This window comes from Cytobacillus sp. GQ23 (assembly GCF_059758675.1).
In genome coordinates, this window is record NZ_JCAXER010000017.1 from 1 (window position 1) to 57,671 (window position 57,671).

At 44.5% G+C, this 57,671-nt stretch carries 53 protein-coding genes and 3 pseudogenes (1 of these 56 running past the window's edge); 11 read left to right on the forward strand and 45 right to left on the reverse strand.

The window, feature by feature from the left end:
• The 10 genes and pseudogenes from AC6CHU_RS15050 to AC6CHU_RS15095 all read right to left on the reverse strand — a co-directional run.
• Positions 1 to 155: pseudogene (locus tag AC6CHU_RS15050) on the reverse strand (antibiotic biosynthesis monooxygenase); the annotation flags it as partial.
• Between the two features lie 171 nt (positions 156 to 326).
• A complete protein-coding gene (locus AC6CHU_RS15055; protein WP_498122180.1) occupies positions 327 to 1,610 on the reverse strand; it encodes a histidine--tRNA ligase in 1,284 nt (427 codons plus the stop codon).
• Between the two features lie 291 nt (positions 1,611 to 1,901).
• The gene (locus AC6CHU_RS15060) at positions 1,902 to 2,297 is read right to left on the reverse strand and encodes a VOC family protein (RefSeq protein WP_498122182.1); all 396 of its coding nucleotides are present in this window, start codon (positions 2,295 to 2,297) and stop codon (positions 1,902 to 1,904) included.
• A 172-nt stretch (positions 2,298 to 2,469) separates the two neighbouring features.
• A complete protein-coding gene (locus AC6CHU_RS15065; RefSeq protein WP_498122184.1) occupies positions 2,470 to 3,309 on the reverse strand; it encodes a tyrosine-type recombinase/integrase in 840 nt (279 codons plus the stop codon).
• A gap of 165 nt (positions 3,310 to 3,474) precedes the next feature.
• Positions 3,475 to 4,356 carry a GNAT family N-acetyltransferase gene (locus tag AC6CHU_RS15070; protein WP_498122186.1) on the reverse strand — a complete coding sequence of 294 codons (882 nt, stop codon included), beginning with the start codon at positions 4,354 to 4,356 and terminating at the stop codon, positions 3,475 to 3,477.
• Positions 4,357 to 4,635: 279 nt separating this feature from the next.
• Complete coding sequence (locus tag AC6CHU_RS15075) at positions 4,636 to 5,859, reverse strand: MFS transporter (protein ID WP_498122188.1); 1,224 nt, start codon at positions 5,857 to 5,859, stop codon at positions 4,636 to 4,638.
• An 84-nt stretch (positions 5,860 to 5,943) separates the two neighbouring features.
• Positions 5,944 to 7,410 (reverse strand): cbb3-type cytochrome c oxidase subunit I, encoded by a 1,467-nt coding sequence (locus AC6CHU_RS15080; protein WP_498122190.1) that lies wholly within the window; start codon positions 7,408 to 7,410, stop codon positions 5,944 to 5,946.
• Complete coding sequence (locus AC6CHU_RS15085; RefSeq protein ID WP_498122192.1) at positions 7,403 to 7,954, reverse strand: cytochrome c oxidase subunit II; 552 nt, start codon at positions 7,952 to 7,954, stop codon at positions 7,403 to 7,405. Before AC6CHU_RS15085 ends, AC6CHU_RS15080 begins: the two co-directional genes overlap by 8 nt.
• Before the next feature lie 53 nt (positions 7,955 to 8,007).
• Positions 8,008 to 8,795 (reverse strand): annotated as a pseudogene (locus AC6CHU_RS15090) (GNAT family N-acetyltransferase).
• A complete protein-coding gene (locus AC6CHU_RS15095; RefSeq protein ID WP_498122194.1) occupies positions 8,776 to 9,258 on the reverse strand; it encodes a DinB family protein in 483 nt (160 codons plus the stop codon). The pseudogene AC6CHU_RS15090 and the gene AC6CHU_RS15095 overlap by 20 nt, the downstream one beginning before the upstream one ends.
• 135 nt (positions 9,259 to 9,393) lie before the next feature.
• Between AC6CHU_RS15095 and AC6CHU_RS15100 the strand changes: the two genes are divergently transcribed.
• Positions 9,394 to 10,908: a glycine betaine uptake BCCT transporter gene (locus AC6CHU_RS15100; RefSeq protein WP_498122196.1), complete on the forward strand. Its 1,515-nt coding sequence runs from the start codon at positions 9,394 to 9,396 to the stop codon at positions 10,906 to 10,908.
• Positions 10,909 to 10,951: 43 nt separating this feature from the next.
• On the opposite strand, the gene AC6CHU_RS15105 is transcribed toward AC6CHU_RS15100, so the two are convergent.
• On the reverse strand, positions 10,952 to 11,815 hold the full coding sequence (locus tag AC6CHU_RS15105; RefSeq protein WP_498122198.1) for an AraC family transcriptional regulator: 864 nt from the start codon (positions 11,813 to 11,815) through the stop codon (positions 10,952 to 10,954).
• A gap of 285 nt (positions 11,816 to 12,100) precedes the next feature.
• Positions 12,101 to 14,185 carry a catalase gene (locus AC6CHU_RS15110; RefSeq protein ID WP_159862119.1) on the reverse strand — a complete coding sequence of 695 codons (2,085 nt, stop codon included), beginning with the start codon at positions 14,183 to 14,185 and terminating at the stop codon, positions 12,101 to 12,103.
• 313 nt (positions 14,186 to 14,498) lie between these two features.
• Between AC6CHU_RS15110 and AC6CHU_RS15115 the strand changes: the two genes are divergently transcribed.
• Positions 14,499 to 15,758: an ATP-binding protein gene (locus AC6CHU_RS15115; protein ID WP_159862120.1), complete on the forward strand. Its 1,260-nt coding sequence runs from the start codon at positions 14,499 to 14,501 to the stop codon at positions 15,756 to 15,758.
• A gap of 36 nt (positions 15,759 to 15,794) precedes the next feature.
• Here the strand turns inward: AC6CHU_RS15115 and AC6CHU_RS15120 are convergent, their stop codons facing one another.
• From AC6CHU_RS15120 to AC6CHU_RS15140, 5 genes are all read right to left on the reverse strand, one after another.
• On the reverse strand, positions 15,795 to 16,391 hold the full coding sequence (locus tag AC6CHU_RS15120; protein WP_498122200.1) for a histidine phosphatase family protein: 597 nt from the start codon (positions 16,389 to 16,391) through the stop codon (positions 15,795 to 15,797).
• Positions 16,392 to 16,426: 35 nt separating this feature from the next.
• Positions 16,427 to 16,948 (reverse strand): signal peptidase I, encoded by a 522-nt coding sequence (lepB, locus tag AC6CHU_RS15125; RefSeq protein ID WP_498122202.1) that lies wholly within the window; start codon positions 16,946 to 16,948, stop codon positions 16,427 to 16,429.
• Positions 16,941 to 17,483: a DinB family protein gene (locus AC6CHU_RS15130; RefSeq protein ID WP_251283292.1), complete on the reverse strand. Its 543-nt coding sequence runs from the start codon at positions 17,481 to 17,483 to the stop codon at positions 16,941 to 16,943. Before AC6CHU_RS15130 ends, lepB begins: the two co-directional genes overlap by 8 nt.
• Before the next feature lie 58 nt (positions 17,484 to 17,541).
• Positions 17,542 to 18,366 carry an MBL fold metallo-hydrolase gene (locus tag AC6CHU_RS15135; protein ID WP_498122204.1) on the reverse strand — a complete coding sequence of 275 codons (825 nt, stop codon included), beginning with the start codon at positions 18,364 to 18,366 and terminating at the stop codon, positions 17,542 to 17,544.
• Between the two features lie 94 nt (positions 18,367 to 18,460).
• Entirely contained in the window at positions 18,461 to 18,859 is a 399-nt protein-coding gene (locus AC6CHU_RS15140; RefSeq protein ID WP_159862124.1) for a GNAT family N-acetyltransferase, read from the reverse strand.
• 177 nt (positions 18,860 to 19,036) lie between these two features.
• Here AC6CHU_RS15140 and AC6CHU_RS15145 point away from each other — a divergent pair, with 177 nt between their 5' ends.
• The gene (locus tag AC6CHU_RS15145) at positions 19,037 to 20,713 is read left to right on the forward strand and encodes a hypothetical protein (RefSeq protein ID WP_159862125.1); all 1,677 of its coding nucleotides are present in this window, start codon (positions 19,037 to 19,039) and stop codon (positions 20,711 to 20,713) included.
• Between the two features lie 42 nt (positions 20,714 to 20,755).
• Here AC6CHU_RS15145 and AC6CHU_RS15150 read toward each other — a convergent pair whose 3' ends face one another.
• The 5 genes from AC6CHU_RS15150 to AC6CHU_RS15170 form a co-directional block, all read right to left on the reverse strand.
• A complete protein-coding gene (locus AC6CHU_RS15150; protein WP_251283295.1) occupies positions 20,756 to 21,601 on the reverse strand; it encodes an STAS domain-containing protein in 846 nt (281 codons plus the stop codon).
• A gap of 78 nt (positions 21,602 to 21,679) precedes the next feature.
• The gene (locus tag AC6CHU_RS15155) at positions 21,680 to 22,993 is read right to left on the reverse strand and encodes an MFS transporter (RefSeq protein WP_251283296.1); all 1,314 of its coding nucleotides are present in this window, start codon (positions 22,991 to 22,993) and stop codon (positions 21,680 to 21,682) included.
• Positions 22,994 to 23,295: 302 nt separating this feature from the next.
• Complete coding sequence (gene dctP / locus AC6CHU_RS15160) at positions 23,296 to 24,585, reverse strand: C4-dicarboxylate transporter DctP (RefSeq protein ID WP_311315891.1); 1,290 nt, start codon at positions 24,583 to 24,585, stop codon at positions 23,296 to 23,298.
• 121 nt (positions 24,586 to 24,706) lie between these two features.
• Complete coding sequence (locus tag AC6CHU_RS15165; RefSeq protein WP_498122206.1) at positions 24,707 to 25,393, reverse strand: response regulator; 687 nt, start codon at positions 25,391 to 25,393, stop codon at positions 24,707 to 24,709.
• Positions 25,383 to 26,975 carry an ATP-binding protein gene (locus AC6CHU_RS15170; RefSeq protein ID WP_498122256.1) on the reverse strand — a complete coding sequence of 531 codons (1,593 nt, stop codon included), beginning with the start codon at positions 26,973 to 26,975 and terminating at the stop codon, positions 25,383 to 25,385. Before AC6CHU_RS15170 ends, AC6CHU_RS15165 begins: the two co-directional genes overlap by 11 nt.
• A gap of 91 nt (positions 26,976 to 27,066) precedes the next feature.
• On the opposite strand from AC6CHU_RS15170, the gene AC6CHU_RS15175 reads away from it, so the two are divergent.
• Complete coding sequence (locus tag AC6CHU_RS15175) at positions 27,067 to 28,113, forward strand: TRAP transporter substrate-binding protein (protein ID WP_498122208.1); 1,047 nt, start codon at positions 27,067 to 27,069, stop codon at positions 28,111 to 28,113.
• Positions 28,114 to 28,199: 86 nt separating this feature from the next.
• Here the strand turns inward: AC6CHU_RS15175 and AC6CHU_RS15180 are convergent, their stop codons facing one another.
• The 3 genes from AC6CHU_RS15180 to AC6CHU_RS15190 all read right to left on the reverse strand — a co-directional run bounded on the left by AC6CHU_RS15180 (position 28,200) and on the right by AC6CHU_RS15190 (position 31,825).
• On the reverse strand, positions 28,200 to 29,393 hold the full coding sequence (locus AC6CHU_RS15180; RefSeq protein ID WP_498122210.1) for a class I SAM-dependent rRNA methyltransferase: 1,194 nt from the start codon (positions 29,391 to 29,393) through the stop codon (positions 28,200 to 28,202).
• 107 nt (positions 29,394 to 29,500) lie between these two features.
• Positions 29,501 to 31,048 (reverse strand): succinyl-CoA:acetate CoA-transferase ScpC, encoded by a 1,548-nt coding sequence (gene scpC, locus AC6CHU_RS15185; protein WP_159862133.1) that lies wholly within the window; start codon positions 31,046 to 31,048, stop codon positions 29,501 to 29,503.
• A gap of 132 nt (positions 31,049 to 31,180) precedes the next feature.
• Positions 31,181 to 31,825 (reverse strand): LytTR family DNA-binding domain-containing protein, encoded by a 645-nt coding sequence (locus tag AC6CHU_RS15190; protein ID WP_159862134.1) that lies wholly within the window; start codon positions 31,823 to 31,825, stop codon positions 31,181 to 31,183.
• Positions 31,826 to 31,963: 138 nt separating this feature from the next.
• Here AC6CHU_RS15190 and cbpA point away from each other — a divergent pair, with 138 nt between their 5' ends.
• The gene (gene cbpA, locus AC6CHU_RS15195) at positions 31,964 to 32,608 is read left to right on the forward strand and encodes a cyclic di-AMP binding protein CbpA (protein ID WP_159862135.1); all 645 of its coding nucleotides are present in this window, start codon (positions 31,964 to 31,966) and stop codon (positions 32,606 to 32,608) included.
• Positions 32,609 to 32,648: 40 nt separating this feature from the next.
• On the opposite strand, the gene AC6CHU_RS15200 is transcribed toward cbpA, so the two are convergent.
• From AC6CHU_RS15200 to AC6CHU_RS15275, 16 genes are all read right to left on the reverse strand, one after another.
• Positions 32,649 to 33,104: a hypothetical protein gene (locus AC6CHU_RS15200; protein ID WP_159862136.1), complete on the reverse strand. Its 456-nt coding sequence runs from the start codon at positions 33,102 to 33,104 to the stop codon at positions 32,649 to 32,651.
• A gap of 62 nt (positions 33,105 to 33,166) precedes the next feature.
• Positions 33,167 to 34,375 (reverse strand): L-2-hydroxyglutarate dehydrogenase, encoded by a 1,209-nt coding sequence (lhgD, locus tag AC6CHU_RS15205; protein ID WP_159862137.1) that lies wholly within the window; start codon positions 34,373 to 34,375, stop codon positions 33,167 to 33,169.
• Positions 34,376 to 34,393: 18 nt separating this feature from the next.
• A complete protein-coding gene (locus AC6CHU_RS15210; RefSeq protein ID WP_159862138.1) occupies positions 34,394 to 35,659 on the reverse strand; it encodes a (Fe-S)-binding protein in 1,266 nt (421 codons plus the stop codon).
• Positions 35,652 to 37,067 (reverse strand): FAD-binding oxidoreductase, encoded by a 1,416-nt coding sequence (locus AC6CHU_RS15215; RefSeq protein WP_498122213.1) that lies wholly within the window; start codon positions 37,065 to 37,067, stop codon positions 35,652 to 35,654. The genes AC6CHU_RS15210 and AC6CHU_RS15215 overlap by 8 nt, the downstream gene beginning before the upstream one ends.
• Complete coding sequence (locus AC6CHU_RS15220; RefSeq protein WP_159862140.1) at positions 37,057 to 37,782, reverse strand: FadR/GntR family transcriptional regulator; 726 nt, start codon at positions 37,780 to 37,782, stop codon at positions 37,057 to 37,059. The genes AC6CHU_RS15215 and AC6CHU_RS15220 overlap by 11 nt, the downstream gene beginning before the upstream one ends.
• A gap of 13 nt (positions 37,783 to 37,795) precedes the next feature.
• On the reverse strand, positions 37,796 to 39,760 hold the full coding sequence (locus tag AC6CHU_RS15225) for a TRAP transporter permease (protein ID WP_159862435.1): 1,965 nt from the start codon (positions 39,758 to 39,760) through the stop codon (positions 37,796 to 37,798).
• Between the two features lie 13 nt (positions 39,761 to 39,773).
• Positions 39,774 to 40,790, reverse strand: a complete 1,017-nt coding sequence (locus AC6CHU_RS15230; RefSeq protein ID WP_159862141.1) for a TAXI family TRAP transporter solute-binding subunit — start codon at positions 40,788 to 40,790, stop codon at positions 39,774 to 39,776.
• A 466-nt stretch (positions 40,791 to 41,256) separates the two neighbouring features.
• Positions 41,257 to 41,754, reverse strand: coding sequence for a GNAT family N-acetyltransferase (locus AC6CHU_RS15235; RefSeq protein WP_498122216.1), 498 nt, complete (start codon positions 41,752 to 41,754; stop codon positions 41,257 to 41,259).
• Positions 41,755 to 41,771: 17 nt separating this feature from the next.
• Positions 41,772 to 43,055, reverse strand: coding sequence for a M20 family metallo-hydrolase (locus AC6CHU_RS15240; RefSeq protein ID WP_498122218.1), 1,284 nt, complete (start codon positions 43,053 to 43,055; stop codon positions 41,772 to 41,774).
• Between the two features lie 96 nt (positions 43,056 to 43,151).
• Positions 43,152 to 43,604, reverse strand: coding sequence for a hypothetical protein (locus AC6CHU_RS15245; RefSeq protein ID WP_159862143.1), 453 nt, complete (start codon positions 43,602 to 43,604; stop codon positions 43,152 to 43,154).
• Positions 43,597 to 44,418 (reverse strand): DUF3100 domain-containing protein, encoded by an 822-nt coding sequence (locus AC6CHU_RS15250; protein ID WP_159862144.1) that lies wholly within the window; start codon positions 44,416 to 44,418, stop codon positions 43,597 to 43,599. The genes AC6CHU_RS15245 and AC6CHU_RS15250 overlap by 8 nt, the downstream gene beginning before the upstream one ends.
• Before the next feature lie 512 nt (positions 44,419 to 44,930).
• Positions 44,931 to 46,133, reverse strand: a complete 1,203-nt coding sequence (locus AC6CHU_RS15255; RefSeq protein WP_251284561.1) for a benzoate/H(+) symporter BenE family transporter — start codon at positions 46,131 to 46,133, stop codon at positions 44,931 to 44,933.
• Between the two features lie 198 nt (positions 46,134 to 46,331).
• Positions 46,332 to 47,117, reverse strand: a complete 786-nt coding sequence (locus AC6CHU_RS15260; RefSeq protein ID WP_159862146.1) for an STAS domain-containing protein — start codon at positions 47,115 to 47,117, stop codon at positions 46,332 to 46,334.
• Positions 47,104 to 47,748 (reverse strand): cobalamin B12-binding domain-containing protein, encoded by a 645-nt coding sequence (locus AC6CHU_RS15265; protein ID WP_498122220.1) that lies wholly within the window; start codon positions 47,746 to 47,748, stop codon positions 47,104 to 47,106. The genes AC6CHU_RS15260 and AC6CHU_RS15265 overlap by 14 nt, the downstream gene beginning before the upstream one ends.
• Before the next feature lies 1 nt (position 47,749).
• On the reverse strand, positions 47,750 to 48,115 hold the full coding sequence (locus AC6CHU_RS15270; protein WP_159862148.1) for a hypothetical protein: 366 nt from the start codon (positions 48,113 to 48,115) through the stop codon (positions 47,750 to 47,752).
• Positions 48,112 to 48,417: an antibiotic biosynthesis monooxygenase family protein gene (locus AC6CHU_RS15275; protein WP_159862149.1), complete on the reverse strand. Its 306-nt coding sequence runs from the start codon at positions 48,415 to 48,417 to the stop codon at positions 48,112 to 48,114. The genes AC6CHU_RS15270 and AC6CHU_RS15275 overlap by 4 nt, the downstream gene beginning before the upstream one ends.
• 229 nt (positions 48,418 to 48,646) lie before the next feature.
• Between AC6CHU_RS15275 and AC6CHU_RS15280 the strand changes: the two genes are divergently transcribed.
• The gene (locus AC6CHU_RS15280) at positions 48,647 to 49,048 is read left to right on the forward strand and encodes a hypothetical protein (protein ID WP_498122222.1); all 402 of its coding nucleotides are present in this window, start codon (positions 48,647 to 48,649) and stop codon (positions 49,046 to 49,048) included.
• A 58-nt stretch (positions 49,049 to 49,106) separates the two neighbouring features.
• Here the strand turns inward: AC6CHU_RS15280 and AC6CHU_RS15285 are convergent, their stop codons facing one another.
• Positions 49,107 to 49,868, reverse strand: a complete 762-nt coding sequence (locus tag AC6CHU_RS15285) for a MerR family transcriptional regulator (RefSeq protein ID WP_159862151.1) — start codon at positions 49,866 to 49,868, stop codon at positions 49,107 to 49,109.
• Positions 49,869 to 50,134: 266 nt separating this feature from the next.
• Complete coding sequence (locus tag AC6CHU_RS15290) at positions 50,135 to 50,506, reverse strand: hypothetical protein (protein WP_159862152.1); 372 nt, start codon at positions 50,504 to 50,506, stop codon at positions 50,135 to 50,137.
• A gap of 137 nt (positions 50,507 to 50,643) precedes the next feature.
• Between AC6CHU_RS15290 and AC6CHU_RS15295 the strand changes: the two genes are divergently transcribed.
• Positions 50,644 to 50,898, forward strand: coding sequence for a DUF3949 domain-containing protein (locus AC6CHU_RS15295; RefSeq protein ID WP_159862153.1), 255 nt, complete (start codon positions 50,644 to 50,646; stop codon positions 50,896 to 50,898).
• A gap of 34 nt (positions 50,899 to 50,932) precedes the next feature.
• On the opposite strand, the gene AC6CHU_RS15300 is transcribed toward AC6CHU_RS15295, so the two are convergent.
• Positions 50,933 to 52,546, reverse strand: coding sequence for an acyl-CoA dehydrogenase family protein (locus AC6CHU_RS15300; RefSeq protein ID WP_498122225.1), 1,614 nt, complete (start codon positions 52,544 to 52,546; stop codon positions 50,933 to 50,935).
• 92 nt (positions 52,547 to 52,638) lie between these two features.
• Between AC6CHU_RS15300 and AC6CHU_RS15305 the strand changes: the two genes are divergently transcribed.
• From AC6CHU_RS15305 to AC6CHU_RS15315, 3 genes and pseudogenes are all read left to right on the forward strand, one after another.
• Positions 52,639 to 53,028: a MerR family DNA-binding protein gene (locus tag AC6CHU_RS15305; RefSeq protein WP_159862155.1), complete on the forward strand. Its 390-nt coding sequence runs from the start codon at positions 52,639 to 52,641 to the stop codon at positions 53,026 to 53,028.
• A gap of 29 nt (positions 53,029 to 53,057) precedes the next feature.
• Complete coding sequence (locus AC6CHU_RS15310) at positions 53,058 to 54,542, forward strand: class I adenylate-forming enzyme family protein (RefSeq protein ID WP_498122227.1); 1,485 nt, start codon at positions 53,058 to 53,060, stop codon at positions 54,540 to 54,542.
• Positions 54,543 to 54,948: 406 nt separating this feature from the next.
• Positions 54,949 to 55,826 (forward strand): annotated as a pseudogene (locus AC6CHU_RS15315) (aminoglycoside 6-adenylyltransferase).
• 28 nt (positions 55,827 to 55,854) lie between these two features.
• Here AC6CHU_RS15315 and AC6CHU_RS15320 read toward each other — a convergent pair.
• Positions 55,855 to 57,162, reverse strand: a complete 1,308-nt coding sequence (locus AC6CHU_RS15320; protein ID WP_159862159.1) for a uracil/xanthine transporter — start codon at positions 57,160 to 57,162, stop codon at positions 55,855 to 55,857.
• A 276-nt stretch (positions 57,163 to 57,438) separates the two neighbouring features.
• Here AC6CHU_RS15320 and AC6CHU_RS15325 point away from each other — a divergent pair, with 276 nt between their 5' ends.
• A protein-coding gene (locus tag AC6CHU_RS15325; protein WP_251284554.1) for a hypothetical protein crosses the window boundary here: on the forward strand, positions 57,439 to 57,671 show its 5' portion. It continues 289 nt past the right edge of the window; the window shows 233 of its 522 coding nt (coding positions 1–233); it begins with the start codon at positions 57,439 to 57,441; the stop codon falls past the right edge of the window.

Sequence of the window (57,671 nt, forward strand, 5' to 3'; positions counted from 1 at the left end):
CTTGCACTTTCTACACCTAAGAATCCCATCTGTTGAGAAGCTAACTCTACCATTTTTTCCGCCATTTTTCCGTAACCTCTGTCACCTTCAGTTCGCTGTGAAGAAAATATAACCGCATAGTAAGGTGGTTGAAAAGTTTTAGCAATTCTACTCAATTTTAGTTCCCCCAATATGTTTAATTTTACAGTATTCCTAATGTATGAAATTTTAACATAATTTCAAGTTTCCTTAACTAACCTGCCCCGATTGTTAAATAAGAAAAAGCCACCTGGGTTTGGCAGCTGATTCTGAAAATAAGTACAGGCTACTTGAATGAGATTTTTAAATCATTTAAACAGATACGATTCAACCCTTTCGACACCTGATAACATATCTTTTATTTTGAATTGATTATTTTTTACCTCATTCTCTCCAATAATTATCACGTAAGGGACCTTCTCTTTGTTTGCTTTATCAAGAGCCTTGCCTAACTTTTTATTGCTCATTTCATATTCGACTTTATAGCCTTTATCTCTTAAATAATTTGCTACCAACAAGGATTCTTTTTGAGTGCCTAGTGGAACTATATAATAATCTATATGCGGATTCTCTCTTAATTCCTTCTCGGATGTACTCATAGCCGTATAAATTACATCTAAGCCGAATGATATTCCTACTGTTGAGAAGTTTTCATTTGAACCTATTAACCCACCTATTGCATTATCGTATCTTCCGCCACTTCCAATACTTGATTTTATAGATTGGTCAGATAAGAATATCTCATAAATAGTTCCAGTGTAGATCTCTAAACCTCTTGCTAAGAATGGATTAAAAATGCACTGTTCATTAATACATAGAAATTCTAGATAGGATGTCAGCTCTTTTAATTCATTTAAACCTTGCCTTACCTCTTCATTTTGTTTGGAAAATAATTCAAAATAGCTGAGAGTTGAATTCCTTTCATCAGTTAAAAACTGTTTAATTAAGGTTATGGTTGAATTTGATAATCCTAGATCATTAAGTTCGGATGTTACTGCTCCAAATCCAACTTTTTCAAGCTTATCTAGAATTAAAACTACTTTATTAATTTTTTGAGATTCTGTACCAAATACATCAAGCATTCCAGTGAGTAATTTTCGATTGTTGTATTGGATAGTTACCTTTAAATTAAGCTTTCTAAATGCGTCCAATGCCATTACCATTAATTCAGCTTCGGCTATTTGTGAATCTACACCTACAATATCAACATCACATTGTGTAAATTCTCGGAACCTTCCTGTTTTTATTGGTCCATCTCTAAATACTTTACCAATTTCATATCGCTTAAAAGGCATCTTAAGCGTCGGGTTCATCGCAAAAACTTTTGCAAACGGTATAGTGAGATCATATCGTAAAGCTAAGTCTCTTTCACCTCTATCAGTTAATGTATACATTTCTTCTAAAATTTCAGCACCACCACCGTATTTAGAAGCAAGTAGTTCCGCGTAGTTTAAAATAGGGGTTTCCAAGGGCTTACATCCATATTGGATGAATACGTCTTCTAATGTCCTTCTAATGTCTCTTCTAATAACTTCAGCATTCGGTAAGTAATCTTGTGTACCCTTTACATTTTGATAATCCATTTTCTTCATTTTTATTACCTCCAAAGTTTTTATAAAAATAAAAACCGCACTTGATTTAAGTGTTTAACTTAATCAAATACGGTTTAATGATAAATAGCCTTCCTATTTACGATTTTTATAAATCGAATAGCAAGGCTACAAGATATGATGATGTAGTTGTGAGAACGAGAAATTTATCTTGAATGAAAGCATATATACTCACCTCTAATTTCCATTAAATGTATCATAATGAAATTTAGTTTTCAATAACTTTCTTAAACTAACCTGCCCAGTTTGTTAAAAATAAGGCACCCTATTGCATTAAGGAGCTACCAATTCAACTTTAATCCTGTCAGGGTCTTCAAAATATACTGCGTAATGACTATTTCCTCCAGCAAATGGATGTTTGTTTTTATAAAGGATATTAATCTCTTTTGATTCCAGGATTTTCGTTATTTCATCAACGTGACCGCGTGATTCAGCAAAAAATGCTAGATGATTCAGGCCTACTCGGCATCTATGATATTGAATATCAAGGAAACGTTCCTCTGCCTGCACAAACACAATATAGGTTTCACCTAGTCTCCAGCTTTGCCCTCCATCCCATTTTTGAAAAGAACTATACCCTAATTCCTGAAGAAACCATCCCCAAAATTCCACCGATTTACCCAAATTTGATACGTACAACTCGATATGGTGAAGCAATCCTTTTGGCAAATTAATCCCCCCATTTTATATCAATCAAAAAAACCTCAGAAAAATAAGCTACCCTTAATAACAGCAGTTAAAAAAATTAGATTCTTAACTTAATATTTCAACGTCTTTTTCATATTTCCTTGTTCAACAAACCTGCCTATCGCACAATAAAAAATGCTGCATCAAGCAGCACCTAAAAGAATTTCTTATATAGCTCACGTCTCAAATGTCCACTTAGATAAGCGTATACTCTGGTGGTTTCGCTCTTTTCGTGTCCCATCAAATTCTGTATGACCTCTAACGGTGCTCCATTATTAATGAGTGTTGTTGCATAACTATGCCGAAGTTGATGTGGATGAATGCATTTATTTATTCCCGCTCTTTTAGAAATTTGTTTTATTACATATCTCATCTGTGCAATACTCATTCGGTGTGGTGCTCGAATCGTTACGAACAAAGCTTGTTGATCATCAGCTCTTTCTTCTAGATATCTTTTTAACCAAATACTACATCGAGTATTAAAATACACTTCTCTTTCTTTTTTTCCTTTTCCAAAAACGATAACGGATTGTTCTGCCATATTTATTGAGTGCTTATCTAAGTTGACAACTTCTCCTATCCTACAGCCTGTTGAATACATAAATTCAAATAAAGCTTTCTCAAAAGTTGTTTTACATGCTTCACGAAGTAACTCAATTTCCTCTTCCGTAAGAAACTTAGGAATTCTACTTTCTGGCTTAGGTTCTTTAATAGTAGATACCGGGTTAATCGAAACGTATTTCTCTTCTTGAGCCCATTTAAACAATGATTTTATAAAACGTATCCGATGACAGAGACTAGAAGCTTTTAACTCTGCAGCAACTTCTCCAAGATAAAATTTAATGGATTCTGTTGTAATATCAGTGATTTTAATATCTCCAAAGTACTTGATTAATAAAGACATTTGCACTTTATATACCTTTAAGGTTTGAGAGGAATATCCCTGAATTTGTTTATCTGCTTTATAAAGATTCCAGGCTTCAGATACAAGCATAATGAACAACTCCCTGACCGTTCTATTATTAACATTATCCGCCTGAAAACTAAAAAATATACTAGTTTTATAGAATTTTATTAAGTAATTGCCCCCGTTAGTTGTAGAAGAAAAGCGAAGTTTATTAAACTTAAAGGGGAGTTTCCTCCAATTTTTAATTAGAGATTAATTATTATTTGTATTTCTAAGACGATGAAATGATTTTGTTTGGGCAAATTGTTCAAACCCAATAGACTTGTAAAATTCATAGGTATCCGGGGAAGTACAAACAACAATTGCAGTTTTTGCTCCTTTTTCACTCAACGCATTGAGAGCAAGCTTACAAACCGAGCTAGCTAACCCCATTCTCCAAAATCTCGGATCCGCTCCCACAGGTTCCAGTAATCCAACCTTGTTAATTTCATCAAACCAAATTAAACAAAATGCTACTAACTCGCCATTTGGGGATTCTATTACCCAGTCAAGAGATGAATCGTAAGGATAGGCATTCATAACATTCAAGTAACTTTCTTCTGTGACTCTTAATGATTGAAATGCAGCCCTATGTACTGCCACTCGTTTCTTTAAATCTTCAGAGCCCTTGATATGTCGAGCTTTAAACTTATCAGGCAATTTAACAGGGAAAGGACAGCTATCCAATGAAATTTTTGTTAATACTTCAGGAGTTTCTTCTACTGGGTTGAATAAAGAATCTTCTAAGGCTGAAATAAGATGAGACTCAGTTTCTAGGACGGTAACCCTTTGTTCATTGGTTTCAGTTATTTTATCAAACCAATCAATGACATCCTTAGATAATTCAGTAAAATTAGGATCAACTTGAAACATTAAACTGCCAGGTAGTTTTACCCAACCCCAAGCCACTGGCTTATCATCCATTTCCCAAATTGCAGTAATCCATTCATCCTCACGCCCAGCGTGTCGATGGCGTTGCCAAGCTAAATCGCCAATATGGTAATTAGATTCCAGTGACCATATAGCTTGTGTAAGTTTCTGCATTCGTTTTAAATCACTTGAATCTATATTAGTTCGAATGACCGGTTTTTTCATTTATTTTATCTCCTCGATTCTTCTTGGTATTTGTAACTATCTTTTGATATTCTTCCTATGGCCTCCATTTTAAAAAGATTGTATTTAATCATCTTAAACAAACTGCAATGACTGTCCCTAAAATTGAACTCTCTTTTTTTCTATCTAACATTCACCTATTGATATTCAATAAAGATTTAATTATTCTTTCTTCAACTAACCTGCCCCTTTTGTTCAATAAAAAATGCTGCATCAGCAGCACCTAAATAAATTTCAGATAATTTGGATCTATGTTTGTTTTTAAGTGGACGTTGTTTCTGAAAAATACTGCTGCTTCCCCGGCTTTAAAAGCTGCCAGCAGACATAAAAAGAAAGAAGTAAATTGAGGACTGCTGAAATGACAATTGTATAGCGGAGCGGAAACAGATCTCCGAGAACACCGATTCCCAATAGCAGTATAATTTGAGCCAAACTTTGTATGACACCTAACACACTGGTCATTCTGCCCATGATTTCCACAGGTACATTATTCTGATAAAAGGTTTGATATCCCGCACTTGAGAAAGCATTAAAAATGCCAAGTATTATAAATCCAGCTGCAACCGTCATGAAGGAGTCTGCCAATGCATAAATCAGATAACCTGCTGCTGTCAATAGCATGCCATAGCCCATGAGCTGCTTGAGGCTAAGCATTTTTGAAATGATGGTGATAAAGAGGGCGCCCAGTGCAAAGCCAATTCCGCTGATGCTGACAAGAAAACTATAATCCGTTTCTGTCAAACCTACAACATCCTGGATAAAAACAACCTCCTGTGAATCCATTGCAAGAGAGAACAAACCAAATGCCAGAAAGCATCCGTAGACAGATAGAATAAAAATCTCGCTCCTGCCAAATGAGATGACCTGCTTCCAATCATCACGGAGAGTTTCATAGGCAGACCCTTGTATTGAAGACGGTGGCAAATCTTTATCCATATCCGGCAGAATCCATATGATAACAGCTGAAAAGACAAAGGAGGCAGCGTTTATAAAGACAGCTGTTTCAATGGTTTCAATCAAAAATAAGGCTCCTGCAATCGCAGGTCCGACAATGAAAGCACCTGAGGCAACAAGACTGTTGATGGAGTTGAACCTTTTTCTGCGTTCAATCGGAACAAGCTTGGTTATATACACAGCGGACGCCGGCATAAATAGAGCCTTTGCCACGCTAATTAAAAGGAGGACTGCATAGATAAACCCGATGTTACTGAGAAACGGAATCAGCGCTACCCCCAGGGCCCTGGCTATGTCGGTCCAAATCAAAGTCCTCTTTTTGTTTTTCCGGTCGATCATGCCTCCGCTCCATGAATTGGTTATTACGGAAGTGATAGGACCTATAATCCATAATCCTGCTACAGCAGCTGCTGATCCGGTTAAGTCATAGACAATCAAATTAATAGCAATCAGGTATATGAAATCTCCTAATCTGGATATCCCAATCCCCGTGAGCAGCAATGACGCTAATTTCCAGTTAAATTGCTTCATAGATCACCTGCATAATTTAAGAATTTTCTTAATTATCAGTGTACCACAAAATGAACCTGGAGATTTTCTCAAGAGCCTGGATGTTCAGCCAGCAGCAGATTTTTTATGATAAGGAACGTTTGTGCCGACACTTCTTAAGCCGGAAAAAAATCTGGCGGTAAAGATGATCGCAGCCAGGACGATAAACATTCCGCTGACGGCGCCAACCTGATCGGACAGCACCCATTGAGGCAGGTGCTCTGCCCATCTTCTAGGTGCACTGATCCCGCCTGCATAAAGAAATGAGCCTGCGAGCCCGGTAAAAAAGACAAAATAGAGAGATATGGTGAATGTATCCATTCTCCTGTGCTGCTGTTTGCCTTCGGTCTTATTAAAATAATACATAAACCCGATAATCATGGCGACTACACCCATTCCCATATACATATGGAAATGGCCTGGAACCCATTTCGTGTTATGCATTACATGGTTGACAACAATAGTGGCATCAATGATGGCGGGAACTGCTCCTGCAACCCAGCCAAACATGGAAAGGAAAAACAGGCTTGAGGCAAAGTCCCATTTCATCCGAGAGCGGTATACTATCATCAGAGCACCATAGGCTGTAACGACCATAACAGGCAAGCCATTTGCATAGGAAAACACCTGTCCGATGATGAGCATCCATTTAGGGACCGCAAAGTCCATCAGTAAATGGTGAGTATAAATCATTAAGGTAAAAAGGGTGGAGCAGTTCCAAGCAATTAAAAAGACTTTGTTAGCTTTCCACGGCCGTTTTGTATATTCTGACAGAACCTCATAGACAGCTATAACAGCCATGTAGATGGTGCAGTTGGCAAAGATATGGCCGAACGCATAGGTAAGGTGTTTGGCAAGCAGCGGGTCTATCGTAATCGCTGGATTGATAATATTCACCAGGGATGCCACCATTACAGTCGCGCCTGCCATCAGTGCAGTCGAATTGGTGATGATGACCATGACTGTCGCCACGACAGCAGCAGGCGGCCCGTATCCCTTCTTCCCCCTGAAAATAATATCCCATCCGAGCGCCATTCCAAGGCCTCCATAAACTGCTGTCAGCCTTGCAGCGAGATACATGTACAGCAGCAAAAAGCCAATGCCGAGAATCAGCATGCCTGATAAGAAGAGTACTGCCCCTGCTGCCCCATACATTTTAGCGGACTTGGCAGGAAGCGGATATAAGAATGTCCATCCATCGGAAAAGTCAAAGACAAAAATAGAGATGAGGACCATCGTGACTCCGGTTAGAAATAGGACAAAGTTTACAATGAGAATGGCTGGATTCAGCTTTACGTATTTAGAAAGGAAATACCAAAGAATGGCTGTCCCGCCCAATGCCGCGATGCCAACCATACCTGTTCCGTGTGCAGTCATGATTTTATAAAACCACTGAGGTGTGATACTGATCATTTCCCCCTGATTCATCAGCATAATAACCCCAAATATCATCATCAGAATTAAAACAAGTGCAGTCACTGCCAGGTGCCATATCACTGCTTTCCTGGCTAAAGGGTGAACAGCATCATTCATCAGAGGCTCCCCCTTCCGGTTCAACCACAAATTCTTTTACCATCACATGATGTCCGGTTGAACAGTATTCAAGACATAATATTTGATACGTTCCAGGTTCTTCAAAAGTATAATAAACTGTATTTGTATATTCAGGCATCGCCTGTGTCTGGGCGACAAGCTCCATTTTTTCATTGTATAAGCCGAAACCGTGGGTAACATCTGAGGCTGTCACATCAAAACGAACTTTATCCCCAACTTCGAACCTTTCCTCACTTATTTCCCACGCATATTGGATTCCAGTTACCTTTACTGCCTTTGTTTCATTTAAGCCTTCCGCTTCGGCCAGATTGCGGTCATATGGCAGCCTGCCAAGCGTCATGACAGTGACAAAAGCCATAATTGCAACAAGACCCAGAAAATAGAACTTCCTGATTTTATATCCTTTTTGCTGGATGGCGCGATATTCACCGCTTCGCCTGGATTCTCCGTAAACAAACGCAAAAGCCAGCGCCAGCAGAAAGACAAAGAAAACCGTAGCATACATGGCAATAAGCTGATACATTCCTACCCCTCCCATAAAATATTCAAAATCCCCCAAACACTATTTTATGGAAGTTAAAAAATTAATTCGGTGATATATGTCCTATTTGCTGAGTTTTTTTTAAATTTGCCCACAACAAAATGCCCTGGATTATCATAAAACAGGCAAAGCTCTTTATTTTCCGAAAGAAGCTGGCGGCAGAGCTTGACCATACACTGAGTGGCATAGCCCTTCTTCTTGAATTCACTGTCTGTTGCTACACCAACAACCATTGCTGAGAGGGAATTTTCAGCGGTTGTTGAAGCAGTGCTGACCATCTTCCCGCCCTCTTTGATAAAGAAGGATCGGGATGACCCATCACTTAGCCCCCTCCGCTTCGTTCAACAGTAATAGCAGAATCGCTGAATTCAGGTATACTGTTCAAAAGCTCCACCAGCTGTTCTGCATCTTCAGGGCCTGCCTGGCACACAGCTGATGCTTCAATACCCTCTGCCATTAACTTTATGCATTTTGCATAATATGTTTCCCTTTTTCTTTTTATGCGATGTGAAACATAAGGTTCAATTTTCGCCGTTACAGCTATTAGGCCGGACATCATTCCAAGGTTCGGGTCACCAAGCATTATCTCCGCAAATCCCTTGGCATTAAAGTCTCCTGCTGCATAAGGAATGAAATTTTCTTCATATTTTAATAAAACGGCCTTTAATCTGCCGTCTTCTCCAAATTCCCCCCACACCTTTTGAAAGTCATGCTCATAGCCGTATGCTTCAATATCTCCAATAATGAACAGATTCTCAGCAGGCTGCTGCTTTAAAAGACTGAGGCATTTTTCATGATCCTGTTCAGTAAGTTGTCTGATCATATTCAATTAATCTCCTTCCGATCAAATTGGCTGATACAGGCTGAAGATTCAGGTCCCTTGCCCAGACTGACAGCTGTCCAATATGATGGATTTCATGGGCGATTACATGGTTCAAGATATCTCCCTTTTTATATTGCCTCTCCGTCCATGGCGGTGTAACAAACTCATTGTACGGCACTGGCCATTCCTCTTGAAAAAAGGTTTCTACCTCCCTGCGGTATTCTCCGGAAAGCGCCATTACTTTATCCAATCGAGCAAAGTCGGAAAAGAGGGGATCTTTCACTTCCTTGCCCTGTATCACACAAATCCAGCTGTATTCTACGTCTGCGATATGAAAGAGGGTTTCAAGAATTCCTCCAACTCCTCCAGTCCGGTTGGCATTCAGCTCTTCGGCAGTGAGTTGAGAGCACCAGTCAAACCACTCATCGCGCACTTGCCAATTATAGCGAAACAACGTCAGCATACATTTACCTCCTTGTCCATATACATGTAGCTTTCTTCAGCAGATGGTATTTTCCTTTAAATATTCTTTTCCTCCGCATAATTAATTGCCATCTATTTAATCCTAAAGGAAGCAGCATGAGAAAGGGGATTGCATGTGAAAAAGAATTTAATGGTTTTTTATATATCGGCCGGAATCTTATTATTGCTTGTTTTATTTGGTGTGTTTGCACCGGATTCTCTGGAGGGTGTGACAGCCAATATACAGGCCTTTATCACTGATAAATTCGGCTGGTATTATTTAATTCTAGTTTCTTTTATTGTCATTGTTTGTTTATATTTTTTAATCAGCCCTTTAGGAAGAATCAAGCTTGGGAAGCCGGATGATAAGCCGGAGTTCTCACGTCCAACGTGGTTTGCCATGCTGTTCAGCGCCGGAATGGGAATCGGGCTGGTTTTCTGGGGTGCAGCTGAACCGATTTATCACTATGCAGTCGGTTCACCAACCGGCGGCGAAGTGGGGACGGACGAAGCCATTAGAAATGCCATGAGATATACCTATTTTCACTGGGGTATCCATGCTTGGGCCATTTATGGCATAGTGGCGCTTGTGCTGGCTTACTTTAACTTCCGCCATGGGGAACCTGGATTAATCAGTGCCACTTTGAAACCAATTTTAGGCGATCATACTCAGAGAACTGCAGGGAAGATTATTGATATTCTTTCAGTCGTTGCAACAGTAATTGGTGTAGCTACGACACTGGGATTTGGAGCTGTTCAGATTAACGGAGGCCTCTCTTATCTTTTTGGCATACCTGTCAGCATTATGGTCCAGTTCATTATTGTCGTCATTGTTACGGTTCTTTTCATGATATCCGCCTGGTCCGGACTAGGAAAAGGCATTAAAATTCTTAGCAATGCCAATATGATTTTAGCAGCTATTCTTTTCGTTCTCACTTTTTTTCTGGGACCATCCTTATTCATTTTAAACCTATTCACCAATACACTTGGGTCTTATCTGCAGAACCTTCCTGGCATGAGCCTGCGAATTGCGCCATTAAATACGGAGGTTAGGGAATGGATTAATAGCTGGACGATCTTTTACTGGGCCTGGTGGATTGCCTGGGCACCATTTGTAGGGATTTTTATCGCCCGTGTTTCAAAAGGAAGAACAATCCGGGAATTCGTTTTTGGTGTCCTCCTTGTGCCGTCACTGATAGGCTTCATATGGTTTGCAACTTTTGGCGGAACTGCGATTATGCAGGAACATAACGGTGTTGCCAAAATTTCAGAAATGGCTACTGAGGAAGCATTGTTTGGTGTGTTTTCAAATTTCCCATTGGGAACAGTCCTTTCAATCATTGCCATCTTACTCGTGTGTACGTTTTTTATTACCTCTGCCGACTCCGGCACATATGTTTTGGGTATGATGACTACCAATGGCTCTCACCATCCAGGCAATAAGATTAAAATGATTTGGGGAATCCTGCTTGCTGCCATTTCATTAGCACTGCTTTATTCCGGCGGACTTCAAGCATTGCAGAATACAATGATTGCAGCCGCTCTTCCATTTTCCGTTATCATGGCTTTAATGACCTTCAGTCTGATCAAGGCTCTGCAGAAAGAAGCGAAGGAGCTAGGGATTGGGAAGATTCCGAAGAAGAAGGTGTAGATGAAGAAACCTGCAGATTTGAACTCTGCAGGTTTCTTGCTGGTTATTTTACCGGAATCCAGATCTCTGAATAATAATCCGGACTGGATGCATCACCGGCAGTATACACTTCCATTTCAGGTGCAGCGGCATGTTCATAGCCGCTGGATGGGAACCATTCCGAGAAGATTTTTTTCCAGGCGTTCTGTATGGCATGAGGCATGGCACCATGGACTTCAAATACAGCCCATTTGGATGCCGGGACTTCCAGGATTTCGAAACTGTCCGGCTTTGCGCCTTTAAAGCTTGCGGCAATCCAGTAATCCATGCTGTCTGGTTTTGAACTGCGCTTATCCACACACACGCCAAGAATCCCTTTAATTTCGCCATTATTCAGCTTGAACAGCTTATCGGAGGTGCCGTTTCTGTTCACTTCATCCCACATTTTCGGGATGCCGGCCAGATTTTCTTCATGGACCACAGAGAACTCCTTTTTGATTCCTGCTACTTGAAAAGCTTCTTTTTCAACAATTGCATATTGCATCGGTTCTGCCCCTTTCAGACTCACCTGGATTACCAGGCGGTTATAGGATTTCAGCTTTCCGGAATATTTCCTTGCTTCCGTGGGGGTCATGCCATGCTGCCTGCGGAAAGCCTTTGTAAAAGCTTCCGGAGTGTCATAGCCATATTTATAGGAAAGATCAATCACTTTAAGGTCTGTGCAGACCAGGTCCTGTGCTGCGAGAGTTAACTTTCTTCCCCGGATATATTCGCCAGCCGGCATATCTGTCAGAATAGCAAACGTCCGCTGAAAATGGAATACCGAGGCGTTTGCTGCCTCTGCAGCCTTCTGGATTGAAAAATCTTCATCCAGCAAATGCTCTTCTATATAATCAATGGCCTTCTGCAGTGATTCGATCCATGACATTACTGAACACTCCCTTATAATTATCCTATCTTTATCTCTTTTTGGCTGCCTGTCATTTTTTGCTTTCTTTTGGCAGGTGATTAGTAAAGATTCTTATTTTAAGCAAAGAATACCTGCTTAATGAGGAATTTTTATGCTGTTAGCTGCTGGAACGGGGAAAGAACAGGAAATTCACCTGCCTATTATGCTATTTTACCGGCCAAATGGGATAGAGAGCCTCCTATCATTCATAAGAGCATAAAAAAGCCAGCCGCCCGTGAACAGGCAGCTGGCTTCCATTAAAGTTTATATAGCACGTCCCCAATGGCGATGCATGGCAATGGTGTTGATTAAATTCTCACTGGAGGCTGAATCGCCGCTTTTGATTTCAACGATTCCCATTTCAGATAGCGTATGTGATTGCCCCAGCATGTTTAAGGCTTCTGCGGGCAGCAATTCTGCTCCCTCGCCGCCAAACGCAATCGTCTTAAAATGCACATAGGCTTCTCTGACGAATTCCTTGGCCTGCGGCACCTTTTTCAGTGATTCTGCGCTTTCCTTCCCTCCTGCTGCGTAGATAGCATCGTACATAACCGAATGAGAGGTCAGAAAGGTTTTCATAACTTCCAGCTCCCCGCCGTCCCCTTTAATAATTCCCAGGTTTTTGCTGACAATTTCCGGCATGACCCCAGCCGCTTTCAAAGCTTCCATTACGCTGCTGACTTCCTGATAGTTGAAGCCATTATCAGCAAGAATGGCAACTTTTCGGGTCTTAGCTGATCTGGCTGTATTCATTTGGCTTAACGCAGGAGAAGATAGCGTAACTTTGGATTCAGCCGCACCATCCGGCACCTTTGCGCCCACGCCAAGGGCAATTTGTTCAGCCAGATAAAGATCTACATTGCTGAACATATCGACTGCCTGCTGCTTCACATCCTTATTCTGGACCTTTCCAATTTCAAAACGGAAGGCTTCGATAATATGCTCCTTTTCGACTTGGGACATGCTGTTCCAGAACATTTTTGCCTGGCTGTAATGGTCACTGAAGCTTTCGCTGCGCTGGCGCACCTTGCGGCCTTCGATCTTTTCCTGATAATGAACATAGCCGCCCTCCTGTGCTGTGGCAGGACTTGGATCATTATTCTGCATCGAGTTTTTATGATAGGCAACCGGCCCTTTGTTGATCGTCATGCGATGATAGCCATCATACTGGTTATTATGAAATGGACAAACCGGCCGATTAATCGGGATCTCATGGAAGTTTGGTCCTCCAAGGCGTATCAGCTGGGTGTCTGTATAGGAGAATAACCGCCCCTGCAGCAATGGGTCATTTGAAAAATCAATGCCCGGTACGACATGGCCAGGATGGAATGCAGCCTGTTCCGTTTCAGCAAACACATTATCCTGATTCCGGTTCAGGGTCATTTTTCCAATGATTTTAACCGGAACCATTTCCTCCGGCCACAGCTTTGTTGCATCCAGAATATCAAAGTCAAAGGAGAATTCATCTTCTTCATCAATCATCTGAACACCGAGCTCAAATTCAGGGTAATCACCCATTTCAATGGCTTCCCAAAGATCGCGCCGGTGGAAATCCGGATCCTTTCCGGCAAGCTTTTGGGCTTCATCAAAAACAAGTGAATGCGTGCCCAGAACCGGCTTCCAGTGGAATTTCACAAAGCGCGCCTTTCCCTGTTCGTTCACAAACCGGAATGTATGAACACCGAAGCCTTCCATCATGCGGTAGCTGCGCGGAATGGCACGGTCTGACATTGTCCACATGATCATATGGGCGGTTTCAGTATTGTTGGCAGCAAAATCCCAGAACGTATCATGGGCTGTTGAAGCCTGCGGCATTTCATTATGCGGCTCCGGCTTGAATGAATGAACGAGATCCGGGAACTTAATGGCATCCTGTATGAAAAACACAGGAATATTGTTGCCAACTAAATCATAATTGCCTTCTTCTGTGTAAAACTTAGTAGCAAAGCCGCGGGCATCACGTACAGAGTCTGCGGAGCCGCGGGAGCCCGCAACTGTGGAGAACCGGACAAAGACCGGGGTTTTAACAGATGGATCCTGCAGAAACTTGGCCCGGGTGTATTCCGCCATGGATTCATACACCTGGAAATATCCATGTGCGCCAAAACCTCGGGCATGAACAACCCGCTCCGGGATGCGCTCATGATCAAAGTGCGTCATTTTTTCCCGAAAGTGAAAGTCCTCCATCAGCGTTGGACCGCGGGAACCGGCTTTTAACGAATGCTCATCCTCTGAAACCTTAACACCCTGATTCGTTGTTAGCTTCCTGCCTGTATTATCCATGCGAAACTCCTCAAGCTGCCTGTCCTTACTGTGCTCATTTACTCCTTTGTTTTGCTCTTGTTTCAATTGCTCATTCCTCCTTATATTGAAGAAGCAAATGCTTCCGGATTACGCTGTATGTATCTATAAATTGAAGTACCCTACATTGAAGGAGGTAAACTGCAAAATAAAAGAAAGCAGGAATTGATCTGAGTCTCTCAACAGGAATCCAGACAGGTACCTTTTCACAGATTATATATTTTTTAATAAACTGGTTCCGCCAGCCTCCAAATTTTTGTTTTTTCTGACAATAATATATAAAAAAAGCAAATGAGTATTGTCAATAATAGTAAAACAATATAGAATTTTCTTATAACCTCATAAAGAGGGGGGTGAAACGGTGGAAATCACAAAGCATTTTTTCTTCAATCTATCGCTCTTGATGGTTATCTTGTTTATTGTGCTTGTATGGGCGGAAAAAAGCTCTAAATTCCGGTTTTCCAAAGTCTGTTCCTTTGCATGGCTTTTGTTTATGATCTGGATATGCTTTCAGTTTTCCTTTCAGCCAAGCCCCCATTACTTTTTTGATTTGCGATTGATACCTGTCATCATCGGCGGATTATATGCCGGATTAGGCCTCGTACTGGGCGGGTCTGTTATATTGATGAGAAGTTTTTATGGAATAGAGCCTGGATTTTATTCTAATATTTTTTTATATTTACCCTTAGGGATTATTCTTTGGAAGCTCTATCCCTGGTTTTGGAAGCAGGCGCCACGGAAAAGGATCCGCTTTTCGGTCATCATTACCATGTTTTTAAGTGTAGCAACGGTCTTGGTAATGGAATTTAGCGTGCCCCCTCAAAACCGGTTCGACGCCTGGTTTGCTTATTTAATAATTCCTTCATTGGGTGTCTTTATGATTACATATGTATTTGAGTTCGCTAAAAAAAACCTGGATATGCGCGAGAATCTCGTCCGGGCTGAAAAGCTTGAAGCTGTCGAGCAAATGGGTGCCGCCATCTCCCATGAAATCCGCAACCCCCTGACAGCTGCTATCGGATTTGTGCAGCTTTTGCAGGAACAGCGGCTGCCACCGCGGAAAAGGGGGGAGTATTTGAGCATTGTGAAGGCTGAGCTGGAATCAGCTGAACAGGTCATCCAGAACTATTTAACTTTTTCCAAGCCATCTTTAGATAAGATCGAAGAAATTAATGTAAAAAAAGAACTTATGCAGGTAATGAATATATTAAAACCGACAGCCAACCAGAATTCCGTCGAGATCAATGCCCACTTTGCCCTCCTGGGATCGATTAAGGGAGACCGGCAAAAATTCCACCAATGCTTCTTGAATGTCATTAAAAATTCAATTGAGGCTATGCCTCGCGGCGGGCAATTATACATAGAGACCCACTATAGCAGCAGCCAGATCACCATCGAAATAAAAGACACCGGCGTGGGCATGACTCCCGAACAGCTTCAGCGCCTGGGAGAACCCTATTATTCCACTAAAGGCTCCAAAGGGACCGGCCTTGGAATGATGGTTGTATTCAGTATTGTAAGGGCCATGAGTGGCACTGTCCGGGTCAAAAGCGAAGTTGATAAAGGAACTGTTTTCACTTTTACCTTTCCGAATTATAAGTCGGAAATACATAAGGATTAAAAAAAACAGCAGGAAATTCTGCTGTTTTTTTGATGTTTATTTTGATTCAATCTGCTCCGCTTCCAGATGCTTCGTGCAATTATACAACTCGCAGTTCCATTTGCTTTCCTTTAATAACAGTTCCGTAATAGAGGTGTTTTTCGGCGGAGTGGATAGATCTGTCTGCGGAACCACTTCTCTTAGGAGATGGCGAATGAAGGAGCCGTGGCTTACGATCAAAACGTTCTCGTCCGGATGCCTTTCTGCAATCTCCTGCAGGAAGCCAAGACCTCTTTTCAAAACACTTTCTTTCGCCTCGAAACCAAGGTCCATTTCTCGCCAATTCTTGCCCCATTTCTCAAGACGCTCTGCTTCGGTTGTTCCTTCAATCATTCCTCCACTGACTTCCCTTATTCGGGAATCAAGGTGCAGTGGAATCGAACCGATTTTCTCCTGAATGACTTCTGCCGTCTGCTTTGCCCTCAGGAGATTACTGGAGTAAATCACATCCCAGTTTTCGCCGCTAACCCGTTCGGCCAGACGTTCGGCCTCAGCCAGCCCCTCTTCATGAAGGGGAATATCAGAGCTTCCCTGTGCCCGTCCTTCCTTATTCCAGGGGGTGATTCCATGACGGATTAATCCGATTTTGGTCATTTGGACAACGTCCTTTCTCTTTCAATAATTAGGTTCTATTCTACTTTCCTCATACTTGTAAAAGGATACCAGACAAATTTACTGACGCCAATAATCCGCTCTTTCTCTATAAACCCGAGTCCATTTCGGCTGTCCCTGCTGACCAGGCGGTTGTCACCCATGACGTAATAATGATCACTCGGTACCGTCAGAGGGCCGAAGTCACCGGTCAGTTTGCTGACAATCCCATCGGCTGCTTTGCGATTTTCAGCAAGGTAGTCTTCATCCCATTGCTGGCCGTTAATATACAGCTGGTCATCCTTCATTTCCAGTTCATCGCCAGGGAAACCTATTAATCTTTTTACATAGTTTTTTTCATCGCCCCTGATGATGACAACATCGCCTCTGTTCAATTCTTCAAATTTATTAACAAAGATTTTTTCCTCATCATGAAGGGTCGGATCCATGGATGCTCCTTCCACATAGTACGGCGAAAAGAGAAAAACCTTTATGACCAATGTAATTCCAAAGGCAATTAGAAGGGATTTCAGCCAGCTCGCCAGTTCATGCTTATCCATTCACTCTGCCGTAGCTTTCTGCACCCATATACCGTTCTTTGATTAAGGTACGGTGGTGATGTTCATGGCCGGCAATGATATACGCAATGGCCCTGGCGGTTACCTCGGTGCCGTTCGCATTCCCTCGCCTTAGCAGCGCCTCATCATCCAGGCTTTTCAGTAAAGCAATCGTATTTTGACGAACCTGGGACATTTGTGCTGAAAGTTCCCTAATGCTGAAGCGGTTAAATTTCCCATTCTTTACATACTGGTTATCATCATAACCCGGCAGCTCAGCCTTCTCACCTCTGCCAATGCAAAGCATTCGATAGCTCATGATGCGTTCAGTATCTGTAATATGGCCGATCACTTCTTTAATTGTCCATTTTTCCGGAGCATACCTGAACTGGGCCTGGTCTTCCTTCAGATCTTTAACCAGATTCATTGTTTCCCTCATTTGTTCATCGAGGATCTGCAGAAGGTCCCCTTCCGGTATAGAGCTGACATATTTCTCGTAATACGGTGCATACTCATTTGATTCAGGTTTCTTTAACATCTCGTCCCCTCCTATTCTATTACCTTATTTTACTAAATTTTTATATTAACAGCCAGCATCAGGTCTGAAAAAGCTCGCCCCTGACAGCTTTGACATATCGCTCAGCTGACCGTTGAACAGCAAGGTCTGCCTCTTTTTCTACCACTCTGTGAAACGCATTGTAAATCCGGTCAAATGACAGCGGTTTGATTTTGCCGGCTATCCGTTCAACGGTTTCGGCGGGAAGCGGAATGAGGTTCGGGTAGCTGTACATGAAGCTGACCCAAGCCCTGTCCGCAACGACCTGAATTATGTCGCCAGTCAGCATGATGCCTTTCCCCTCATTCCCCTTTTCCCAATGAAGGACAGCACCGCCTTTAAAATGGCCGCCCATGCGATAGATGACCAGGCCATCATGAAGCTTCAGACTTTCACCGCTCCAGAAAATGATGTGCTCACTATTCCTCATTACCCACTCCCTATCATCCTCATGGATATAAATCGGCACATTGAATGCTTCCGCCCATTCAACCTGGGCTGAGTAATAATGAGGATGGGACAGTGCAATTGCGTTAATTCCGCCTAATTCTTTTATGGTTTCAATCGTGTGCTCATCAAGATAGGTAATGCAATCCCACAACAGATTAAAGCCATTTTGCTGAACAAGGTAGGCTGTCTGGCCGATGGCAAACTCCGGGGCTGTTTTCAAGCTGTAAAGGTGTGGTTCCTCCTGCTTTATTTCATTCGTATAATCTTGGCTTACAATCATTGCATGCAATGTTGTCCATTCCTGGCCGCGGGGTCCAACGTACTGGCGCTCTTCCAGGCAAATGGGACAGCTTTCAGGCTGATGTGCAGCTGGCGGAAATTGTGTTCCACATGTTTTGCATATATATTTTTCCATGAAATTGCCTCCGTTCTCATACTGGTTACATTAACCATTTTAAGACCTGACACAATAAGCTGAATCACCGTTCCGGCTGAAAGCATCTACTGCTTTAGCCTGAAGTCTTATACTTTAAGCCTAATGTAAAAATTTCAAATCCCAGCTTTTCATAATAGCCTGCTTTGTCTTCCTCGGCGAGCAATTGTAAATGGAGACTGGCCTTAGCGCACTCTTCTGCAAGCCTTCGCACCATTTCCTTGCCAATGCCCTGGCTGCGGAAATCAGGATCGACGATTAATCCGCAAAGATATGCATTGATCACTCCATCTGAAATAATTCGTCCTGTCCCGACCAGGCTCTCTCCATCATAGGCACTGATTACAAGCAAGCTCCCCTCCATCGCCTTATACAATTTTTCTTTTGGCATCTTCAAAAAATCATTCCAGCCGTCAAGTTCATATAACTGAAATAACTGATCCTGGTCCGGTATAGCCCATTCATATGTAATCATGAAAAATCTCCTTCATATGGGAATGCTAATCCTATTCTGGTTCGAGCCGGAAGAATCCTTCTTTTAAGAATTATGCTGGGATGCTGCTCAAGAACACTTAAAGATCAGCTTTATGAAACTTTTTTGTTTTTCATCCGTAACAGATAGTAACGAACTTTTTATTAGGGGAGATTCATAATGGGAAATATATTTATTTTTTCACTCATAGCCGGACTGGCGATTTCTATCCTGCTGATACCGTTCAGCTATAAATCCAAGGAAAAGGAAGGCAGGAAACGGGGAACCGGAATTATGGCCGCCACAGCCGCAGTATCTGTGCTGCTTGTTTTTGCTGTGTATTATTTCTCCAATCTGGACCGAAACCTGACCAGTTTATGGCTGTTAGCGGTTATCGCTTCATTAATTGGAGCCGTTCTTGCGACAGGCAGGGAACGAATGATCAAAACCGGTGTGTTTGCCGTCAGCCTGATAGCAGGAATTTTCTTTCTGACCGCTTTCCTCTTCAATGCAGATGAAAAATATGAGAGTGCCAAAATGAAGGAAAAAACGGAGATTGAGACATTTGATGAAAAAGAAACACCTGCAAGCGTGCCGCCGAAGTTTGCCCGCAATAAAATGAAGAAGGCTTTCGGGCAGGTTCCCAACACGAGCTATTACGAACTCGGCAGCCTGCAGATCCAAAAAGTCAATGGAGAGTATGTGTATATAGCTCCTGTAGAGTTTTCCGGCTTTTTCAAATGGTGGAATGGAGATAAGACACCAGGCTATTTTACTATTAGCGCCACTGATTCCACAGCTAATCCAAAGTTTGTGAAAAGCGATATGGTGTATACACCATCCTCTTATTTTAATAAAAATATAGAGCGCCATATCCGGATGCAGTATCCACAGGCGATTTTTTACGGAGATGTGCAGCTGGAAGTGGATGAAGACGGAAAGCCGTTTTATATCCGTTCTTATGGAGAGTTTATTTCAGCGAGAAATGGCTTTGATGTTAAAGGCATCGTCATGGTTGACCCGCTGAACGGACAGACAAAGTCTTATAAACTTGCCGATGTGCCGGCTTTTATTGATGGAGCAGTCTCTCCTGAAACGGTCAGTCTGCAAAATAGTTATTTCGGGAATTATGTCCATGGCTTCTGGAACAGCAAATTTGGAAAATCAGATGTAAGGCTTCCATCTGATGAAGGAACGGAGGCCAATGTGAGTCCGATTTTTGATGAAAATGGTGACATGTACTACTTCACTGATTTTACAAGTCCAAAAGAAGGCGTAGATTCGATGCTTGGCTATTCTCTGACAAATTCAAGGACAGGTCAGGCCACCTTCTATACAGGCAATCTCGAGGAATCATATATGGACTCCCAGGGTGCCCTGCAGATTATCGAAAAGAAATTTATCGAGAAAAAATGGAGCGGTGAAATGCCTGTTCTGTATAACTTCTACGGTGAAGCGAGCTGGCTGACGCCTGTTCTTGATGCCAACGGATTCCTGCAGAACTACTTTATTGTATCTGCAGCCAATCCGGAAATATCGGCTTATGGTACAACGCCAAATGAAGCATTGCGTTCCTATAAAACTGCATTGCAGCGAGGCGGAGGCACTGTAGACGGAAGCTCGAAGGCAGAGGAAAAACAGGTGAACGGATCTGTACTTCGAGTGTACAAGGAGAAGTCCGGTGATTACACTGTCATATCGTTCCTTCTCGATAACCGCCAGAGCTATGTGGTTTCATCTGAAACCGTGCCGATGGCCATTTATCTGCAGGAAGGCGATCAGGTGGACGTAAATTATCTGGATACAGGTGAAGCCTTCCTGCCAGTGAAGGACATGACCATTAAAGGATTAAAATAGATAGAAAAACACGATGAAGCCAGTCTTCATCGTGTTTTTGTATTAACCTGCTATTATTTTTGCTGATTTAATGGCAGTTGATAGCGTGGATGTAATGTTAACGTGATCAAATGACAACCCGAGCTGTACGGCAGTCTGGGCAATTTCCGGCCTTAGGCCGGAGATTGTGGTCTTTACGCCGATCAGGCTTAGCGCTTCTATGAGCTGGAATAGCTGGTGGGCTACCATCGTATCGATCATGACTACACCTGAGAGATCCAAAAAGAGCTGAGTCACCCCTAATTTATTGCATTGCTGAAGTGTATTTTCAAGCATGATTTTCGCACGTGTGGTATCAATATCCCCGACAAGCGGCAGAAGCGCGATATCTTCCGTCAAAGAAATGACCGGGGAGCTGAGCTCAAGGATTAAAGCCTGCTGAGCCTGCAGCCTCTTTTGGGAATGATTATTATATTCCTCCGTGAACCAGGTAACCACTTCACCAATGGTTTTAGTAATCATCCTGCGCCATAAGGAAATTTGCTTTTCATTAAATTGGCCCTGATTGATTTCAACGAATTGCTCCAGCAGATTCAAATACTGTTCCTGGGTGTTAAAAAACTCCTGGAGGATCTTCTCCAGAGGGGTGCGGAGATGTTCATCATCCTGCGCCACTTTGACAATCCATCCTTCCAAATCATGAAAAAAAGTTTCTTCATCTTTATCAAAGACTTCGGAGAACTCTTTGTGGAACTCGTAATTTTGCTTCTTTACTCGTTCGATCACAGCGGGGTCTTCCGAGGTATATATCCCGCCGCTTTTTTCTTTGTTCACATTTTTATACCATTCTTCTGTTAAGTCCCATGTTTTTTCAAGGAAAAATTGATATAAATCATGATTACGATGCATGCCCGTCTCCCCTAACCGAACTGTTATTTCAATAATTTTATTTTAACCGAAGAGAAATAAAGTGTCGATTTTTAGCCTCTACCTATACTCGGCTAACTCTCTGCCGGCAGCATACTGATAATCTGCCCCCTGCCTTGGAAGCATTATGCTTAAGGCAGATGCGAATATCAGAAGAATAATGGAGGCAATGAAAGAACTGTCATAGCTGCCTGTCAGATCAAATAATACACCAGGGACAAAGGAACCGAGAGCTGACCCCAGCTGATGGCTCAAATAGATCCAGCCAATCACTGCTCCTGCGGACAGATGACTGAAATATTCCGCGGCCAGCTTCATAGTTGGTGCGACAGTGGCAAAATTAACAATTCCAAAGCTGATGGCAAATAGGATGAGCAGATGGGACTGGGTGATGAAAAAGCCAAATAGTGAAGCATCATTCAAGATGATCAGAAGCAGAACAATAGTCAGAGCCCTCACTCCGTAGAGAAAGGCAAGGATTTTTCTGCAATTCCACCTATCTGCCAGGAACCCGGAAACAACAGTGCCAAAAATATTAAAGCCGGCCAGCAGGCTGACAGCGGCTCCCGTAACGCCAGGCGTAAATCCGCAATATTGGGCAAATGGAATAAGGTGCGTATCCATCAGCCCAGTAGTCGTCACGCCGCACACGAAAAACGGGAGCATGAGAAACAGGAATTCTTTCCTCCTTAAAAGCTGGAATATAGATAGCGTCCCTTTTGGTGCTTCCTTTTTCTCCTGCAGGCCCTTCTCACTTTCACTCACTTTTGCTCCGTACGCATGGATATGCAGATCAGCCGGGTTCGAACGGATAAAAAGCAGAAGCAGCGGGAAAATGATTATTATCAAAAAGCAGCCGAGCACCAGGACGGTTGTCTTCCAGCCCAGCTGGTCAATTAGGAATAAGGAGAGCGGGACGAGAATAAGCTGTCCTGCGGCTGTGCCTGCAGACATCAGTCCCATCGCCATTCCTTTTTTATCTGCAAACCAGGTCGCCACTGCCATCGTTCCCGCTACATTGGATGCACCGCCAAAGCCAACTGAGGCGACTACTCCGTAGATGATCATCAGCTGAACGGGGCTGGTGGTAAAAAAGGTCAGAAGTGTTGAAAAACCAATAACCAGTATACTGAAGGATAGAATGTAACGGATGCCATACTTATCAATCAGCCGGCCGACATACGGCTGTGAAATGGCAAAAACAATATAGCTCACAAAAGCAATGAAGGAAATAACACTTCGATTTGCCGAAAACTCATGCTCCCATGGCGCCATAAACGCTCCGAACGACAATCGAACCCCCTGTGCAGCCAGCAAAGCCAAAAACGTCAGCACTAAAATTATCCACGCATAATGAACCTTTGAGCGCTTCACTACGTAAACCTTCTTTCCGGTGACAGGTACCTATACCACTTTGGCCAAGTGGTATAGGTACCTGTCACATTTTTTAAAAATAATCATACCATAAAATTTTTATAACTTTCTAAATTTTATTTGTCTTTCGTGTTTATTCAACAATTTACTTTTCAATCAAACGTTTGATTGAAAAGACATGGAAATACGTCAGTTCTGATTTTTTCCCGGGAAATTACTGCAATAATTGTCGCCTGCACAGCGGGTATTTCGACAATATAAATGGAAAGGCCATTCCCCCAAAAGGAGAATGGCCTTTCCATTTATACTGCCTGCTTTTGCTGTTCCTGCTTCATTAATTTCATATCACTGATGGCTTGTTTCGCCTTATTTTCATCAAATTCATTTTCACTCTTCGCTACAACCATCGTGGCAATTCCGTTTCCGATCAGGTTTACGATTGCTCTTCCTTCACTCATGAAACGGTCTACACCAAGAAGCAGAGCCAATCCTTCAAGAGGAATAACCTGCAGGGCGGCAAGCGTGGATGCCAATACGATAAACCCGCTGCCTGTAACACCTGCTGCTCCCTTTGAAGTAAGCATTAATACTAGCAGAATCGTAATCTGCTGGCCGATTGTCAGATCCACTCCGAATACCTGGGCAAGGAAGACAACAGCCATAGACAGGTAGATGGATGTACCATCCAGGTTAAAGGAGTAGCCTGTTGGAATGACAAGACCCACCACCGATTTGGAGCAGCCGATGCGCTCCATTTTATCCATCATTCTCGGAAGCACTGATTCTGATGAACTTGTACCTAATACGATCAAAATTTCATCTTTGATGAACTTCAGATAATTCCATAAGCTGAATCCGTACATTTTGCAGATAATGTTTAATACAACAAAGATAAATAAGAACATTGTCACGTACACGGAAATCATCAGTTTGCCCAGTGGTACAAGTGATGCAAGTCCGAAGTGTCCGATTGTATAGGCCATGGCGCCAAATGCTCCAAGCGGGGCGGCCTTCATGACATAGCCGATGATTTTAAAGAATACCAGTGATAGCTTATCCAAAAATTCAATGACGATTTTGCCCTTTTCTCCAAGAGCCGCCAAGCCGACCCCAAATAGTACAGAAAAGAATAATACCTGCAGGATATCTCCTTTGGCAAAGGCATCCACCATGTTGGAAGGAACAATATGTGTCACAAACTCAATCCAATTGATGCCCTCTCCGCCATTGGCTGTATACTGTGAAACATCTCCTTTTTCCAATTCATTAAAGTTCAGTCCTGCACCCGGTTTAATGACATTTACGACGATCAGGCCGATCATTAAAGCAAGTGTAGTAACAATCTCAAAATAAATGAATGCTTTTCCGCCTACCTTGCCGACTTTTTTCATATCGCCCATTTTTGCGATTCCAAGGACGATGGTCAGGAAGATAATCGGAGCGATGACCATTTTGACTGCGTTTATGAAGGTGTCGCCTACAGGCTTCATTTCTTTTCCGACTTCCGGCCAAATAAGCCCGACCATAACACCGATAAAAATAGCCGTTAACACCTGAAAGGTTAAATTCTTATAAATCCGCTGCTTCTTCACTCTTATCTCAGCTCCTTTTTTCTAACTATTCATTCTATTAGAAATGATAGCGTTTTCAGATAAAAGAGAGAAGTTTATGGTCATAACGGATGTTTTGTTCATTTTGGTCTTAAGAAAACAGCTAAACGATGACATACCGATTTACAGGCCTGCCCACGCCCCCATACTGCACATCCAGCAAGATCGCTCCGCTTTTTTCAAGGTAATCCAGATAGCGGCGGGCGGTAACTCTGGCAATGCCGATGCCGTTCGCGACTTCTTCGGCAGAGCGGGGTTCAGTCTGCTGTTTCATAAACGCAGTAATTTCATTTAAGGTGAATTCATTTAGCCCTTTCGGCAATACGTTTTCTTCTTTCTTCGCCTGCTTCACATAAATCAGGGCATCAAGCTGCTCCTGTGAGAGGGTGCCCGATTCCTTAAGGCTTTCTCTATAATGGCGGTACTTTTCGAGAGCCTGCTGTATCCTGTTCAGCTTAAAGGGCTTTATTATATAATCCCTGGCTCCGTTTTGAAGCATCTGCTTGATGGTTTCCTTATCCTTTGCAGCGGAAACGACGATGACATCCGAATCAAGGTGCTGTTTTCTAAATTCCTTCAAGGTTTGAATGCCATCTTTTTTTGGCATAAAAATATCCATGATCACCAGGTCAGGCTGCAGTTTTTTTGCCAGGGTAATGCCTTCCTCCCCATTCCCGGCCGCTCCGATGATCTTAAAGCCTGGCACACTTGCTATAAATTCTTTATTCACTTCCTGGACCATTGGATCATCTTCGATCAGCAGCACACTGATTTCTTCTTTAACCGCCATATGATTCTCCCTCCGCTTCCATCGGAAAAATGATTGTAAAAGAGCTTCCTTCATCCTTGCTTGTTGAAACCTCGATTGCTCCCCCGCCTTTTTCTGCAATTTGCTTGACGAGGTAAAGTCCGTAGCCTGTCCCGCCAGATTTATTGGCAGTAAATCCTTTTTCATATATCTTTGGCAAAATTGATTCCTCTATGCCGCTTCCGTTATCTTCCACCAGCAGGGCACAAATCTCGTCTGTCTGCTCAATGCTGATATCCACTTTTCGATCTTCCCGATCGCTATGCTCAAAAGCCCCGAAGGCATTCTCAATGAGATTGCCCAGCAGCAGAACAAAATCATGGTGATCCAGCCGGTCCGGAAACTTCGCCAGACTGCTGTTAGAGTCGATGACGACTGTAATGCCCAATTCCTTGCCGCGCCGCACCTTGCTTAATAGTAGACCTGCAATGGCATCGTTCCGGATATTATCACTGAGGAAATTCGAGAGGGTTTCCTGCTCTTCAGAAGCGTCGAACGTCAGCTTTAATGCTTGATCCGCTTTCCCGAGCTGAATCAGACCGGCAATGGTGTGAAGCTTGTTCATATGCTCATGATTCTGCACCCTGAGCGCCTCTACAAAGCTTTTCACTCCTGTCAGCTCTTCAGCCAGCTTCGTGACTTCTGTACGGTCCTGGAAGATGGCTACCGCTCCGATCTTTTCATTGTCTTTCCGGATCGGAATTCGGGTGCTCAGTATGACCTTGCCGCTCACTATAATTTGCTCATTATAAACGGCGCGGTTGCTCTCCACAATCTCGGGAAGCCTTGTATCTTTTAAAACAGATCTGATTTTTTTGCCTGCGACACGGCCTGCCACATTAAAAATTTTCTTGGCTTTGTCATTAAAAATCGTAATATTTTCCTGGTTGTCGATCGCAATTACGCCTTCATTGATCGAATGGAAAGTGGCTGTCCTTTCCTCCAGCATCCGTTTGATTTCATGTGGCTCAAGCTGAAACATCTGCTTTTTAATATGATTGGCGAGCATTAAAGAGCCGATCAGACCGAATATGAGCGTCAGCAGAACAATGATACTGATTTCATCTTTCAAATCTGCGATTATTTCGGTTATGGAAGGGATCTTGTTGCCGACTGCCACCACACCGATTTGGTTGAGGTTTTCATCCTTGATCGGGATAAACGCGCGGATAAAGATGCCTGCTTCTCCCTCTGCCTTGGAAAAATAAATATGTTCGGCAAATGCGGGCTTTTCATCCTCGCCTGCAGATGGCTTGCCGATCAATTCCCTGACCGGATGAGAATAGCGGATACGCTCCATATTCATGATCACTATATAATCTGTTTCATTAATAATGCGAATTTCCTCTGCAACTTTGTTGACCGTCTTCCAGCCCTGCGGCTGCAGGATCCCCTTTTTCACATCTGACAGCTCTGCCACCGTTCTGGCAGTATTCATCGAGCGAATTCTCAGTTCTTTTTCTTCCTGCTCCTGGATGTTAGCAATCACAACCATCCCGCCAATCAATAAAGAAAAAATGACGACGGCATAAGAAAGAATGGTAATCTTCCAGCGGATGGGCATCTGATTCACAAGGGGTCCCTCCCTTCTGTCTTTACGGATAGAATTCTTGTAAGTATGATAACATTAATAGTTTTTAAAAAGGAGGATTCACATGAAAAGCTATGTTCTCCTTGCCGGTTCGGTTTTGCTGCTGGCTGCCTTTTTGGGCTATCGAAGCTTTTTTCCAGGGGAAGAGATTCCCTACGATGATGACCAGGAAGGGCTCAAGGAGCAAATTGTCTTTAAATTCAGCCATGTTGTGGCAGAAAATACGCCGAAGGGCCTTGCAGCTCAACGGTTTGCAAAGCTTGTCGCTGAAAAATCGGATGGCGGCATTAAAATAGAAGTCTTTCCAAACGGCAGTCTCTATTCTGATATTGAAGAAATCAATGCGTTAAAGGAGGGGCAGGTTCACTTTATTGCTCCCTCCACGTCCAAGCTTGGCATGCTTTCCCCGCAATGGGGTGTGCTCGACTTGCCGTTTGCTTTCCCTTCGCGCGAAGCGGCTCTGGAAGGCTTGAACGGGGATATCGGCAGGCAGCTGCTGAATTCTCTTCAAGGGGCCGGCCTTAAAGGACTCGCCCACTGGCCAAATGGATTTAAACAGATCACCTCGAATAGAGGGCCCATACAAAAGCCGGAGGATCTGAAAGGGCAATCCTTCCGAATCATGCAAAGTGATGTGCTATCGGCCCAATTCAGCCGCTTAAAGGCAAAGGCTGTCCAGGATTCCTTTAATTCTACTTACAAGCTGCTGGAAGAAGGTGAAGTGGATGGCGAAGAAAACACGATTTCCAACATCTACTCTAAGAAATTTTATAACCTGCAGCAGCACATGACAATCAGCAATCATGGATATCTTGGATATGCGGTGATGATGAGCAATAAGGTTTGGAATGAGCAGAGTGAGGAAACCAGGAAAATCCTGCTGGAGGCTATGGAAGAAACAACTGACTGGAACAGCCGGATGGCTTTTGACATGAACGAAGAACTGCTAGAGAAAATCAGGCAGAATTCTTCCATTCAGATTCATGAACTCACACCGGATGAAAAACAGCAATGGCAAGCCATGCTGGACCCGGTCTATGAAGACTTCTCACATGACATTGGGAAAAACCTGGTGAGAAAAATGAAAGAGCTGCGGGCAGAATACGAATGAAAAGGTGACAATGAAGAGATTGAAAAGGTGACAGGCACCTATACCAGTTCACTAAACTGGTATAGGTGCCTGTCACCCCTTTTTTGTTACAGCTTCTGTATAAATGCTACTTTAAGATAGTTTCCTTCTTTGAATTCCTTGATGGTGCGGAAGTCTTCCGGGAGGGTGAATTCCTCAAGGATTTTGTAGCGGTCCCCTGTCTGGGCGAACGCCTTTTTGATAAAGTCTTTGAATTTTTTCATGCTGAATGTGCTGCAGTTGGATGATGCCACAATGATTCCATCCTTTTCTGTGATCTGGATGGCCTGCGCGAGCAGCTCTGGGTAATCTTTTCTCGCACTGAATGTATGCTTTTTGGAACGGGCAAAGCTTGGAGGGTCCAGGATGACCATATCAAATTTCAGCTGCTTCCGCACTGCGTATTTAAAGTAATTGAACACATCTTCCACAATGATATCCTGTGCCTCATGATCAATGCCGTTAACGCTAAACATTTCAATCGTTTTGCTTTTGCTGCGGTTGGCAAGATCGACACTGGTTGTCTTCACGGCTCCCCCTAATGCGGCAGCCGCTGAGAAAGCGCCGGTATAAGAGAACGTGTTCAGAACCGTTTTTCCGGCGGCATACTTGTCCCTGATTGTCTTGCGGACATGCCTCTGATCAAGGAATACACCTACCATGGCACCATCATTCAGATAAATGGGGAATCTGATGCCATTCTCCTTCACGATCAGCGGAAAAGATGCTCGTTCTCCTTCTATAAAATCATCATCCTCGATATACGTGCCTTTTACAGCAAACCGTTTCTTTTCGTACAGTCCTTTAACATCAGCACTTTTCATCAATGCCTGAATCACTGTATCCCTGAATGAATAAATGCCTTCACTGTACCAGCTGATTACATAAAAGCCATTATAAAAATCAATCGTGATGCCTCCGATTCCGTCTCCTTCCCCATTGAACACCCGGAAAGCGGTTGTATCGGGATCATGGTACAAAGCTTCCCTCCTTTCCAGTGCTTCTTCGAATTTTTTCGCAAAAAATGCTTCATCGAAGGTTTCCTGAGGATTTCGGGAAAGAATCCAGCCTCTGCCTTTATTCTGCTTCCCATAATACCCTTTGCCGATAAACCGGCCGCTCTCATCAGTCAATTCAAAGACCGCACCCTCTTCGATGTTCTTCGGAATCCGCTGCACAGACTCCTCTGTCACAAGCGGATAACCTTCCCGAAAACTATTCCTATATCTAGGAGCCGCAATTAATTTGATAGCATTCCTCATAAATTCACCCAATCATTTTGTTAGTATAGCTATCATTGTAACATTAAAAGTGACAGGCACCTATACCAGTTCGGTGAAGTGGTATAGGTGCCTGTCACCATCTATTTTCAGCAGAAGCTCCACTGTGGAACAGCAGCAGCAGCTGAAGCTGACGCTGTTTCTTTCAGCATAGTTCCGTTTTGGGCGAAGTCTGTGTGCCAGGAGAGGGCCTTTTCCAGTATGTGCGGTGTCTGGCCGCCTCTTGTGAGGGCTTCGCGGTAGTAGTCGCGAAGCTGGTCACGGTAGAGCGGATGTGCGCAATTTTCGATGATCAGCTCGACGCGCTGCCTTGGAGCCAGCCCGCGCAGATCTGCATAGCCCTGTTCTGTGACGATTACATCGACATCATGCTCGGTATGGTCAACATGGGAGACGAATGGGACGATGCTTGAAATCTTGCCGTCCTTGGCAATGGATTTTGTCACGAAGATCGCCAGACGTGCATTTCTGGCAAAATCGCCTGATCCGCCGATCCCATTCATCATTTTTGTTCCAAGTACATGGGTGGAGTTCACGTTCCCATAAATATCGAGCTCCAGTGCGGTATTGATCGAAATCAAGCCGAGGCGGCGGATGATTTCAGGATGGTTGGATATCTCCTGCGGACGCATAATTAAGCGGTCCCTGTACCGGTCGAAGTCCGCAAAAACCTCTTTCATTTTTTCATCTGATAGAGTGATAGAACAGCAGGACGCAAAGTCCACCTTTCCGGCATCCATCAAGTCAAATACCGCATCCTGCAGCACTTCTGAATAGACTTCCAGATTCTCAAACTCAGAATCGAGCATTCCATGAAGCACGGCATTTGCCACAGACCCAATGCCCGACTGCAGAGGTGCCAGACTTTTCGTCAGCCTCCCTGCTGCAATTTCCCCGCGGAGAAACTGAAGCAGATGCTGAGCCATGATGGCGGTCTCTTCATCCGGCGGCACGATTGTCGAAGGAGAGTCCTGCTGGTTCGTGAACACGATTCCCCTCACCTTATCCAAATCCACTTTAATTCCCGGCGTGCCGATGCGGTCGTCAGCTTTCGTAAGCGGGATTGGATCCCGTTCTCCTTGCCTGCCAGGTTCATACAAATCATGCAGGCCTTCCAGCTGTGTGGATTGAGCCAGATTGATTTCGATGATGATATGTCTGGCGTTTTCCGCGAAAGACAGCGAGTTTCCGATTGAAGTAGACGGGATGATCAAGCCATCCTCCGTAATAGAAACCGCTTCCAAAATAGCGAAATCAATAGGATCCATGACATTGGCGCGCACAAGCTCTGCCGTGTGGGATAAATGCTGATCGATAAATAAGAAATCCCCCTGGTTAATGCTTTTTCTCATAGTTGGATCAGCCTGAAATGGAAGCCTCTTTCCCAAAATCCCCGCTTCCGCAAAAAGCTTATCCACATCAGATCCCAAAGATGCCCCAGTATACACATTCACTTTAAAGCTTTCATGTCTGGCCCGGTCAGCCAGTGCAAATGGTACCGCTTTCACATCACCCGCACGTGTAAAGCCGCTTAGCCCCAGAGTCATGCCATCCTGAATCCAGGATGCTGCTTCTTCTGGTGTAACTACCCTGTCATGCAGGCGGCTGTCGCGAATCCGGTCTAATTGTTTATCCATGTTGCTCCTCCCCTTTGCCATGGTATATATCATCATTTTACCCGGATAAAAAGGGAGCCAGGACTTTTTCGGTTATGTTACGGAATATTCGGATAAAACAGCAAATTACCAAGCTGAAACAGAAAGAATTTTCTAAAAACCAAGCAGTTTCCTGAAATAGCTGGAATAAGACTGGCTGACCGGCACCCGGTCCCCGTTTTTCATGACAAGGAGAAAGGTGGAATGCGAGTCAGGAAAGATCTCCTTTATTTGATTGACATTGACAATAAATGAACGATGGCAGCGGATGAAACTGTCCTTCGGCAGCGAATACTCAAAATCCTGAAGCGAATATTTGTGGGTGCCTGAATGGCCGCCGGTATGTACATATGTCTTCTTATCCTTTGCCTCAAGGTAAACAACCTCTGAAAAAGGAATAGGAATCCATCCATCATTTGTTTTCATCGTCACAACCGATTTTCCATCCGTTAAAGCCGGAGAAATAGCCGTTACACAGCCTTCAAGCTTCCCTTCATGCAAAAAAGGCACGGCCATGCCGTGATACGGAACACCAAAGACATCACGGTCAATAAACTCCGATACTCTTTGCTGTGTCCCTAATGCCTTATAGGTGATGGTTCCTTCCTTCACCCTGTCACCCGGCCTGATTTTTAAATCGATGCGCTTGCTCGGCCGGTAATAGATATATTCACTCTTATTGGAAACCGCAATGGAAATCTCATCGGAAAACAGCTCTCCAATTACATCCAGCAGCGATACAACTGTAATGCTTTCCACGTTTTCTCAGCACCTTTCATGATGATGGCTGTTTCCTATTCTACAAGTTTTCACAAGGGGTTTCACTTAATTTCTTATCATTGCCGAAAAGGCACCGGCATAGAATAGAGAAGGTTAGGGGTAAAGGAGGATGCTCGCATGCTGATTCGCCATCAGATGGTGGATAAAAAAGATGTTAAGTTTTGTGATGAGACCTTTAATTTGGAAAAGGCTCTGCAGTTTTTAAATCAAACCGGCTACCGCTGTGTCCCTATTCTGGATGCCACACATACAAGATTTGCAGGCAATATTTATAAGGTCGATATTTTAGAATATAAAGAGAATCATTCTTTGGATGAACCGATTACAGTTCTGGCTAAAGACCAGCAGACTGTAATAAATGAGGACGACTCTTTCATGAAGGCCTTTATCACGCTGAAGAGATATCCTTATCTCCCGGTTGAGAATGATCATGGCCAGTTTGTTGGGCTGCTGACACACGCAGCCGTACTTGAACTGCTGGAGGAAGCGTGGGGGCTGAACCGCGGCAGTTATACACTGACTGTGGGCAGCTATGGTACACAGGGTACCTTGAAGAAGATGACAGGCATAATCAGCAAGTACAGCGATATCCAGGGTGTTATCTCACTGGATTCATCCAACTTCCATGTCAGCTTGATCCGCCGTGTCCTTTTTACATTGCCGAAGCATACGACAGAAGAGACATTGGATAAAATCAAGAAAGAACTGGATGCAAATGGCTTCCGTGTGATCGGAGTCGAGTGTCATAATGGAGAATGCTGATTACAGATGAAAAGCCGTTCCATGATGGAGCGGCTTTTTTTTACCGGTTATTCCGGTGGAAGAATTCCTGGTACCCATATATAATCCAGGCATAAGAGGTGAAGAACAGGAAAATATGAATGGGCTTAAATTTTTCGAGCTTGTACAATTTAAACTTTTCATACAAGTAATTTAGCGGGTATGCAAACAGAAGATCCATGATTGCATTTACTGCCAGGTACTTCTTAAAACTGCCAAAAGTGAAATGGAAGATCCAGAGGGTCCCGATAAAAAATGGCCCCAGTATGAAGGTTAGATCATTAAGCAGCTTCTTGAAGTGCCCTCCTTCCACTGTCCACCATTTAAAAGGGATAGCCAGTGTGCTTAAAATAAACACTAAAATACCTGCAAAAACAGAAACTGTCGAGAATTTATTGAATGACTTTTTAGGCAGAAAAACGATTGTCATCCAGGGTATAACCAGATGCATCAGCCTTATCACAGTTGTGGCTTTCATTAAAAAATCCCCCTTCTTCCATATTATGGTTTAGGGGGATTTTAATTATTCTCCGATCTTTATTAAACAGCTGATTCCATCTTAAACGTTCCGTCCATCTTCCTGACGATCTCTTTTCCAATTTCTATGGATGCCGTCGCGGCCGGAGATGGGGCATTTAAGACATGAATGGAGCGTTTGCCGGGCACAATGAAAAAGTCATCGACTAAAGAGCCATCGTCCTTCAAGGCCTGCGCTCTGACACCGGCCGGTCCCGGAACAATATCATCCTTTTGGATATCCGGCATTAGCTTCTGGACATTTTTCATGAACAGCTCCTTGGATGCTGAGCGGACCATTTCATCCACTCCCTCTTTCATGTATTTCTTTGCAAGCTTCCAGAACCCTTTATAGGCCACAACCTCCATCAGATCTGCCACATTCAGGTCCGTCTTTTTGTATCCCTCGCGCTTAAAGCTAAGGACTGCATTGGGGCCAACATCGACCGTTCCATTAATCATACGGGTAAAATGGACTCCCAGGAAAGGAAAGTTAGGGTTAGGCACAGGATAAATCAGGTTTTTGACAAGCGAGCTTTTCTCCGGTTTGAGCATATAATACTCTCCCCTGAATGGCACGATCTTGACATCTGTTCTGAGTCCGGCAAGCTTTGCAATCCGGTCTGATTGAAGACCGCCGCAGTTTACGTAATAAGCTCCCCTAACCTCTTTCCTGCTGGTCTGAACGATTACTTCCTGAGCATTTTCATCAATCGCCAGAACTTTATGGTTCAGCAGAATGTCTCCGCCTTTTTCCGTAATGATCTCAGCCATTTTTTCGGAAACCTGCTTATAGTTAACAATGCCTGCCATTGGCACATGAATGGCCTTTTTTCCATTCACATGCGGCTCGATTTCATTCAGCTCCTCCTTGTCAATCATGCGGATTCCAAGGCCGTTGTCCAGTCCGCGCTGATATAAATTGTCGATGAGGGGGAGCTCGAAATCTTCGCTTGCAACAATAACCTTGCCGCAGATATCCACTTCAAGACCATGATTCCGGCAAAATTCTGTCATGGATTCGCTGCCTTTTTTAGCAAGTTTAGCTTTAAAGCTGCCAGGTTTATAATAAATACCAGAATGGATAACGCCGCTGTTATGGCCCGTCTGGTGGGCAGCCACATGGCTTTCCTTTTCCAGGATAGCCACTTTTGCAGACGGAAACCGGTTCAGCAGCTCCATTCCTGTTGACAGGCCGACAATGCCCCCGCCAATAATGATGTAATCATACATGATCCTCCACCCTTTCCCTTATTTATGATCAATCCCGCAGGCTTCTGCTAATAATTCAATAATATGAACAACACGGACCTTGCCTTCAAGCCCTTCCCGTTTGACCCCAAGGCACATCTGCAGATGGCATCCCGGGTTGGACGTGACGATGATGTCCGGGGAGATTTTTTGGACCTGTTCCATTTTGCTATCAAGGATTTCCATGGATTCTTCGTAGTGGACAATATTATAAATCCCCGCCGATCCGCAGCACATCTCTCCTTTCGGAAGCGGAACATATGTAATCCCTGGTATGCTTTCGAGGAGCTGGACGGGATCATCCGCCACCTTCTGCACATTCAGCAAATGGCAGGATGGCTGATAGGTCACAGCCCCTGATAGTTCCCGGCTGAAGCTGATTCCGAGTTTGTTCAGAATTACACTTACATCCTTATTCTTTTCCGCAAACACCCTGGCACGCTCTGCCCATTCCGGGTCATCAGCAAGAAGGTGATCATATTCAACAAGCATCGCACCGCAGCCGCCAATCGCATTAACGACAAAGTCAAAGCTCCCTTTTTCAAAGGCCGCGATATTTTCCTTCGCCAGCTTCCTGGATGTTCCCGAGTCACCGCTATGGTTTTGCAGTGCGCCGCAGCAGGTTTGTTCCTTGATTACCGTAACTTCGCAGCCCGCATGCTTCAGCAGCTTGATGCTGAGGTCATTGATTTTGGCAAAAAACACATCCATTATGCAGCCTGTAAAAAATGCGACACGGACTTTCAGCTTACGCCCCAGGCTATGGGTGCCTGCTCTCAGCTGTTTATTTGGCATTTCCACCGCCGGAGCAATTTCTTCAAAAGCACGCAGCTGTTCGGGAAGAATACTGAGCACCTTGCTTTTGCGGGCAAACGAATTCAAACCCGCTTGCTGATAGGCCCGAAGTGAAGCTCTCATGGCTGCCAGCAATTTTTTATTCGGCAAGGCCTTCTGCAGCGCCATGTTTTCCATGAATGGAGCTGGTGTTTCGTCCGCTTTTACTTCCTTAAATGACTCAAGAATTTTTCCATATTGCACATTGGTTGGACAGGCTGTTTCACAGGCACGGCAGCCGAGGCATAGCTCCATCGATTCGGTAATTTCATCAATGGTTATCTTCCCTTCGGCCGCCATTTGCACAAGATTAATCCTGCCCCGAGGCGAGTGCCTTTCCTTCCCCATAGTGGCGTATGTGGGACATGCCGGGAGACAATAACCGCACTGGACGCAATCGAATGTTTCTTTATAGGCAAGCTGGCTAGTCATGGATTAACACCAGCTTTTGTCCTTTTGTCTCGGGAAAAATTTTGCCCGGATTCATAATGTTATTCGGATCCCACGCTTTCTTCATTCGTTTCATCATGTCGAGTCCCGCTTCTCCCAGCTCCATCTCCATAAATGGCGCTTTCATGGTCCCGATTCCATGCTCGCCTGAGAGAGTTCCTCCCAATTCAATCGCTGCTGTGAAAATTTCTTCGACTGCTTTTTCTACGCATTTCATTTCTTCCTTATTTGTTTTATCGGTAATAATATTCGGATGCAGATTTCCGTCTCCAGCGTGACCGAATACAACTAAGTCAATTTCATATTTTGCTTTGATTTCCTGTAGCCTTCTGAACATTTCAGGAATCTTGCTTCTGGGAATGGTGGCATCTTCGGAAATTTTCGTCGGTTTTTTCCTGACGATAGCAGGTGAAACAAGTTTTCTCGCTTTCCATAGGTTTGCGGCAGATTCCCCGTCCCTGGCGATGATTGCTTCCCTGGCCCCAACTTCCAGGCATACCTGCTTCACCTGCTCGCTTTCATCTCTGATGGCGATTGGATGGCCATCAAGCTCAATCAGGATAATCGCATCTACATCTATCGGAAGCCCAATCGGCTGAAACTCTTCCACCGCCTGGATGGAAGCCTGGTCCATGATTTCCATTTTAGAAGGCAGGATGCCGGATGTGAGTACTGCGGAAATCGCTTTTCCTGCATCAATAATGTCATCAAATATGACCATCATGGTCTGAGTGGCCTGCGGTCTTGGAATCAGCTGGAGGGTCGCTTCTGTAATGATGCCGAGCGTCCCCTCAGAGCCAACGATCAGTTTTGTCAGATCATAGCCGGTGACGTTTTTGACCGTCCTGCCGCCTGTCCGGATAATGTCACCTTCTGGGGTGACAACCTCGAGTCCCAGCACATAATCTTTTGTTACTCCGTACTTTAAACCGCGCGGGCCTCCTGCATTTTCAGCAAGGTTCCCTCCGATTGTGGAAACATGGGAGCTGCTCGGGTCTGGGGGATACATCAGTCCATGCCGCTGCGCTTCCCGGTCAATATCGGCTGTAATGACACCTGGAGATACAATCGCAACGGTATCCTCCGGGTCGATGATCAGCTTCTCAGTCCACCTGGAAAAGTCAAGCACCATTCCGCCATGAACTGGAAGCGGGCCGCCACTCAGACTCGTTCCTCTGCCTCTTGGATAGACGGGGATTTTCATTTCATTTGCAAGCCTCACAATGCCTGCCACTTCCTCAGTCGAAACAGGCTGCAGAATGATCTCCGGAATATAGGCTCCAAATGAACCATCATATGAATAAGAGACCAGGTCTGCCCTTTCAAGCAAAATGCGCTTTTCTGAATCCATGATGCTTTTAAGCCGCTCAACAATCTGTTCAGTGATCACAAGGCACCTTCTTTCTTTCCCCTTCATTCACCTTCAATTTATTTGCCACATTCTCAAGATGCACCCGCATCGCTTTTGCTGCTCGTTCTTCATCCTGTTCTTTAATAGCTGCATAAATGCTTCTATGCTCCTGATATACCTGTTCGCGCTTTGCCGGAAGGCCTACATTCTTCTTGAGGGAAAAGGCAATGGCTTTTCGGTACAGATAATCTATATTTTCCATTACTTGTATCATGAAGCGATTTTTCGTTGCAGCAATCAGGTGTTTATGAAAAGTAACATCTGCCTGATCGCCAACCGCTTCAGGGTTGGTCAGCGTGATTTCAAATTGATCGAGCGCTTCCTTCATTTTTTCCAGGTCGTCCTCATCACGACGTAAGGCAGCAATTGCTGCTGCCTGTGTCTCCATAACCATCCGCATCTCCAATAGCTCAAAAACCTGTTCCACAGAAATGTATTCAATCGCTAACGATCCAAGCATGTCTGCCATATTAACTTCTTTGACGAAGCTGCGGCCGCCTTGCCTGGATTCGATAATTCCACTGGCAGATAACACGCTCAATGCTTCTCGAACAGGCGCACGGCTGACGCCAAACAGTTTGGCCAGTTCATTCTCGGATGGCATCGGCTTATTTGCCGTGAACCTGCCATCCTTTATCATTTCCTTCAGCTGATCCAGCACCTGGGCCGAGATTTTTTTTCGTTCGATTTTCATAGCTGTTAGCTCCTTATATGGTGATTTCGACTGAACTGCTTTTCTTGACTCTGATGATGTGGAATAAAATCGCGAACACACAAATACCGAGTCCGGCGATATCTGTAATCATGCCTGGTTTAATGAGCATTAAAGCTCCTGCAAACATCAGGACTCTCTCAACAATCACAAGCTTGGCATTCAGGTAGTTTCCAAGTGAACTTGCCAGGGCGTAAATGCCAAGTGTGCTTGTGATGACTACAAGCGCTACTGATAAAATAGATACCGTCTCCCCCTCTGCTGCCTGAAGGAGAATGATAGGATTATAGGCAATCATAAATGGAATGATAAAGCCCGGCAATGAAATTCTAAGCGCTTCCCATGACGTCTGCATCGCATTGGCCCCTGCCAGTCCCGCTGCGGTATAAGAAGCCAATGCCACCGGAGGCGTGATATTTGATAAAGCACCAAACCAGAACACAAAGAAGTGTGCGGCAATCGGATGAACGCCTGCTTCTACAAGCGCTGGAGCAGCTGTTACTGCAACCACGATATAAAGAGCTGTCGATGGAAGTCCCATACTTAAAACGATGCAAGTGATCATGACAACGATTAAAATCAGCCAAAGCTGTCCGCCCGTTAATTCGACAATATTATAAGCTAATGTTGATCCAATTCCCGTCATAGTAACAACGCAAATGATGATTCCGATGGCGGCACAGGCGATCCCGACTTGAATTGTCCCTCTTCCGCCTTCGATAAATGCCTCAATTGTTTTAGAAATGGTAATTCTTGATGATTTATCTTTTGCCAGCCAGCTCGCAATGATGACCGCGCCGATTCCGGCAAATCCGGCAAAAAGGGCTGTTTTCCCCATTAATAGTGTTGTGATAACAACGATAATCGGGATAAGGAGAACCCCTCGTTCCTTCAGAATTTTGATAACATCCGGGATATTTTCTTTGCTGATCCCTTTTAGTCCTTGTTTTTTCGCTTCAATATCAATGGCAAAGATCAAAGCGATATAGTAGAGAAAACTTGGAATGATTGCTGCCAGGATGACCGTCGTATAAGAGATTCCAAGGAACCCGGCCATGATGAAGGCCGCAGCCCCCATAATCGGCGGCATGATCATACCGCCAGTAGAAGCAGCTGCTTCTACTGCACCGGCAAACTTAGGCTTAAGTCCAATGGATTTCATCAGCGGAATGGTAAAAGCTCCTGTTGTCGCAACATTGGCAACTGCACTTCCGCTCAAAGACCCTGTCAGTGCACTGGAGATGACCGCAACCTGAGCCGGGCCTCCACGCTTTCTGCCTGCAATGGCAAGGGCGAGATCATTGAAAAGCTGGGTGGCGCCGCTGACAGAGAGGAATGCTCCAAACAGGACGAACATGACGATGAACGTGGATGCTGTTGAAAGCGTTAATCCGAGTACACCCTCAGTCGTCATATAAAGACGGTACAGAAGCCGTTCAAGTGAAAAGCCCGCATGCCCGAAGATCCACGGGAAGTATGTGCCAAACAAGGCATATACCATTGCGCCTCCGCACAGGATGGGGATAAAGATCCCAACTGCCCTTCTTGATGCTTCAAGGAGGACAATGATTGTAATTGCTCCAAAAATATAGTCAATCATTATCGGCTGGGAGCCCCGGTCCACATGAATCGTTGTATAATTCAGGAGCAGATAGCCAAGACCAGCAAGGGCAAGAGCCGCAAATAGGTAGTCAGGTAATGTAAACCTTTTTTGATTGGAAGATTTGCCGGCAGGGTAGTACAAAAAAGTCATTACCAGCAGAATACCCAGGAAAATCAGGTTTCTGTATATCTCTTGAATATTGGATAATCCATTGGAATAAATGGCAAAAACAGAAAACAGTACAGCAATGGCGGCAGCAGCCTTTTTGTATGGCCCCTCAAGCAGGCGCATACCTCCGCCTGCTTCTTTATCCAGATCAGCGGGCTGTACAATGGGTTCGCTTGTTGATTTTGTCATCATGTTCCCTCCTTTATTTCGCTTCCGGCGGTATTAGATTTTCAGGTATATCAAGACCAGCTTCTTTAAAATATCTGTAGGCTCCGGCATGCAAAGGCACGGATACACCATCAAGGGCGGTTTCAAGAGTCATTTCCTTGGCAGAGCTATGAACCTCATACATTTCATCCAAATTTTCATAGAGGGTTTTGGTTAATGTATAGATCGTTTCCTCATCCATTTCCTTCGTTGTGGATAAAAGGTTTGGCTGTGCAATGGTGTTGATATCTTCGTCAATGCGAGGATATGTCCCGCCAGGAATGACATAGCGGTACCAGCTGTCAGATACTGCATTAATGGCATCCAGCTGCTCATCGGTTACTTCCAAAATCGAAGCTTTTACATTACTTGCATACATATCCGTCACTGCAGAAATCGGGATCCCCGCAGGCAGTGAACCTCCATCCAGTCTTCCGTCACGCATCGCGGAAACTGTGTCACTGTAGCCAAGATACTCAGGAGAAATATCTTTTTTCGTAAGACCGAGGCCTTCCATCATCACGACTGTGGATTGCTCCGTACCGCTTGCCTGCGGCCCTACAGAGAATCGCGTTCCTTTTATATCGTCGATCGTCCCGCTTTTGATATCATTGTTCATCAGCACAAAATGCTCCACATTCGGCCATAGCATCGAGATCGTTCGGAGATCCTCATAGCGTTTCCCTTCAAAGGAATCGTCCCCTGCATAGGCTTGTGAAGAAATTAACCCCTGCAGGATAGCTAGCTGCGCTTCCCCTTCACGAAGCAGTTCAATATTTTCAATAGAGCCGGCTGAAGACTGACCGCTCGCCTGAATTTTTTCATCCTTTAAATGGCTGCTCCAAATATTAGCCATTCCAACCCCTATCGGGTAATATGTACCTCCAGTTGATGCAGTCGCAACAGAAACGAACTTTTTATCCTCGTTTTCGGCTGCAGTCCGTACGCCAACAATGACAATGAAAACCAGTGTCAGAACCGATATGATAATCTTCCACTTTCTCTTAATCATAAAATCCTCCCTTTCCTGCTGAATGTTGAATGTAAGCGTTTTTAAGTTACTTGTATTACAAGTATACAAGATTACTTGTTTTGAATTCAAATAAAATTCTGACTTTTCATTATGTTTAGTGAAAATGAATGCCGAATGCCTTGGGAATACTGGGATTTCTGAAATAAAATAGGAAATTCTACCTTAAGATCGGTCTATTAACCTAGGTTGGCTGGGGGTCGTGCCTTTTTTGTTTAAAGCGTTACGGGGTTCGGACTCTGGGGGAGCGATTTTGACTTTCTCTGTCCGAAGTTGACCAAGGTTCGGACTCTAGCAACGTGATTTCCGCTTATTCTGTCCGAAGTTGACCCAGGTTCAAGACTCTAGCAATGTGATTTCCGCTTGTTCTGTCCGAAGTGCCGCCTGTGTACAAATTTTTAAGAAGAAAAAGGCCATTCCCCTTGTTTAATAGGAAATGACCTTTCTGCTATATCAGCTTAGCCATATAGTATTCATCAACAAAATTACCGTTTATCATGAGCGAATGTTTTTTGGTGCCTTCAATTTGGAAACCCGCTTTTTTGTAGAGGGCGATACCGGCATGATTATGGATAACGGCTGTAAGCTCCAGCCTGTGGATATCTTGCTCACGCGCCCAGCGGTCAAGCTCTTCAAACAGCATAGTGCCGCTGCCCTGGCCTCTGTGTTCCTTAAGAATGCCTGCAACGAGATAGACTGAGTGCCTGTTTCTCTTTGCTGCACCGCCGATAGCCATTACGAAGCCGATCAATCTATTGTTCTGTTCTGCTACAATTATGGCTGAGTGATCTTCTTTTTGGATAGCTTCAATTCTTTTAAATTGCGCTTCAGCTGATGTCTGCCTTTCACCGGGCTCAAATAGCATGTAGTCTGAATCGTTTTCTACTTGTGTAATCAGATCTGCCAGGGACTGGGCGTCTGATAGGGTTATGTGGCGGATACTCATGCGGATGACTCCTTTTGCTATTTTTTCATAAGCCCTTCAACAAAATCTTTCAAAACATGGACACCATATACACAGTCATTTAATGACGTCCATTCCCGGGGATTATGGCTGATGCCATCCCTGCTGCGGACAAACAGCATAGCCGCTGGGATTTCAGTTCCGACAATCATCGTGTCATGGCCGGCACCGCTTGGGATATAAACAGGTTTAATCTCGAATTTCTCCAGGGATTCTGCTATGCCAGATTGCAGATTTTCATTAATTGGCAGAGGTTTGATTTTGGCATTCAGCTTCATTTTCACGTCAATACTTCGTTCGTCCGCTATTTTTCGGGCTTCATTCTTAATTTGATCAAGCAGCTGATCACGGGTTTCTTCAAAAATATCCCGTATATCCACTGTTAATATTACTTCCTGAGCGATGACATTAAAGCCATTCGGGTATACGTTCAGCTTTCCAACAGTCGCAACGGACGTATCGGAGATTTGCTTTGGAAATTTCTCGATAGACGCTACAAACAATGAGGCAGCCACTAAGGGGTCTCTGCGTCCAGCCATTGGCGTATTTCCCGCATGGCCCGCTTCCCCCGTAAACGTTACCTCCAGAGAGGCTGGACCAGCAATGCCTTTTACCACACCAACTGGCTGATTCTCTCTTTCCAGCACCTTTCCCTGCTCAATATGGACCTCCACGAAGGTTTCGATGTCACGCCTGTTTCTTCCTGCCTTTAAGCACTCTTCAGCACTGCTGCCATATTCACTTAACACTTCACGAAACGTTTTGCCATTTTCATCACGCAGGTGATCCATTTCTTCCGGCTTCAGCAGACCCATAAATGCCCGGCTGCCTGTTAAGCTGCTCATAAATCTCGAACCCTCTTCATCTGAAAAAATCACAACCTCATACGGCTTCTCCGGTATGTATCCTGTTTCCTTCCATGACTCCGCAACTTCCAATGCTGAGAGAACCCCTAATGGCCCATCGAAGTGCCCTCCATTTGGAACACTGTCAACATGGGAACCGGAAGCGATTGAGGGGCCATCTGTTTTTCCTTCCAATCTGCCGAATACATTTCCTGCACCGTCTGCTGTCACAGTAAGACCGGCGCTTTTCATCCAATTGGTAACCAGCTCCTTCGCTTCCTTCTCTTCAGCAGAATAGCCTGGGCGTGTCACTCCACCGCTACCCATGAGGCCTATCCTTGAAAGCTCATCAAGTCTTTTAGCCAATCTTTCGCCGTTTACACCTGAGCGGGTCAGTTCCTGGTCATAATCTTTTATTAGCTGTTCATAAAGGTTCATAGGCTTCACTCTTTCTTATTTTTTTTGGATACTATTAACACTGTGGATATTCGAGCCAAAAAGACCTGGCAGTATCCTCCTGCCAGGCTGCAATCATTAAATAATTCCCTGCATCCGCAGAATAATCTCGGCTATTACGGCAGATCCAATGAAGGTTCCGAAGAACACGAAGACTGCGACAATAATGCTTCTCCAACCCAGCTTGGAAAAATCAGCCCAGTTCTTTCCGATTGAGATGCCTGCATAAGCCAAAATAGGGGTAGCAAGAGCCAGGATATTGACCTGGGTTGTCCATTCGACAACGTACTGTGATCCAGGTACTCCAGGAATAGAAACGATGATTCCGATAATCCCAATATATCCGACACTCGGAATATTACCTGGCAGCACTTTTTCAAGAATAAGACCAAGTACACTGATGACAATTAACACAAGCATGCCCGGAATGGCTGCAGACGGCAGGATATCGTAGCCTACCCAGTTACCGATCAGCGCTGAAAGACCGAATATACATAATATCAGGAACCACTCTGTTATATTTTTAAGCATGGATATCTTCCCCTTTGTCCGCATCCTTCTGCTCTTTGCGTTTTATCATTATGCTGTACAGCTTTTCAGTAAGAGGGAGTCCAATGAAAATACTTGCATACAGCCCTGTTGAAAGTGAAAGAAGATTACTGGCGCCTGCGAAGGCAACAATCTGCGCCTCCATTTCAGGGAAGGCAGCAACGAGTGATCCGCTGGCAGCCGCCATCATGCTTCCGCTTCCCACCCCTGATGCCATCGCGAAAGACAATGGATGGAGCGGGGTAATGGTGGCCAGGAATCCGGAAATCAGTCCCAGGAAGGCAGCACCAAACACAGTACCGAAAATATAAATAGCCATTACTCCCCTGCCTTCTGGCGAATCGAATCCGTATTTATTCATAATCAGCCCCACGTTCGGCTCACGGGCAATTGAGTGGGTCATGCCAATGGATTCTCTTTTAAAGCCAAGAAAAATAGCCACTGGCAGCGCAAATAAGATTGTTCCCAGGTTACCAAGTTCCTGCAGCAGCAATGAAGGCCCAGCCGCAATAATGGCCTCGATTTGCGGCCCAATTGTTACGCCAATTTTCGCAATTAACAGAGTAACCCCCAGCACGATGAGGGGCTCTGCATTTTTAGCCTGTTTTTCCTTAATAAGAGGAGTGAAGTAAAGACCCAGCCCCACGAAAAAAGCATAAAGCATAGGCAGCAGCAGAATAACTCCAGCGCCTACTTTAAAGCTGATCTGTCCGATCGCTTCAGTGGCTGCCACCAAAACAAGCACAATGGCATGCAAGCGCCAATCTTTTAAAATTTCTGTTTTTTCATTTTTCACGGTTTCCCCCCTAGATATAAAGATTACTAGATAGATCCGCACCCAGTGGAAGAATCAAGCATGCCCTTCCCCTGCTCCAGCCTTCCTAGTATGTCGCACACCAGCTGAAAATATCTTTTTGTAAGTGGATATCCTTGGTCTGTGCTCGAGGCTAAACATCACATTCTATATGTATTCTGCAGGATCTTTTCACCGAATGGACAGGACCTCCATTGCAGCTTGATACAGCTCCAGGTCTGTTTTTGGATCTATCTATGGTGCTCGCTCATATCCGAACAAAACTATGAGGCTTTAAAGCAGGAAAGCCCCTGCTTTCACCCATCATACCACCCATGACAATATTTGGTCCAGGCAATGAAGAAATTACTAGATTCGTTTGTTTTGCTGCCTTGTATGGCTAAGACGGGGAATAGTTCCCTGCATTTCCCCCATATAAACACTGAGCATTTTTCTATCAAGCTCCCAAGCTCATTCCTTCGTTTCCACACTTTTTACTGGTGCCTGTCACCACATTAATGCTTCTCCACCGTCCGGGCCAATACCGCTCCGGCAACAAGTCCCCAAACAGGAGCGCTGATATGAAGAATGCTCACGCCTGATAAAGTGACAATAAAAGCTGAGAGGGCGCTTAATCGGTATCGGTTTCCGGAAAAGCCCGTTTGCAGGCTTGAATGCAGGACGCCAATGAGGGCGAACCCTGCCAGCAATGAAATGAAAGCCTGGGGGAGCGATTGGATAAAGGGAACGATTTTCCAGGCGAAAATGCCGAAGACAATCGTAATCGCTCCTGACACAACTGCTCCCATATACCTTTTTTCCCTGGGACCGGAATCCGGTCCGGCACAGATAGCACTCATCATGCCGGCGATATTGGCACACTGTCCGCCAAAGAAGCTCGTGATCACGGAGAATATGCCGCTTGATGAAACAATTTTCCGAATAGGGGGTTTGAAATCTCCGCTTTCCAATGCACCGATTCCTGGTGCCGCATCATTGCTCAGAATCAGCATTGCCAGCGGCAGAGCAATCGTTACAAGCCCCATCCAGCTGAATTCCGGTGTCTGGATTGACGGCAAAAAATATGATATGTCTTTTGCTGCATTCAAATCTGCTGTAAAAAATAAGACCGCAAAGGCAACTGCAACAGCCGCTAGCACAGGCGGGAACTTTTTCACATATCTCGTAAAAAGCAGAAAACTGACCAAAGCCGCTCCTCCAACAAAAGGCATTTCCTGGATTGCTGGTACGAGCTTCACTACATAGCTGGCGACCAGCCCGCCAAGCATGCTGGCGATGACTTCTTTCGGCACCCAGCCAATGATTTTTGTAAACAGGCCAGAAATGCCAACCAGAAAAATCAGCAGGCCGGACATGACATATCCGCCAATCAGTTCTGGATACGAATATTGTGCAGTCACAGTCGCCAAAAAGGCCGCACCGGTAATCGAATGCCCTCCTGTAATGGGCATCCGGTATAAAAGCGGCAGCAGGATGCTGTAGACACCCCCAAAAAAATAAACCGCAAACATCCAGTTAATCGTCTGCTGATCGGTGAACCCCCCTGCTGACGCCGCCTGCAGGATGATCAGGGCAGGCCCGGTCATAACCAGTGTGCTTGCAATGATTCCCGATGATATGTTTTCAGCAGTCAAATCTCTTATGAAGGAACCCTTTTGTTCCGTTTGACTGTTAGGCCTCTCCTTCGGCAAACCCATTTTTTCTGCCCCCGACTTTCAAATAGTTTACTTACTATCATGATTTTAAACGGAATAATTGTCAAACTATTTCGCCTTTGGAAACAAAAAAAGAAATACCCTCGCAAGGATATTTCTCTGTTTCGACAAATTTCGGGTGGTGCCTGTCACTTTATGAAATTTCGGCGTTCTTCCATTTGCGGCAAAAGTAAAGACCTCCTAAGAGGCCCCCCGTTCATTCCTTTTAAAATAGACATTTAAAACCTGCTTCAGGGACTGATCGATCTGCACCCATTCATCAAGCTTATAGTTATTAAGCACTTCAGCCAGGTTTGGCTTTATTCCGATCAATTTGATGATGCTGCCTGTCATAAAGTTCAAGGTTTTAATCAGCTGGGTGAATTTCTCTATGCCTTTATCTTCAATTTCCCCAACAGCGGTCAGATCAAAAAGAATTTCGTCATATTCACCGGCAAAGACAGCCTTCAGGCAGCTTTCCGAAATAACGTTTATTTTATCTGCGGTTATATCGCCAAATAAAGGGATCAGGCAAAGTGTATCAGACAGCGGAATAAATGGTCCAGACAACTGATTTAAGCGGAGCAGCACTTGCTCCAGCTCTTCTTTTTTCTCCAGCAGCTCAAAATCTGTTGACGCCAGGCGCTCCTGCAGCTGCATCAGCTTATCCATCAAGCCTTCATTTGAGCTGTCCTTTGGCAAAAACAGCATATTGGCATAATCCTCGCTGTCCCATTGGATATGAACCTCAAATAAGCAGAGCTGCATTTCCCTGGTTTTCATATTCAATTCCAGCTTCACAGGATCCACACCAGGCTCCCAGCTGTATTGAATCATCTTCTCAATGCTTTCCTCATCAATGATTCCCTTTAAATGCCCGCCGCTCAAGTCAAATGTTTCCCTTGCTATACTAGAGTAGCTGACGATTTTTCCATTCTTGTCCGCTTTTAAAAACGCAAGAGGAAGCGCATGGTTAAAATATTGCATTTTGCTGTCCTCCCACTTTATGGTTTTGCAGCCATTCTTTTGTTTGCAGCAAATCTTTTAGGATAACTGTTTGATCGGAGCAGTAAGGAAGGAGGTCATACTTTCCGGTTAACCGTCCTCCAAGCAGAACTGTCGGCTTATGCGGAAGTTTGGCAAAGGCGTCGGCATATTCCTTTAATTTCGGCAGGTGATAAACAATGCTGACAGACATGCCGATGACGCTTGGCTTCCAGTCTATTGCCGTTGTCAGCGCATATTCCAAGGGCAGACTCGGGCCAAAATATTTAGTCTCCCATCCGTTCTCTTCAAAAAGGCTGTTAACCATTTTCAGCCCAATGTAATGCTGCTCCCCATCCAGGCAAAGAAACATGGCCCTTTTGCCTGTTTGGCTTTTTTCACGCTGGTAAGCGAGCTTTGACAACACAAAGTCACAGGTAGCTGTAGCAAGATGCTCATCAGCCACTGTGATCTGATTCGTCTCCCACAAGTACCCGATGTGCTGCATAGCAGGTGTAATCAGATTTTGATAGACTTCGATCCGTGATAGATGGGAATTCTTTTGAAGGTTATCCCAGACCTTCGCAGAGTTTCCTTCCAGCAATAGAGCAGCGAGTAGTTCAGCCTGTTGCATCTTACGCGCCTCCCTTCACATGTTCACCTTTCAAAACAGTAATAGCTTCAGCAAGGTAAAGATGAAACTTCTCTCTCTTTTCATCGGAATCCATACTATCAGCCAAAACAGCCTGAATGATTTCAAAATTGTCGATCAGGTGCTGTGAATTCATCCCATGCTTTGTTAAAATGCCCTCAAGCCAGACAGCATAATCAATGAAAAAAGCAGGCTGATCCAGCTCGTAAGCAGTCTCGAGATGTTTCATATGATGATGGTTGTCTTCTCGGCACTTCTCTTTCCCTTTTTCACCGAACCGCTCCAGCAGGGAAGGCTCAAGTTCATAAATCTTTTCGGTTATGCTGTTTACGATCTTTTCATAATTCACTTAGCCACCACCTTATATTGAGAAACCTTCGGTACCACCGCAGCGAGCTCCTGATCAGGATACTTTTTCTCCAGATCATGGATTCTCTTAAAATCTTCGCTCCGGACCCAGTTTAAATAGTTTTCTTTTGTATCAAAAATGAGCTGCACAGTCAGTTCGCCGGGGCGCTTATCATTCTGCAGCAGCAGAAAGTCGACAAACCCCTCAGCCTGGTCAACCGACCGTGTTCTATTTTTATATATGCGAATGACTTCTTCCGACTTTTCGTCGGGAACGTCGAATGTTGAAAAAACAGTGTACATGAACTCTCCTCCAATTTTGGGAGTTTTATGGCTCCTTTAGTATAACATACTGCATGGGATTGTCATTTTGACGGGTTAGTAGGTTGGAGAGGGCAATGTTACTTCAGCCTCCTCAAAAAGAGGGCATTTGCGGATATTTCATGTAATATGGACAAGGGCTCTTTCCTTCTGGTTTCTCCTTCATATATTGGTAGGAGGAAAGGAGTGAAACCCATGTGCCATTATTGTGTTGAAGAATATTATTACAAGAAAAAGGTCTGCTGCAAAAAGAAAGAAGAGCCTGAACATCACGGCTGCAAGAAATGCACAAGCGATTTTAAATTCCACTGTCCCTGCAAAAGATGCTCTTTTGAGCATAAAAGCTGCTCCTGCAGAAAATGCACACCTGAAATTCATCATTGCTGCTGTAAAAAATGCGCATTTGAACGGCATGACAGCTGCTGTAAAAAGTGTTTCCATAGCTTTCACTATTAATCCAGAAAAACAGCGGCCAGCTTTGCTGACCGCTTTCATTATTTTTCAGCCTCATATTTTAAGGACTGCATCAGATATAAATTCAAGCAGGATTCCAGGCCAGCTGCTGCAGCCACACAGCTTTAGTGCTGAAATACTGGAAAAACAGCATCACTGACACCGGAATGGCCACAAAATCCGCAAAAAGCAGCCGGCAGCCCCACCCGCTTTCCTCCTCACTGCTGTCCTGTATAAATGAGAATGGCATCTCTCAGAAATTCGGCTGCACCTGGACCAATTTTATCATAATAAGCTTTAAACCTTTCATCTGCTACATACATTTCCGCCAGGCCGGCGTGGGCTTCCCTGCTGTATTCATTCCAGTAGAAAGTGATCCATTGCTTATGCAGGCCGGCTGCTTTTTGGGCCAGCTCACCATCCGGATTGCCCGTTTTCATGGCCTGAGCTAAAGTGCTGCTCACCTCTTCGGCCAGTTTGGTTACAGCCTCATGCTCCTCCTGGGTCATATTCATGAGTTTGGCATTGGACTTATCTACTGTCTCATCACCATATTTCTCCCGTATTTCCTTGCCGTATTGCTTCTCGTTATCTTCAATCATTTTCTTTTTGAACCCTTCAAACTTCTCTTTATCAGACATTTTCGTTCTCCCTTCCACTGACGCGATCGTTTTATCTACATTCGTAATAAGCAGATCAAGCTGCTTTCTTTTCTCAAGGAGTTTCTCGCGGTGCTCCTTTAGTGCATCAGCCGCATTGAAAGCAGGTGCTGTGATAATTTCCTTTATCTGATCAAGACTAATGCCCAGTTCCCTGTAAAATAAAATCTGCTGCAGTCTGTCAACTTCCTTTTGACCATAAATCCGGTATCCCGACGAATTGGTTCTTGCCGGCTTAAGAATCCCTATTTCGTCATAATACCGGAGGGTCCTCGAGCTGACCCCGGCCAGCTTCGCGAGCTTCTGCACTGTGTATTCCATGCGATGGTCCCCCTTACAAGAAAAGCGGGAGCGCCTCCAGATGAACTTCAATCCCCCACATCCTGTGACGAAAATTGAAGTCAAAACATCCTGCAAGCCCAACAGGCATAAGTGACTCACACAGGAAATCCTGATTCGGATTGAGTTGGCTTATGATCCCAAGGGGCTAGACGCCGCAGCTAGACATTGAAAAATATAGAAAGCACTTTCTGTTAATAACGATACACCTTTACGCAGCGTGAAGGTCAAATACATTTTTAAAAAAATTAATCCAGCTTTTTAATCAGGAGAGCGGCAGTAGTCCTCGAGATTCTGCATCCCTCTAGGTCCGTATCCTTAATCAATCCAAGGTCCATGGCGGATTTTATTTTCCCTTCATCCGGACGCTTTTCAATCAGATCGATAAGATTCAGCTCCTCCAGTTTGCTGACAGTTGGAACCGGGTCGAACTTCTCTGTTCTTCTGATCTGCCTCTGCAATTTGTAGCTATCGATCTTGACTTCCCCTTTTTCATTCTGTCCTACGGCTGTATCAAAATACTGGTGGAACAGGTCCTTCAATTTATCCAGCTCTGCTTCCAGGTCCTTTTTCCTGCGGTTCAGCTCATCATAACGGGCCAGCATCTCTTTTGTAATCATGGTTGGATCGCCTCTTTTCTTGGATGATACTTCATCTTATTTAGTAAGCGGCGAATTTATGCACAACTAAGGAACATACGTTCCCGATACATCCTCTTAGAGATGATGTAAAATGGAATTAACTAGGAGGATACAATATGTTTTTTAAGCTTTTTTGGGGAATTCTTGGTTTGTATATTTTGTTTTCGCTTCTGATTCTGCCTATGCAATACCGCTTGTTGACGGCTCTAAAAAAGAATGAAGACGAAAACAAAGCAAAGGGGAAAACACAGGGAGAAATGTATGACAGCATGAGAGTGGATGAACTAGTTCTGCATGAGAATATTCAGGGAAATCCCATCTTTTTTCTGGCTAATTGGCTGGCATCGGTTATCTATCGGATTAAACATTGAATAAAGCCTGGCGAGCTTTCGCCAGGCATCTTTTTTAATTGATTTCCTCCAGCGCAATCGTCTGATATGCTTTAAAGAAGGAATCGCAAAATACATCCCACTCTTCAGCCGCTTCCATGGAAGCTTCACTGACTTCACCGCACACCGGCCGGTGCAGCAGGTCGGTCAGCTGTTCAGCAAACCGATTAATCGTTTCCTGAGAAGCCCCCTCCAGCACGCCTGCCACAAAATCGGACGGCGGATACCAGTCTGCCACTCTTTGAATATCACGGTAAATCTGCGTCAGCAGCAGATTGCGCGGACCCTCCCACTGCTCATTGACAACCACATCCCGGAATATGCGCGGCAGTGATGAAAATTCCTCCATGACGCCATGGCCGGCAAACACGGAGATGCTCTCGCGCAGGACCTCTGCTCCTTCATTCGTCACGCAGATTTTCTGCAGCAGCACAAGCTCTCTCAAGTTAAACAGCTGCTTTCTCCGTTCCAGCGGCTGGTCAACCGGAATACCGGCATTCAGCGGCTGATCAAGGTGCAGGAACTGATCATAAATTTTAAAAGCACCAGCAGCTGTGCGGTGTGCAGCATTCTCTATTTTCTTCAGCGTTCTGGCAGATAGCGGGTAATCCTTTACCTTCTTGCCGAAAACCGTCCTGAAATCGCCATAGAGACTGGCTTCTCGGGCTGCGCGAAGCATGAAGCCTGCACAGGCAATGCCAATTTCAAGACGGGATAATGTCAGGACAATACCGACTGCAACGGCCACTCCTTTTCCTGCAGGGCCAACCGGATAAGCTAGTGCCCCATTATACTGGAACTCCCCTGTCGGCAGCTCGGCCGTTCCCATTTTCCACTTGATGCGGTTGATTTCATAGCTGTTGCGTTTTTCTTTTTTCTTATCACCCGGAAGCCAGGAAGGAACGATGAATGTAGAAATTTTATCTGTTCCGGAAATTTTCGCGGTAACTACAGAATAGTCCGCATGGGCAACCGAACAGAAAAATTTATTGCCGTACAGGCGATAGTTTTTTCCATCTGGAACTGCCTCAAGCACATTGGCAGGCAAATCGGAACCGCCCTGGATCTCCGTCATGAACTGTGCCCCGATCGCAAAGTCTCCTTCTAGTCCCTCTTTTGTATGCTGCAAAATTTGCTCAAGCTCCGGAATATCTTCATTTGGATATTGTTCAAGGAGTGCAATTAATCCAATCGTGCATGTAAGCGGACAGGCAACACCTGCTTCTCCCAGCTGATGGATCAGCATCCGCTTGGCAAAGCTTTCCCAGGATAGCATTTTGCTTGAAAAAAGGCCTGCTCCGAACACTTCCTTTTCAAGCTGATGCGTTTCCATTGGACGGACGACACGGTCAATCCGGTGATAGAAGGCATCAAAATGAAGCATATATGGACGGACTTCCGGTCTTGCCGCACGTTCTGCAAGCGAGTTCCATTTGGACGAAACAGCAGGAGAAAAATGCTGCAGCTCATTATGTATCTCTTCAAATTGTGTACCGGTATATTTTTTTAAGGCTTTTTGCAGAAAAGGGTCATCCTTATACCAATCCAGATTGCTGCGCTTCTCTAAAAAATTATCAAATGAATAGGTGTTCTCTCCTCTTGTCTGTACGTCCCGGGAAGTTACATTCATGGAAAATTCACTCCTTTTTTGATTGACAAAATGTAATTTTCAGAATTATTATAAAACTAAGCTAACGTTAACGTCAACTAGGAGGATACATAATGGCCCAAGAAAAAGTTTTTACCATCAGCGAACTGGCGTCAATGTTTGACATTAGCTCCAGGACAATTCGCTATTACGAGGAAATTGGCATGCTGACTTCCGAAAACCGGGACAGCCTGACCAAGCAGCGCAGCTATACAAACCGGGAGCGCAGGCGCCTGAAGATGATTCTGCGGGGAAAAAAGCTCGGCTTCAGCCTGCAGGAAATCAAGGAGATGATTGATCTCTATGAATCAAATCCGGAAGGCGAAGCGGAAAAAAGCCGAATTATTGCATTCGCTGACAGCAAGCTAAAGGAAATTGAGGAGCAGATTATGCAGCTGCAAATGCTGCGCGAAGACATTTTAACCTACAAAGAAAAGTATGAAAACAGCCGGGTGAAAACGTAAAATCAATATTTTATAGGGGGCTGACTGAAGTGGGAACAACGATTCACGGAGTACTGGAGAGAAACGCAAGGAAGTATCCTGGAAAAGACGCCTTTATTACGGTGTCGAGCCGCCTTACATACGCTGACATGAACCGTACATGCAACAGACTGGCACGGTATCTTCAGGACCAGGGAGTCCGGCGCGGCGATCGGGTTGCGTTAATGTCGCGCAATAATGAGTATTTCTTTTTTGCCTTTTTTGCCTGCATGAAAATCGGTGCTATTCCGATGCCGGTAAACATCCGTTTGACATCGAAAGAACTGGGGGCTATTTTTCAAAATGCAAATGCTGCAGGGATTATTTATGAGAATGAGCTTGCTGAAACGGTAACGGCTTTAAAAGACAATTTGAATTTCTATTTTTCCATTCAGGATGCTGTTGAGGCTTCTGTTCTGTTTTCTGACGGCAATCTTGATGTGCCGATTGATTCACGTGATGTCTGCGAGATTCTTTTTACATCCGGAACAACCGGAACGCCAAAAGGAGTCGTGTTTAACCATGAACGCATTCTTGCGATTGCTGCCGCGGTTTCGGTTAATTTCAGCTTGTCGCATAGCGATTCCATTCTTACACTGATGCCGCTTTCCCACTCTGCTCCTTTGAATACATTTTTCATGAGCGGGTTTTACTGTGGCGCATCCCATGTGCTTGGGGACTTTACACCAAAAGGCTTCCTGAACTGGATTCAAGAGGAAAAGACCACCTTCTCCTTTGCGGCACCGGTCGCCTATTTGCTTGCTTCCAAGGATCCGGATTTGGCTGCTTATGATTTATCCAGCATGCGTGTTTTTGCCTATGGCGGCGGGCCGCTGGCACTGGCCTCCTATCATCATGTAAAAAAGGCATTCCAGAACGAAAACTTTTTTCAGGTTTACGGGCTGACGGAAGCAGGACCGAATGGCATTTTATTATATCCGGAAGAGCATCTGGACAAAGCCGGAAGCATTGGCAAAAATCCGACAGTTAATATGGAAATCCGGGTCGTCAGGCCGGATGGCACTGATACGGCACCAAATGAATACGGTGAGATTCTTCTGACAGGTGACAGCCTCATGCTCGGATATGACAATAATCCGGATGAAACAAGCGCCGTGCTGAAAGACGGATGGCTCTATACCGGGGATATTGCCTACAGGGATGAAGATGGCTACTTTTACATCGTAGACCGTAAAAAGGATGTTATCATTTCGGGCGGAGTCAACATTTATCCTCGGGAAATCGAAGAAGTTCTCGCAACGCATGATGCGGTTATGGAATCCTGTGTTGTCGGTGTGCCTCATGAAGAATGGGGCGAAACGGTGAAAGCAGTCGTGGTGCTGAAAGGTCAGGTGTCTGAAGAAGAATTGCGTTCATTTGCGGCTGAACACCTGGCTGAATTCAAGTGTCCGCGTATTTATTCCTTTGTGGATGAACTTCCGCGGAATGCGAGCGGGAAGATTTTAAAGCAGCAGGTAAAATGGGTGCATGCATAAAATAGTTTGGGGATCAGGTGCCTGGATGGTGCCTGATTTTTTTGTATGGGTGGTGGTGCTGATTCATGCTGGCTTTATGGGGACCGCTTTTATTGTTCGGGTGCCTTTTTCGGCTTCATGAAGGCTTCTTGGCGACCGCTTTTCTGGCGCCGGGTCCTTTTTCGGCTTCATGATGGTTCCATGACGACCGTTTTTCTGGCGCCGGGTCCTTTTTCGGCTTCATGATGGTTCCATGACGACCGTTTTTCTGGATCGGCTCCCTTTTTCGGCTTTATTTTCCCTTCTTAGCGGCAACGACAACTAAATAAAGTTTCCTCAAACAACAATCATTACCAGAGTCACCAGCAGGAATCCCCCACATAAAAAAAGTATCATAACAGTATGACCAAAACAATCAGGAGGGCAAATGAAATCTAGAACTGAAACTGAGATGATGAATCTAATTTTAGGAACTGCCAAGGAAGATGAACGGGTTCTGGCGGTTGTTCTGAATGTTCGCGCGCGAATTCCAATGTAAAAAAAGATATTTTTCAGGACTATGATATTGTGTACATCGTCAGGGAAATCGAATCCTTTACCTGTAATCATAGCTGGGTGGATGTGTTTGGCGAGCGTGTAATGATGCAGATGCCGGAGGAGAAGGTGCTGCCTCCGGCCGATGGGCTCGGCCGCTTTCCTTATTTGATGCAGTTTATGGACGGAAATCGGATTGACCTGACTTTAATCCCGGCTGAAAGGATGGATGAACTTCTGGAGCCTGACAGTCTGAGTATACTGCTTCTTGATAAGGATGGCCTGATTGGGGCCATGCCGCCAGCAAGTGACCGGGATTATCATATCAGGAAGCCTGATGCCAGAGAGTTTGCAGATCTGTGCAATGAGTTTTGGTGGATTACGATGAATATCAGCAAAGGTCTTTGGCGCCAGGAGCTGACGTACGCGATGTTTATGCATGAGCAGATCAACCGCAATGTACTGATTACCATGCTGGAATGGAAGTCCGGCATTGCAGCCGATTTTAAAATAAGTGCAGGCAAAGCTGGCAAGTATTTGTCCGATCTCCTTCCTGCCGGGGATTGGGAGCAATTTCTGTCCACCTATTCAGACGCGAATATTGATAATATCTGGGATGCTCTATTTACCATGTGCTCCCTTTTCAGAAATACAGCTGTCGAGGTCGCGGAGAGACTTGGATTTGAATACCCATTTGAAGATGATAAGCGTGTGACTGCATTCTTAAGCCATGTCCGCAGCCTGCCTTCAAACGCCCGATCTATCTATTAAAAAAATCCCCTAATAACAGGGGATTTTTCTAGTTATTCTTCAATTCCAGCTGTTCGAGCGCAGACCAGTTCACCATTTTTTCCAAAAGAATGGAGAGTAGGACACCCATGAGGAGCCCGTTTGAGACAAATGGCTGAATTAATACAGGCAATCCCGAAAATACCTCAGTCGGTGTATTCATCAGGCTGATGCCAATCAGGACAGGTGCGGCTAAACGGAAGATGGTGTCTGAGTTGAATACTTTTCCGCTTAAGCTGTTGAATGCAGTCCCGAATAGCTGAAGATACGCGACAAACAGGACGGCGTTTCCGACTGTTACCGGCATGCCCGCCAGCCATGATCCCAGATGCGGAACCAGACCAATGACTGACAGCAGCGCCCCGCCTATGAAAAAGGGTGTTTTCATTAATATTCGCGTGCTTTGGAGGAAGCCAATCGATGAGGTGAATGGCGTATACGGTACAAGGCCAAACCCGCTTCCGATCACCGTGAAAACTGAGGTGATAAAAATCGAGCTGCGGTACTCACGCTTGCCGGATTCTTTTTTAAATAACCGGTCACCAGAACTGATCGATGCGACGGTGTTGCTCAGATTCATCAAACAGGCAAAGAAGGCTACTGCCACAATTCCGATTTCCAGGTTAGGCTGTCCCAGCGGAAAGAGTGTAAAGCTCATACCTCCGGATGCCATCTCCTGTACCGCTTCGTCGGGAAAAAGGAAATTATAGCCGATCCAGCCTGCCAGCAACCCTATTAAGATGGAAAAATTGCCGATGAGGGCGTTCCCTTTTAATTTTAGTAAACTCACAAAAATAACGAGGGCAAAGGAATATAGCGTGATCGGCACATCAATGGTGCCCTGCTCGCTGACCTTCATCATTCCCTTAAAAAATATGAAAATCAGCTGGAAGGTTAATAGAAACAAATAAACGGACATCACCATTGGGCTGAAAATTGATTTCAGCAGTGAAATGCCGTTGAATGCTGCGAGAATCAGCGTGACAGCCGAAGCGAGCAGCACACCTGTTGCTATTCCGCCCCCGATTTCTGAATAGCTCATGCCAAGGGACGATGCCGACAGTCCAAGGTTAAGGATGACTCCCCACAGCAGGCCGGAATGGCCTTCCATGAGCGGGTAGCGATGCCCTTTCCATCCTTGAAAAATGGTCGCTAATCCCGTGAAGATAAGCGAGGCTCTCAGCATCAGCGCAATCGTTTCACCAGGAAGCCCGAAGACGGTTCCCACTGAAATTGGGATCATCACAGTATTTGCAAAAATAAAAAATAGCCATTGAACAGAAGAAAATATTGTTACGGTACCAAACCGTTTATCCAAGGTATCAACACCGCTCTCTATTATTTCGTTGCTCTAAAAATAAACCAGCTATTATTATAGTACAAATCGTGAAAAATTTCTTTGGATTTTTCTTGAAGACGGGACGAAACTTATAAAAGAGGAGCAGGAGCCACCGATCCATCAAAAAAAGTGCTAGGTAAATAGGCTGCAGGCCGGCATTCTTTTTAACAAAAGATAGTTATTAGTACGGACAAACTAATCCCTGTTTAAATATAATATCCTGTAAAAATTGTGTGGGAATGGATGTGAAAATGTATGTATCCAAGGAAAAAGAATGACGCTAATCCAAATGTACTGACTCCCAGCGAACTTCATTCTATTAATTCCTGGATATCCATCATGAAAAAATGGGAAAATAGAACGAATTCTGCTAAGGTCAATATGGCAAGAAGAACATTGCGGTTACGATATCGATTTCTGGGACATGGATATACCAGAATTGTCTTTGATATGGGGAACAATTATGTGTTAAAAGTGGCTATTTCCGA

What these genes read in the sequence shown, in the direction of transcription:
- AC6CHU_RS15065 (WP_498122184.1), bottom strand. Translation starts at nt 3,309, where the DNA reads ATGCTTGTATCTGAAGCCTGGAATCTTTATAAAGCAGATAAACAAATT.
- lepB (WP_498122202.1), bottom strand. Translation starts at nt 16,948, where the DNA reads ATGGATAAGCATGAACTGGCGAGCTGGCTGAAATCCCTTCTAATTGCC.
- AC6CHU_RS15180 (WP_498122210.1), bottom strand. Translation starts at nt 29,393, where the DNA reads ATGAGGAATGCTATCAAATTAATTGCGGCTCCTAGATATAGGAATAGT.
- AC6CHU_RS15220 (WP_159862140.1), bottom strand. Translation starts at nt 37,782, where the DNA reads ATGAAAATCGAACGAAAAAAAATCTCGGCCCAGGTGCTGGATCAGCTG.
- scpC (WP_159862133.1), bottom strand. Translation starts at nt 31,048, where the DNA reads ATGGATAAACAATTAGACCGGATTCGCGACAGCCGCCTGCATGACAGG.
- AC6CHU_RS15260 (WP_159862146.1), bottom strand. Translation starts at nt 47,117, where the DNA reads ATGCAATATTTTAACCATGCGCTTCCTCTTGCGTTTTTAAAAGCGGAC.
- AC6CHU_RS15075 (WP_498122188.1), bottom strand. Translation starts at nt 5,859, where the DNA reads ATGAAGCAATTTAACTGGAAATTAGCGTCATTGCTGCTCACGGGGATT.
- AC6CHU_RS15055 (WP_498122180.1), bottom strand. Translation starts at nt 1,610, where the DNA reads ATGAAGAAAATGGATTATCAAAATGTAAAGGGTACACAAGATTACTTA.
- AC6CHU_RS15120 (WP_498122200.1), bottom strand. Translation starts at nt 16,391, where the DNA reads ATGACCAAAATCGGATTAATCCGTCATGGAATCACCCCCTGGAATAAG.
- AC6CHU_RS15225 (WP_159862435.1), bottom strand. Translation starts at nt 39,760, where the DNA reads ATGACAAAATCAACAAGCGAACCCATTGTACAGCCCGCTGATCTGGAT.
- AC6CHU_RS15240 (WP_498122218.1), bottom strand. Translation starts at nt 43,055, where the DNA reads ATGAACCTTTATGAACAGCTAATAAAAGATTATGACCAGGAACTGACC.
- lhgD (WP_159862137.1), bottom strand. Translation starts at nt 34,375, where the DNA reads ATGTATGATTACATCATTATTGGCGGGGGCATTGTCGGCCTGTCAACA.
- AC6CHU_RS15200 (WP_159862136.1), bottom strand. Translation starts at nt 33,104, where the DNA reads ATGAAAGCCACAACTGTGATAAGGCTGATGCATCTGGTTATACCCTGG.
- AC6CHU_RS15255 (WP_251284561.1), bottom strand. Translation starts at nt 46,133, where the DNA reads ATGGGTTTGCCGAAGGAGAGGCCTAACAGTCAAACGGAACAAAAGGGT.
- AC6CHU_RS15230 (WP_159862141.1), bottom strand. Translation starts at nt 40,790, where the DNA reads ATGATTAAGAGAAAGTGGAAGATTATCATATCGGTTCTGACACTGGTT.
- AC6CHU_RS15235 (WP_498122216.1), bottom strand. Translation starts at nt 41,754, where the DNA reads ATGAGTATCCGCCACATAACCCTATCAGACGCCCAGTCCCTGGCAGAT.
- AC6CHU_RS15080 (WP_498122190.1), bottom strand. Translation starts at nt 7,410, where the DNA reads ATGAATGATGCTGTTCACCCTTTAGCCAGGAAAGCAGTGATATGGCAC.
- AC6CHU_RS15105 (WP_498122198.1), bottom strand. Translation starts at nt 11,815, where the DNA reads ATGTCATGGATCGAATCACTGCAGAAGGCCATTGATTATATAGAAGAG.
- AC6CHU_RS15070 (WP_498122186.1), bottom strand. Translation starts at nt 4,356, where the DNA reads ATGAAAAAACCGGTCATTCGAACTAATATAGATTCAAGTGATTTAAAA.
- AC6CHU_RS15285 (WP_159862151.1), bottom strand. Translation starts at nt 49,868, where the DNA reads ATGGAATACACAGTGCAGAAGCTCGCGAAGCTGGCCGGGGTCAGCTCG.
- cbpA (WP_159862135.1), top strand. Translation starts at nt 31,964, where the DNA reads ATGCTGATTCGCCATCAGATGGTGGATAAAAAAGATGTTAAGTTTTGT.
- AC6CHU_RS15165 (WP_498122206.1), bottom strand. Translation starts at nt 25,393, where the DNA reads ATGGCGGTTAAAGAAGAAATCAGTGTGCTGCTGATCGAAGATGATCCA.
- AC6CHU_RS15265 (WP_498122220.1), bottom strand. Translation starts at nt 47,748, where the DNA reads ATGCAACAGGCTGAACTACTCGCTGCTCTATTGCTGGAAGGAAACTCT.
- AC6CHU_RS15150 (WP_251283295.1), bottom strand. Translation starts at nt 21,601, where the DNA reads ATGCATCGTAATCATGATTTATATCAATTTTTCCTTGAAAAAACATGG.
- AC6CHU_RS15275 (WP_159862149.1), bottom strand. Translation starts at nt 48,417, where the DNA reads ATGTACACTGTTTTTTCAACATTCGACGTTCCCGACGAAAAGTCGGAA.
- AC6CHU_RS15085 (WP_498122192.1), bottom strand. Translation starts at nt 7,954, where the DNA reads ATGTATCAGCTTATTGCCATGTATGCTACGGTTTTCTTTGTCTTTCTG.
- AC6CHU_RS15245 (WP_159862143.1), bottom strand. Translation starts at nt 43,604, where the DNA reads ATGCTTAAAAATATAACAGAGTGGTTCCTGATATTATGTATATTCGGT.
- AC6CHU_RS15140 (WP_159862124.1), bottom strand. Translation starts at nt 18,859, where the DNA reads ATGATTACATATGAATGGGCTATACCGGACCAGGATCAGTTATTTCAG.
- AC6CHU_RS15290 (WP_159862152.1), bottom strand. Translation starts at nt 50,506, where the DNA reads ATGATTACAAAAGAGATGCTGGCCCGTTATGATGAGCTGAACCGCAGG.
- AC6CHU_RS15175 (WP_498122208.1), top strand. Translation starts at nt 27,067, where the DNA reads ATGAAAAGCTATGTTCTCCTTGCCGGTTCGGTTTTGCTGCTGGCTGCC.
- AC6CHU_RS15210 (WP_159862138.1), bottom strand. Translation starts at nt 35,659, where the DNA reads ATGACTAGCCAGCTTGCCTATAAAGAAACATTCGATTGCGTCCAGTGC.
- AC6CHU_RS15145 (WP_159862125.1), top strand. Translation starts at nt 19,037, where the DNA reads ATGGGAAATATATTTATTTTTTCACTCATAGCCGGACTGGCGATTTCT.
- AC6CHU_RS15135 (WP_498122204.1), bottom strand. Translation starts at nt 18,366, where the DNA reads ATGGAAAAATATATATGCAAAACATGTGGAACACAATTTCCGCCAGCT.
- AC6CHU_RS15300 (WP_498122225.1), bottom strand. Translation starts at nt 52,546, where the DNA reads ATGAATGTAACTTCCCGGGACGTACAGACAAGAGGAGAGAACACCTAT.
- AC6CHU_RS15130 (WP_251283292.1), bottom strand. Translation starts at nt 17,483, where the DNA reads ATGTTAAAGAAACCTGAATCAAATGAGTATGCACCGTATTACGAGAAA.
- AC6CHU_RS15170 (WP_498122256.1), bottom strand. Translation starts at nt 26,975, where the DNA reads ATGCCCATCCGCTGGAAGATTACCATTCTTTCTTATGCCGTCGTCATT.
- AC6CHU_RS15295 (WP_159862153.1), top strand. Translation starts at nt 50,644, where the DNA reads ATGTTTTTTAAGCTTTTTTGGGGAATTCTTGGTTTGTATATTTTGTTT.
- AC6CHU_RS15095 (WP_498122194.1), bottom strand. Translation starts at nt 9,258, where the DNA reads ATGCTGACGTTGTTTCGCTATAATTGGCAAGTGCGCGATGAGTGGTTT.
- AC6CHU_RS15305 (WP_159862155.1), top strand. Translation starts at nt 52,639, where the DNA reads ATGGCCCAAGAAAAAGTTTTTACCATCAGCGAACTGGCGTCAATGTTT.